The sequence below is a fragment of the Streptococcus pseudopneumoniae ATCC BAA-960 = CCUG 49455 genome (assembly GCF_002087075.1).
GTDB lineage: Bacteria > Bacillota > Bacilli > Lactobacillales > Streptococcaceae > Streptococcus > Streptococcus pseudopneumoniae.
Window position 1 is genome coordinate 1 of sequence record NZ_MWSM01000001.1, and the last position, 45,265, is coordinate 45,265.

Here is a 45,265-nt window from a genome sequence, read left to right on the forward strand (position 1 = left end):
CTTGTTATGACGCGCTTACGTTGAAGTCAGCTAAGCTCGAGAAAGGACAAATTTCGTCCTTTCTTTTTTGATGTTCAGAGCGATAAAAATCCGTTTTTTGAAGTTTTCAAAGTTCCGAAATCCAAAGGCATTTCGTTTGATAAGCTTAATGAGATTATTGGTTGCTTCTAATTTGGCGTTAGAATAGTGTAGTTGAAGGGCGTTGATTTGTCTTTCAGAAAGATTGAGTTCGGCACAGGCTCGATTCTTTGTTTTCTTTCCTTTAGTACAGATTTTAAACAGCGAGCATTAGATTACATCAAAGAGGGGCACAGCCATGTCGAGGCAGCCAAGGTTTTTGATGTCGGCGTCAGAACTCTCTTCACGTGGGAAAAGAACTTACGTGAACAAGGACACTTAGAGAGGAAAAAGCGAGTCGTCAAAAACCGAAAGATTCCTTTAGAGGAATTGAAATCCTTTGTAGAGGCTCATCCAGATGCTTTTTTACGGGAAATTGCGGCACATTTTGATTGTGCTGTCCCTTCAGTATGGGCAGCTTTAAAGCAGATGAAGGTCACTTCAAAAAAAGATGACGAGCTTTAAGGAACAAGACCCAGAGAAAGTCGCTGAGTTTCTTGATATTTTGGATAACCTAAACGATTTACCAATCGTATATATTGATGAAACAGGAATCGACCGCTATCTCTATCGTCCTTATGCAGGGGCTCCTAGAGGGGAGAAAGTCTATGAAAAGATTAGCGGACGTCGTTTTGAGCGAACTTCAATTGTTGCAGGACAAGTAGACGGAGAGTTTATAGCTCCCATGATTTACAAGAACAGCAGGACAAGCGATTTCTTTGTGGAGTGGTTCAAAAGGCAACTCCTGTCTGCTTTGAAGACACCTCATGTTATTGTCATGGACAATGCTAGTTTTCATTCCAAGAACATTTTGGATGAACTCTGCATCCAAGATAAACACTTTTTCTTACCTCTACCGCCTTATTCACCAGATTTGAATCCTATTGAGCAAGCTTGGGCTATCTTGAAAAAGAAAGGAACAGATTTATTAAGGGAAGTTCCAACTATTTTTGAATGTTTGGGACGCTTTTTTAAAACTAAATAACTGATATAAGTCCATAGACCCTATTAGAGGATGTTCTGGTGTCTTATTCACTTGTTTTTTTATAGTATTAGTAGATAGAATTAGCAAATAAAAAAGTAGTTCAAATGCCTGGAAGCAAAAAATCTCAACGATTCACTTAATATAGACTAAAGTTTAGAGTTTAAGGAAAGTAGGGCTAATATATTGTATGAAAAATAAGATTGTTTTTAAGCAAAACTCTTGAAAATGATTGAAAAAAGAGTTATTATAGATGTATAGTAAAAAGCAAACGCTTACTTAATCAAGGAGGACAGTTTATGTCATACAAAACAAGCAATGCAGAAGGTCATGTAGATTTCATCAATACCTATGATTTGGAGCCAATGGCGCAACAAGTGATCCCTAAAGCATCATTTGGTTATATCGCTAGCGGGGCGGAAGATACTTTCACTTTAAGAGAGAATATCCGTGCCTTTAACCACAAACTCATCGTTCCACATACGCTTTGTAATGTTGAAAATCCAAGTACAGAGATTGAATTTGCAGGTGAAAAATTGTCTTCACCAATCATTATGGCGCCTGTTGCGGCTCATAAATTGGCAAACGAACAAGGTGAAGTAGCGACTGCGCGTGGTGTGCATGAGTTCGGTTCTCTTTATACAACCAGCTCTTACTCTACCGTTGACCTTCCAGAGATTTCTGAAGCCCTTCAAGGGACACCTCATTGGTTCCAATTTTATTTTAGTAAAGATGATGGTATCAACCGCCACATCATGGACCGTGTGAAGGCTGAAGGCTACAAAGCGATTGTCTTGACGGCAGATGCTACTGTAGGGGGTAATCGTGAGGTTGATAAGCGTAATGGGTTTGTCTTCCCAGTTGGCATGCCGATTGTTGAAGAATACCTGCCAGAAGGTGCTGGTAAATCAATGGACTTTGTTTACAAATCAGCTAAACAACGCTTGTCTCCACGCGATGTAGAATTTATCGCTGAATACTCTGGTCTTCCTGTGTATGTCAAGGGACCACAATGCCGTGAGGACGTTGAGCGTTCGCTTGCTGCGGGAGCTTCTGGTATCTGGGTCACCAACCACGGTGGTCGTCAAATCGACGGTGGACCAGCTGCTTTTGACTCGCTTCAAGAAGTGGCAGAAGCAGTTGATAGACGTGTGCCAATTGTCTTTGACTCTGGTGTTCGTCGTGGTCAACACGTCTTTAAAGCCTTGGCTTCAGGAGCAGACTTGGTAGCTATTGGTCGCCCTGCTATTTATGGTTTGGCTCTTGGTGGTAGTGTTGGTGTGCGTCAAGTCTTTGAACACTTGAATGCGGAATTGAAGACAGTTATGCAATTGTCTGGAACTCAGACCATTGAAGATGTCAAACACTTCAAACTTCGTCACAACCCATACAACCCAACCTTCCCAGTTGACCCTCGTGACTTAAAATTGTATTGATAAAAGAGATTGCCTCCACTGAATGTGGAGGTTTTTCTTCGTGTATTGGAAGAATAAATCGCTATCAAAAACTATATAAAGATATTTTTCGGTCAAATATCTTGCTAGGGCTTTCAATTTCTGTTATAATGGTCTAGTAATTAAATAATAAAGACATTTGGGGTGCTTTAGGCTGAGATGATACCCATTGAACCTGATACAGTTAAGACTGGCGAAGGGAAATGTGAACAGTTTTTTTCGTATGGTGAAATGAACGGTCTAATCTTGTAAGTCAACTCTAATTCTTGATTGTAATTGGAGTTTTTTTGTTTATATAAAACTGGGTAGGCTTGTTTAGGTAGCTCTCTGCAAATGCCCTCGATGTTCTTTAAAAGGATCAAGTGGAATTACGATTTTACTTGGTATTTCTTGGTGTTTTATTAATTACTAACAAGTAAAGAGAGGAGAAGTAAATATGGAAACACAGGTTTATACATTTCAGCCAGGTTTGACTGTTGGAGAATTATTAAAAAGCAGTCAGAAGGATTGGCAGGCTGCAATCAATCATCGTTTTGTTAAGGAACTTTTTGCAGGGACAATTGAGAATAAGGCCTTAAAAGACTACCTGATTCAAGATTATCACTTCTTTGATGCCTTCTTATCCATGTTGGGTTCCTGCGTAGCCCACGCAGACCAGCTTGAATCCAAGCTTCGTTTTGCCAAACAACTAGGCTTTCTTGAAGCAGATGAAGACGGTTATTTCCAAAAGGCTTTCAAAGAGTTAAACGTATCTGAGAATGACTATCTAGAAGTGAGCTTGCACCCTGTAACAAAAGCCTTTCAGGATCTAATGTACTCGGCAGTGGCTTCATCAGATTATGCCCATCTTTTGGTCATGCTGGTCATTGCAGAAGGACTCTATTTAGACTGGGGTTCTAAAGCTTTGGCTCTTCCTGAAGCCTATATTCATTCGGAATGGATCAATCTCCACAGAGGTCCTTTCTTTGCAGAGTGGGTTCAATTTCTGGTTGACGAACTCAATCGTGTCGGAAAAGGTCGAGAAGATTTGACAGAACTTCAGCAACGCTGGAATCAAGCGGTCGCTTTAGAATTAGCCTTTTTTGATATTGGTTATGATGCCTAGAGAAGGCTCATGATATTTACAAATTTGATGAGTTAATACTCTTCGAAAATCTCTTCAAACCACGTCAGCTTCACCTTGCCGTAGGTATGGTGTTCTATCTGCAACCTCAAAGCAGTGCTTTGAGCAACCTGCGGTTAGCTTCCTAGTTTGTTCTTTGATTTTCATTGAGTATAAATCATTCAATGTAACTGAAAAATTTCTTAACGAAAGATAGAGATAAACCGAAATCAGTAGATCGTATAAAGTGAAAAGGAAGGAATTAAATATGACAAGTTTAAAATTATTAAAAGAAAAAGCACCATTGGTCATTTGCATCACCAATGATGTGGTAAAAAATTTCACAGCAAATGGATTAGTAGCACTGGGTGCATCACCAGCCATGAGTGAGTTTCCTGAAGATTTAGAGGACTTATTAAAGTATGCTGGAGGTTTATTAATAAACATAGGAACATTGACAGATGAAAATTGGAAATTATACCAAGCTGCTCTGAAAATTGCAGAGAAATATAATGTCCCAGCAGTTTTAGATCCTGTAGCCTGTGGAGCAGGAGAATATAGAAAAAAAGTAGCAGATGATCTAATCAACAATTACAAACTAGCTGCGATTAGGGGGAATGCTGGCGAGATTGCTTCTTTAGTAGGGATAAATGTGGTATCTAAAGGAGTAGATAGTGCGGGAGTAGATAATATTGACGAAATTGCTCTAGCAGCAAATGAGAAGTTCAATATTCCAATAGTAGTAACAGGTGAAGTGGATGCTATTGCGGTAAATGGAGAAGTGGTAACGATTCATAATGGTAGTGCCATGATGCCAAAAGTCATTGGGACAGGATGTTTATTAGGGGCAGTGGTAGCAAGCTTTATCGGACTAGAAAAAGGTCAAGAATTGAAATCATTAGAAACAGCAATGTTGGTTTACAATATCGCTGGAGAAATGGCAGAAAAACGTCCAAATGGACATCTTCCTGGAACATTTAAAGTTGAATTTATGAATGCCTTATACGAGATTTCAGATGAAGATGTAAAGAAATTCAAAAGAGTGAAGTAAAATGTTTCATAAAGAATTACTAAAACTATATTTTATTTGTGGAACGGCTACTTGCCAAGGAAAAGATCTATATAGAGTCGTTGAGGAAGCCTTAAAAGGTGGTATAACCTTATTTCAATTTCGTGAAAAAGGTGAGGGAGCCTTAGAAGGTAAAGAAAAAGTCGAAGTAGCAATTAAACTACAGGATCTTTGTAAAAAATACAATGTTCCGTTTATTGTTAATGATGATATTGATTTGGCGATGGAAATTGACGCTGATGGCGTACATGTAGGACAAGATGACCTTGGAGTTGATGAAATTAGAAAATTGATGCCAGCTAAAATAATTGGTCTTTCTATAAAAAACGAGAAAGAATTTCAACAATCAAAAGTTGAATATGTAGATTATGTGGGTGTTGGTCCTGTATTTGATACCCAGTCAAAGGATGATGCTGGAGGTGCTATAGGTTATGAAGGTCTTAAATTGATGAGAAAACTATTGCCACAAATGCCCTTAGTTGCAATTGGTGGGATACAGACGCAACATATTAAAGACATTATGAAGACTAATGTTGACGGTGTTTCAATCATTTCAGCAATATCGTATGCAAAAAATATAGAAAAAACTGTTCGAGAAATGAGTGAACAATAGGTATCTATCCTTGGATTCTAAGTAAGTGGAAGTTTTCCTTTTCTAAAAAGATATGTCCAGATTCAGCTTGAATGGCTAATTCATCAAACAGGTCATTTGTTTTTTGCAAAAGAAAGATCTGCTGTCTTTGTGAGTGCAAGGCTGTATTTCCAGTTCAATTTCTCGAACTAGTATAAAATGTGTGTTATAATAATCATACAATTAAATAATAAAGACATTTGGGGTGCTTTAGGCTGAGATGATACCCATTGAACCTGATACAGTTAAGACTGGCGAAGGGAAATGTGAAATGTTTTTTTCGTATGTCGAAAAGAACGGTCTAATCTTGTAAGCTGAACTCTAATTCGTATCTGTAATTAGAGTTTTTTCTTTTACGAAACTGGATGAAGATGATATAGTAGATTGAAATAAGATGCGAACAAATCAATTAGAAAATTCAAATTAATTTCTAGAAATATTTTAGCATTCTTGTGTACTGTTCTAAATTCAATCTGCTATACAAAGTATTTAGGTCGGTCTTCTTGAGTGCCCCACTTTTCTTTAAAAAAGGAGTTTTTTATGTTGAAAAAATGGCAGTTAAAAGATGTTATCTTGCTTGCTTTCTTGTCTATCTTTTTTGGTGGGGTTTTCGTTGGTTCAGGATATGTGTATAATATTCTCAGCCTACTCTTAACACCTCTTGGTTTGCAGGCCTTTGCCAATGAAATCCTCTTCGGTCTCTGGTGTATGGCTGCGCCCATTGCTGCCATCTTTGTTCCGAGAGTCGGAAGTGCAACGATTGGAGAAGTACTAGCTGCGCTTGCTGAAGTCCTTTATGGTAGCCAATTCGGTCTAGGCGCTCTTTTGTCTGGCTTGGTTCAAGGTTTGGGAAGTGAACTTGGTTTTATCGTAACCAAGAATCGCTATGAGAGTTGGCTCTCTCTAACTGCCAATAGTATTGGGATTACGCTTGTTAGCTTTGTCTATGAATACATTAAGTTAGGTTACTACGCCTTTTCCCTTCCGTTTGTCCTTTCCTTGCTTGTGGTACGTTTTATTTCTGTTTATTTCTTCTGTACCATCTTGGTTCGTGCCATTGTCAAACTCTATCATCAGTTTGCAACTGGAGGAAAAGCATAGATGGGTCTGGAATTACGGGAGATTCAGTCCCCAATTTTTTCGGAACCGATTGATTTTACTTTTCATGAGCAAGCCTTTACCTTGTTAGTTGGGAGCAGTGGTTCAGGAAAATCTAGTCTCTTTCAAATGATCGCCCAAGTCAGTTCTCTTCCCTATAGCGGTCAAGTACTGATAGATGGGAGCGAAGTCAGTCAGCTTTCTATCATCGAACGTGTCCAAACGGTTGGTATTCTCTTTCAAAATCCCAATCATCAGTTTACCATGGAGAATTTGTTTGAGGAGCTGATTTTTACCTTGGAGAATATCGGCTATCACCTTCAGGAAATTGATTCTAAAATAGCAGAGGTGGTTCTACAATGTCGCTGTGAGAAGATCTTGCACCGTCCCATCCATCACTTATCAGGTGGGGAAAAGCAAAAGGCTGCTTTGGCTGTCCTCTTTGCCATGAATCCTAGGGTCTATCTCTTGGATGAGCCCTTCGCTTCCATTGACCGCAAGAGCAGAATCGAGATATTGGAGATTCTAAAAGAGTTAGCCTCTAATGGGAAGGCAGTCATCCTGTGCGACCATGATTTATCAGACTATGAAGCCTATATCGACCATATGGTGGAGCTAAGAGACGGACAACTAAGGGAAGTGTTTCAAATCCCTTCCTCTGAGATGATACAGGTTGCTTCAAAGAAAGTTGCTTCTAGCCCGGAATTGTTACATATGGATCGAATGACTTGTGAGCTGGATAAGCGCTCCCTCTTTTCGATTATTGATTTCAGATTTTACCAAGGAATTTCCTGTATCCTGGGTGACAATGGTGTCGGGAAATCAACCCTCTTTCGGTCTATTCTTCAATTTCAAAAGTATAAGGGACGCATTACCTGGAAGGGGACAGTCCTGAAAAAGAAAAAGAGTTTGTACCGTGAACTGACGAGTATTGTTCAGGAAGCTGAGAAGCAGTTTATCCGAGTCAGTCTGCGAGAGGAACTTCAATTAGATGGACCTGATTCTGAAAGAAATCAGCGTATTCTTCAAGCCTTACGATATTTTGATTTGGAGCAGCCACTCGATAAGAGTCCCTATCAATTAAGTGGTGGCCAGCAAAAGATTCTTCAGCTCTTGACCATCTTGACTAGTAAGGCTTCCGTGATTTTGCTAGATGAACCTTTTGCAGGTTTGGATGATAGAGCCTGCCATTATTTCTGTCAGTGGATTGTGGAGGAGAGGAATCAAGGAAGAAGTTTTTTGATCATTAGCCATCGTTTAGATCCTTTGATCTCTGTGGTTGATTATTGGATTGAGATGACTAGTCAGGGTCTCAGTCATGTGAAAGAAGTGACCATTGCCAAACCACTCACATCTCAGAGTAGCAATACTCAAGGGGAGGTGAGATAGTATGGTCAAAGTAGCAACCCAGACACCAATTATCAGTCTCTTCTTGCTGATTTTATCCTTGGAAACATCTTTCATTCCTTCGATTGCTCTGAATCTTTCGGTAGTCGCATTTTGTATTCTCTTTATGCTCTATTACCGTCGATTTAAAATGTTAGCTTGGATGATCATACTTGCCATTTTACCATCTTTTGCCAACTACTGGGCAGTTCAGTTACACGGAGATGCTTCACAGGCAGTCATGCTTGGAACGAGGGCCTTTGTGACCGTTTGTATTGGCCTTGTTTTTATTTCTTCTATTTCCCTAAAAGAGCTTCTCTTGTACTTGGCTCAAAAGGGGCTATCACGGTCATGGGCCTATGCCTTGATTGTGGTATTCAATTCCTTTCCCCTTATCCAGAAAGAAATCAAATCCCTCAAAGAAGCTTGCCTATTACGCGGTCAAGAACTACATTTTTGGTCGCCCTTGATTTACAGTAAGGTTTTGATGACGGTCTTTAGGTGGCGCCATCTTTACCTGAGAGCTCTGTCTGCCCATGGATATGACGAACATGCACAGTTGAAGAATAACTATCGGACTTTTTATATTCCTAAAAAAACAAAATTAATCTACCTGCTTTTCTTTTTATTGCTTCAAACCAGTCTATTTTTATAAAGGAGTTATTATGGAATTTACAGATATTGCGATGGAATTATCCAAGGAAGCTTGGCAGGCTTCCTTTCATCATCCCTTTATTTTACAATTACAAGAGGGAAATTTAGAACCTGCCATTTTCCGCTATTACCTGATTCAGGATGCCTACTATCTGAAGGCCTTCTCGGAAATCTATCACCTTTTGGCTGATAAGACTTCAAACCAAGAGATGAAAAGGCTCTTGAAACAAAATGCTCAGGGTTTAGTGGAGGGTGAGTTATTCATCCGCCAACAATTTTTCAAGGAATTGGCAATCAGCGACCAGGAAATGGAGCAACATCCAATCGCTCCAACCTGTTATCATTACATTTCACATATTTATAGGCAATTTGCAGAGCCGAACTTAGCCATTGCCTTTGCAAGTTTGCTGCCTTGTCCTTGGTTATACCATGATATAGGCAAATCACTTAATCTTAAACCATCACCAAATCCTCTCTACCAACAATGGATTGAAACTTATATTACGGATGAGTTAGAGCAGCAGATCAGAGAGGAGGGAGCGCTGGTCAATCAACTCTATCGAGAAAGTGACGAGACAGACAGGAAAAAAATGCTAGATGCCTTCCACATCAGTGTTCATATGGAAGCCAAGTTTTGGGAAATGGCCTACCAACACCAGACATGGAAGAGCGATTTACAGTCTTTAGAAAAAGGAGAATAATAAACATGAGAAAGCACCAATTACAAGTTCACAAATTAACCATTTTATCTATGATGATTGCCCTTGATGTAGTCCTTACACCTATCTTTCGGATTGAGGGAATGGCACCGATGTCCAGTGTAGTCAATATTCTAGCAGGAATCATGATGGGACCTGTTTATGCCTTGGCTATGGCTACAGTGACAGCTTTTATCCGTATGACAACTCAAGGGATTCCACCTTTAGCTCTTACAGGAGCAACTTTTGGAGCCCTCCTGGCAGGTCTCTTTTATAAGTATGGTCGAAAATTTCATTATTCCGCTCTAGGAGAGATTGTGGGAACAGGTATTATTGGTTCTATTGTTTCCTATCCTGTTATGGTACTCTTTACAGGATCGGCTGCTAAGCTTAGCTGGTTTATCTACACTCCTCGATTTTTCGGAGCAACCTTGATTGGTACAGCGATTTCCTTTATTGCTTTTCGATTTTTAATCAAGCAGGAATTCTTTAAAAAAGTGCAGGGATATTTCTTTGGTGAAAGGATAGAATGATGCAGGAATTGATAAATCCTTTTCCTCTGGAAACGAGTTCTCTTATTCACTGTATGACCAATGAGATTTCTTGTGAGATGCTGGCAAATGGGATTTTGGCTCTGGGATGCAAACCTGTCATGGCAGATGATCCCCGTGAGGTTCTTGATTTTACTAAGCAAAGTCAGGCTCTCTTCATCAATTTGGGGCATTTGTCAGCTGAGAAGGAAAAAGCAATCCGCATGGCAGCCTCGTATGCAGCTCAAGTTTCTCTTCCAATGGTAGTAGATGCGGTTGGCGTAACGGCTTCCTCCATTCGTAAGAGCTTAGTTAAAGACCTCTTAGACTATAGCCCAACGGTCCTTAAAGGAAACATGTCAGAAATTCGAAGTCTTGTTGGCTTAAAACACCACGGCGTTGGGGTCGATGCGAGTGCTAAAGATCAAGAAACGGAGGATTTGCTTCAAGTCTTGAAAGACTGGTGTCAGACCTATCCTGGTATGTCATTCTTAGTCACTGGCCCCAAGGACCTTATCGTTTCGAAGAATCAGGTTGCTGTATTGGAGAATGGCTGTGTAGAGTTAGACTGGATAACAGGGACAGGAGACTTGGTTGGAGCCTTAACAGCTGTTTTTCTCAGCCAAGGAAAGACTGGTTTTGAAGCTTCTTGCTTAGCAGTCTCTTATCTCAATATCGCTGCTGAGAAAATAGTTGTTCAAGGAATGGGATTGGAAGAATTTCGTTACCAAGTACTCAATCAGCTTTCGCTCCTCAAAAGAGATGAAAATTGGCTAGATGCCATCAAAGGAGAGGTTTATGAATAGAGAAGCACTTAGACTATATCTGGTAACCAATCGTTATCAAGATTCCGTGGAAAGCTTTCTTGCAAAAGTTGAGACGGCCTGCCGTTCAGGGGTTACCATAGTCCAATTGCGAGAAAAAAATCTCACAACCAATCAATATTATCAGCTGGCAAAACAAGTCAAGGAAATAACAGATGCTTATCAGGTACCCTTGATAATCGATGATCGGTTGGATGTTTGTCTTGCGGTTGATGCAGCAGGTCTGCATATCGGAGATGATGAATTACCAGTTTCGGTTGCCCGACAAGTCTTGGGACCTGATAAAATCCTAGGTGTCACCGCTAAAACGGTTAAAAGAGCTCTGGAAGCGGAGAAATCAGGTGCAGATTACTTGGGGACAGGAGCCATTTTCCCAACCACCACCAAGGAAAATGCGCCCATTACTCTGATATCGACCTTGAAAACAATTTGCCAAACGGTCGCCATTCCAGTAGTTGCTATTGGCGGCTTGACATCAGAGAATATTGATCAGCTTATGGACACGGGTATAGCTGGTGTAGCTGTAGTGCGTGATTTGATGCAGGCAGAAGATATTGAGGCAAAAACGCAAGCCTTTTTAACAAAGTTGCATGACATTATTTCCTAACTAATACTCAATGAAAATCAAAGAGTAAACTAGAAAGCTAGCCGCAGGTTGCTCAAAGCCCTGCCTTGAGGTTTCAGATAGAAGCTGACGTAGTTTGAAGAGATTTTCGAAGAGTATAAAAACTCTCTAATTCCCTTAAAGTGGGAACTAGAGAGTTTTTTTCTTAATCTTTAAAACTTGTATGGTTGACTGGGCCAGAACCATGACCGAGTTGAGGGGCGTCTTGGATGGCTTTCGTGATAAAGGCCTTGGCCTTATCAACTGCCTGGTAAAGGCTCTTTCCCTTGGCTAGTTCAGCCGTAATCACTGCAGCAAATGTACATCCAGTACCATGGGTGTGACAGGTTTGAATTCGTGGGCTTTCCCAGACAAATTGATCATCCTTGGTAAAGAGGAAATCTTTAGCACCACCTTCGAGATGGCCACCTTTGATGACCACAGACTGAGGACCAAATTCTTTTAAAATCAGGCGACCAGCACGCTGCATGTCTTCGGGGTCATGGATTGAAAAACCAACAATCTCTTCTGCCTCAGGAAGATTGGGCGTGATAATGGTTGCAAGGGGAAGCAGGTTTGTTTTGAGATAGTCTCTAGCAACTGAGTCGATCAAGGCATCTCCGCTAGTCGCTACCATAACTGGATCTAAAACATAGGGACAATCCAGCTTTTTAAGATAGGGCTGGATGATTTCCATGATTTCGGTAGTTGCCAACATCCCAGTTTTTACAGCCTGAGGTGGAATATCAGAAAAGACACTGTCCAATTGGGCTTTCAACATTTGAGGAGAAACGTGCTCGATCAATTGAACACCTCTGGTATTTTGAGCGACAAGACTGGTTACAACAGCCATTCCATAGACATCTCTAGCTTGGAACGACTTTAAGTCAGCCATAATGCCAGCACCACCACTAGGGTCAGTACCTGCAATGGTCAAAGCAACGGGTAAATAAGTCATCTAAAACCTCCCAACCAACTGAAGTTTGTATTCTTAAGAACAAGCTAATCTGTTTCAGGAAGGCAATAGAAGACTGCTAGTCCCCATTATCATTTCCACTTCCATCAGCTAGCATTACCTAGATTGAGTCAAAGGGTCTAACAGTCGTTAATCTCAGCTTTACGCACCCCTAGTGGTTGTTTTCTTTTTTCTTTAGTATAGCATATTTTTATTGTTTATATACTAATATTTGACTGCAAATCGTTTTTCAAATGATTAAAATCCTATTTTTCAAATAAAATATTGATTTCATAATTGACAAATGTAGACTTTAGGAGTATACTAAGAAACATAATTGACAAATGTAGATTTTGGAGGTGTGATGATGCAGATTTCAGATGCAGAATGGCAGGTCATGAAGATTATTTGGATGCAGGGGGAGCAGACCAGTACGGATTTGATCAGGGTTCTGGCGGAGCGGTTCGAATGGTCCAAGTCAACCATTCAAACTCTTTTGGCTCGTTTGGTCGAGAAAGAGTGTTTGACTCGGAAAAAAGAAGGCAAGTCCTTTGTCTATTCAGCCCTTTTAACTTTGGATCAAAGTCGGGATTTACTTGTCCAAGATATCAAGGACAAGGTTTGTTCCCGTAGGATTAAGAACTTGTTGGCTGATTTGATTACTGAATGTGATTTTACTCAGGCTGACTTAGAAGACTTGGAAGCTGTGATTTCTGAGAAGAAATCAAACGCTATGACAGAAGTAAAATGTAATTGTATGTAAAGGAGACGTCATGTTAAATAGTATTGTAACCATTATTTGTATTGCCCTTATCGCGTTTATCTTGTTTTGGTTTTTCAAAAAGCCTGAAAAATCTGGACAAAAGGCCCAGCAAAAAAAGGGCTACCAAGAGATTCGAGTGGAAGTCATGGGAGGCTATACGCCTGAGTTGATTATTCTCAAGAAATCAGTGCCAGCCCGCATTGTCTTTGACCGCAAGGATCCTTCACCATGTCTGGATCAAATTGTTTTTCCAGATTTTGGTGTACATGCGGACCTACCTATGGGGGAAGAGTATATAGTGGAAATCACGCCTGAGCAGGCTGGAGAGTATGGTTTCTCTTGTGGCATGAATATGATGCACGGTAAGATGATTGTAGAATAGGAGAATGATATGACTGAAATTGTAAAAGCAAGTCTTGAAAATGGTGTTCAAAAAATCCGTATCACGGCAGACAAAGGCTATCATCCAGCCCATATTCAGCTTCAAAAGGGAATTCCAGCTGAGATTACCTTTCATCGTGTGACTCCTTCAAACTGTTATAAGGAAATTCTTTTTGAGGAAGAAGGCATCTTGGAACCAATCGGCGTAGACGAAGAGAAGACAATTCGTTTTACTCCTCAAGAATTAGGCCAACATGAATTTTCTTGTGGCATGAAGATGCAAAAGGGGAGTTATACCGTAGTTGAGAAGACTCGAAAATCTCTATCACTTTTACAGCGTTTTTGGATTACTAGTATCTTTACTGTGCCTCTTGTGATTCTCATGATTGGGATGTCGACAGGAGGAATTAGTCACCAAGTCCTGCGTTGGGGAACCTTTTTAGCCACAACACCGATTATGCTAGTAGCAGGTGGTCCTTATATCCAAAGTGCTTGGGCTAGTTTTAAAAAGCACAATGCCAACATGGATACCTTGGTTGCGCTGGGAACCCTAGTGGCCTATTTCTATAGCTTAGTTGCCCTCTTCGCTGGCCTCCCCGTTTACTTTGAAAGTGCTGCATTTATCTTCTTCTTCGTTCTTATGGGAGCCGTTTTTGAGGAGAAAATGCGGAAAAATACTTCCCAAGCTGTGGAGAAATTACTTGACTTGCAGGCTAAAAGTGCAGAAGTCTTGCGTGAGGGTAACTATGTTCAAGTTCCCTTGGAGCAAGTCAAGGTAGGTGACCTGATTCGAGTGCGTCCCGGTGAAAAGATTGCGGTTGATGGTGTCGTAGTAGAAGGTGTCTCTAGTATTGATGAGTCTATGGTGACAGGTGAGAGTCTGCCTGTGGACAAGACAGTTGGAGATACTGTCATTGGCTCAACCATCAATAATAGTGGAACACTTGTTTTTAGAGCAGAAAAAGTCGGTTCAGAGACTGTTTTGGCTCAGATTGTGGATTTTGTGAAGAAAGCTCAGACAAGTCGTGCGCCGATTCAGGACTTGACGGATAAAATTTCAGGGATTTTTGTCCCAGCAGTTGTCATTTTAGGGATTGTGACCTTTTGGGTTTGGTTCGTCTTGCTCAGGGATAGTGTAGTTGTGCTTGGGTCGAGCTTTGTGTCTTCGCTTCTCTATGGAGTAGCAGTTCTGATTATTGCCTGCCCTTGTGCATTGGGACTTGCAACACCGACAGCCCTTATGGTGGGGACAGGTCGCAGTGCCAAGATGGGAGTTCTCCTCAAAAATGGAACGGTTCTACAGGAAATCCAGAAAGTTCAAACTATCGTCTTTGATAAGACCGGGACTTTGACGGAAGGGAAACCTGTGGTCACAGATATCATCGGCGACGAAGTAGAAGTGCTTGGATTGGCAGCTTCCTTGGAAGAAGCTTCTCAACACCCACTGGCTGAAGCCGTTGTGAAACGAGCGAGTGAAGCTGGACTTGAGTTTCACACTGTTGAAAATTTCCAAGCCTTGCACGGAAAAGGTGTCTCAGGGCAAATCAATGGAAAACAAGTTTTGCTTGGAAATGCTAAAATGCTGGATGGCATGAACATTTCTAGCACTTATCAAGATAAACTAGAAGAACTAGAAAAAGAAGCTAAGACAGTTGTGTTCTTGGCTGTTGACAATGAAATCAAAGGCTTGCTTGCACTACAAGATATTCCCAAGGAAAATGCCAAGCTAGCCATCAGTCAGTTGAAAAAGCGTGGCCTTAAAACAGTCATGCTGACAGGAGATAATGCAGGTGTGGCGCGTGCTATTGCCGATCAGATCGGAATCGAAGAGGTCATTGCAGGTGTCTGGCCAGAAGAAAAAGCCCATGAAATTCATAAACTACAATCAGCTGGTAAAGTAGCCTTTGTTGGGGACGGTATCAATGATGCCCCTGCCCTCAGTGTAGCAGATGTGGGAATTGCTATGGGGGCTGGAACAGATATTGCCATCGAGTCAGCAGATTTAGTGTTGACAATCAATAACCTCCTAGGCGTGGTGCGTGCCTTTGACATGAGTAAGAAAACCTTTAATCGAATTCTGCTCAATCTTTTCTGGGCCTTTATCTACAATGTCGTCGGAATTCCGATTGCAGCAGGAGTCTTTTCTGGTGTTGGACTGGCGCTCACTCCAGAATTGGCAGGTCTAGCCATGGCCTTTAGTTCTGTATCTGTTCTGACTAGTTCACTCTTACTAAACTTTAGTAAAATAGACTAAAAGTAATGACTAGATTTCTTTGTTATAAAACAGGAATGGCAGCACTTTCAAAACTGTATTAGAATAGAAAGTAGAGAGTTTTGAGCAGATTTTTAGAAAAGTCAACATAAATATGATATAGTGGAATAGTAAAAATTTGGAGAACGTTTCCAATTCTATGTAATCGTATTCTCCAAGTCTAAAAAATTGAAGGAGAGTTATCACTATGACTCAAGGAAAAATTACTGCATCTGCAGCAATGCTTAACGTATTGAAAACATGGGGTGTAGATACAATCTACGGTATCCCATCAGGAACACTCAGCTCATTGATGGACGCTTTGGCTGAAGACAAAGATATCCGCTTCTTGCAAGTTCGCCATGAAGAGACAGGTTCTCTTGCAGCGGTTATGCAAGCTAAATTCGGTGGCTCAATCGGGGTTGCAGTTGGTTCAGGTGGTCCAGGTGCGACTCACTTGATTAACGGTGTTTACGATGCAGCTATGGATAACACTCCATTCCTAGCGATCCTTGGATCACGTCCAGTTAATGAATTGAACATGGATGCTTTCCAAGAATTGAACCAAAACCCAATGTACAACGGTATCGCTGTATACAACAAACGCGTAGCTTACGCTGAGCAATTACCAAAAGTAATCGACGAAGCTTGCCGTGCTGCAGTCTCTAAAAAAGGTCCAGCTGTTGTTGAAATCCCAGTAAACTTTGGTTTCCAAGAAATCGACGAAAACTCATACTATGGATCAGGTTCATACGAGCGTTCATTTATCGCTTCTGCTTTGAACGAAGTTGAAATCGACAAAGCTGTTGAAATCTTGAACAATGCTGAACGTCCAGTTATCTATGCTGGTTACGGTGGTGTTAAAGCTGGTGAAGTGATCACTGAATTGTCACGTAAAATCAAAGCACCAATTATCACAACTGGTAAAAACTTTGAAGCTTTCGAATGGAACTATGAAGGTTTGACAGGTTCTGCTTACCGTGTTGGTTGGAAGCCAGCCAACGAAGTGGTCTTTGAAGCAGACACAGTTCTTTTCCTTGGTTCAAACTTCCCATTTGCTGAAGTTTACGAAGCATTCAAGAACACTGAAAAATTCATTCAAGTTGATATTGACCCTTACAAACTTGGTAAACGTCACGCCCTTGACGCTTCAATCCTTGGTGATGCAGGTCAAGCAGCCAAAGCAATCCTTGACAAAGTGAATCCAGTTGAATCTACTCCATGGTGGCGTGCAAACGTGAAGAACAACCAAAACTGGCGTGATTACATGAACAAACTCGAAGGTAAAACTGAGGGTGAATTGCAATTGTATCAAGTTTACAATGCAATCAACAAACATGCTGATCAAGACGCTATCTACTCAATCGACGTAGGTGACACTACTCAAACATCTACTCGTCACCTTCACATGACACCTAAGAACATGTGGCGTACATCTCCACTCTTTGCGACAATGGGTATTGCCCTTCCTGGTGGTATCGCTGCTAAGAAAGACAATCCAGCTCGCCAAGTATGGAACATCATGGGTGACGGTGCATTCAACATGTGCTACCCAGACGTTATCACAAACGTTCAATACGACCTTCCAGTTATCAACGTTGTCTTCTCAAATGGTAAATATGCCTTCATCAAGGACAAATACGAAGACACAAACAAACACTTGTTTGGTTGTGACTTCTCTAATGCTGACTATGCGAAAATCGCTGAAGCGCAAGGTGCTGTAGGATTTACAGTTGACCGTATCGAAGACATCGATGCAGTTGTTGCAGAAGCTGTTAAACTCAACAAAGAAGGTAAAACTATTGTGATCGATGCTCGCATCACTCCACACCGTCCACTTCCAGTAGAAGTACTTGAATTGGATCCAAAACTTCACTCAGAAGAAGCTATCAAAGCCTTCAAAGAAAAATACGAAGCAGAAGAACTCGTACCATTCCGTCTCTTCTTGGAAGAAGAAGGGTTGCAATCACGCGCAATTAAATAATTCCTCTCGCCGAAAATCAAATATGAAACTTGTAGACTTTATTCTTTGATTTTCATAGAGCGGAACTTTAAAAGATCGGAGCAATCCGGTCTTTTTATGGAGGAGAGTAAATGAATTTAAATCAATTAGATATTATCGTTTCAAATGTTCCCCAAGTTTGTACTGACTTGGAGCATATATTGGATAAAAAGGCAGATTATGCTGATGATGGTTTTTCTCAGTTTACGATTGGCAGTCACTGTCTGATGTTGTCTCAAAATCATTTGGTTCCTTTGGAAAACTTTCAGTCAGGAATCATTATTCATATCGAGGTTGAGGATCTAAATCAGAATTACCAACGTTTAAAAGAGATCGGTGTCGAGATTTTACACGGTCCTTGTGAAACGGATTGGGGAACAGAATCCTTGATTGTAAAAGGTCCTGCTGGTCTAGTGATTGATTTTTATCGTATGAAATAGGATGCTTAGTCATTTGACGTTAACCTTAGCTATTTTTAAAACAGAAATTGAAGATATGAACTATTGAAAAGATCGGAGCAATCCGGTCTTTTTAATATAAAGAAATTGCATTTAATACTCATCTACTTTCAAAAAGCATTCTAGTCCATCTCCGATTAACGATGGACTTTATCACCTCCTTCTCCAGTCCTTGTATAACATCTTGAAGTTGATTCATGACATCTTCCAATATGGGCATCAACAGCTCCATAACAATAGCGAAATTCTCGTATATAGTGACTATGGACATGTGGACCTACTCCCCATTGGAGCCCAACAAGATCCCAGTTTACTGATTCTACCGAAACCAGCCTCATCTTGGTACATCAAGCGAACCTTACGAAAACGCCTACTGGTTTTAAAGCGCTTTCTTGTCTTCTTGAATTGAGATTTTATTTTTAGACGCGACAATGGTTTGAGAGTCTGCTTTCTTGGGATGTTCTGGACGTGGCCTAATATTTCGCCAACCATGGCACTTCAAGAGTTGATAAAAGGCATCACGTGTGTAGGAAGGACCTAACTCCTTTGTATAAGCCTGAAATAAGGCATCAATTGTAACAAATTCTCCTGCCTCTGCAGCCTTCAAATGACGGGCAAGAAAGGCTTTCTCTATATATGCATGGTTACGACCACCACGTGTTTCTTGAAGGAGAGAATCGAGTCCGAACTCCTCATATTTTTTTACAGTTGGCCAAATCGTTGTTTGATTACAGTCTAAAAGCTCTATAATCTCTTTATAAGATTTACCCATCAGACGAAATAGAACGATTTGAAGGCGTTTATGATATTTAGCTGTACGAGAGTCTCTTAAAAGTGTTTTGATAGCTTGGATTTCTTCTTTAGTTGATTTCATATTACTATTATATAATGCTTTTTGATTTTAGTTTAGTATTATCGTAGAAAATGGACTCGGTGCTATGGATAAACCGGATGAGAATGGTTATGTAGCAGATGACTATCGGATTACTTACTTAGAGGCCCACATCAAGGCCATGCGAGATGCCATTTACCAAGACGGGGTTGACTTGCTTGGTTATACGACTTGGAGATGTATCGATCCGGTTTCAGCTGGCACAGGGGAAATGAATAAGCGCTATGGCTTTATCTATGTAGATCGAGATAATGTAGGAAATGGGACTCTCAAACGTAGCAAGAAGAAGTCCTTCTATTGGTACAAGGATGTCATTGATAGCAATGGAGCAAGCATCGAGTAGAGCACATTTGTTTACTATTTTTATAAAATCTTCTCCCTGCTTTATAAGATGTAAAAAAGAGTTCAAATGGAACTCTTTTTTTGTTATAATGAAGGAAGAAAGATCAGACAGGAGAATAAAATGTCAGAACCATTATTTTTACAATCAGTTATGCAAGAAAAAATCTGGGGTGGAACCAAGCTACGTGATGAGTTTGGCTACGACATCCCAAGTGAAAAAATAGGGGAATACTGGGCTATCTCAGCTCACCCAAATGGAGTTTCTAAAGTTGCCAATGGTAGTTTTGAGGGAACAGATCTAGCTACTTTGTATGCAGAACACCGTGAATTGTTTGGCAATCGTCCTGAGCCTGTATTTCCGCTTTTGACTAAGATTCTGGATGCCAACGACTGGCTCAGTGTTCAAGTTCATCCAGATGATGCTTATGGACTCGAGCATGAAGGCGAGCTTGGAAAAACAGAGTGCTGGTACATCATCGCTGCGAATGAAGGTTCAGAGATTATCTACGGCCACAATGCCAAGTCAAAAGAAGAACTCCGCCAGCAAATCGAGGACAAGAATTGGGATGACTTGCTGACAAAAGTGCCTGTTAAGGCTGGAGATTTCTTCTATGTGCCAAGTGGCACCATGCATGCCATTGGGGCTGGCATCTTGATTCTTGAAACCCAGCAGTCTAGCGATACCACCTATCGCGTCTATGACTTTGACCGCAAGGACGATAAGGGCAACTTGCGTGAACTTCATCTTGAAAAATCCATTGATGTCTTAAACATTGGTGAGCCTGCAAATAGCCGTCCTGTAACTGTTAAAGCAGATGATTTGCGTTCCACTCTCCTTGTATCCAATGATTTCTTTGCAGTTTACAAGTGGGAAATTACTGGAAAAGTTGACTTCGAAAAGACAGCTGACTACAGCTTATTGAGTGTCTTAGCCGGTCAAGGTCAACTGACTGTTGACGGGAAAAATTATCCAATCCAAAAAGGCAGTCACTTTATCTTACCAAGTGATGTTGAAGCTTGGACTCTGGAAGGGCAAGGTTTGGAATTGATTGTTAGCCATCCATAAAAAAGAAAGGGCCTGAGTTTACTACTCAAGTCCTTTTTGATTATATAAATTGGGCGATGAAGACCACGATGATGATGATTGGAATGACGAAACGAAGAAGGAAGAGCCAGACTTGGAACAGTCCCTGTTTCCATGCGGTTTCATCAAGATGGAGTTCCTCCATTGCAAGAGCCTTTTTAAAGATATAGCCTGTAAAAAGTGAAAGGCAGAGAGCTCCAAATGGCATGAGGAGATTGGAAACCAAGAAGTCCATAGCGTCAAAGAAGGTCTTCCCAAAGATGTGAGCATCCGCCATGACACCGTAAGATAGGGCTGAGGGAATGCCAAAGACAAAGGTCAAGATTCCCAAAATGGCACTCCACATGGCACGCTTGCTGTTGTCCTGGTTGGTGATATTGCCCACATTGATTTCCAGCATAACGACGGAAGAAGTGACTGTCGCAAAGAGGAAGAGCAAGAGGAAGAGGATGTAGAAAATGGTTCCAAAAGGCATCTTGTCAAAGAGTTGAGGCAAGACGATAAAGAGTAAGCTCGGTCCCCCTTCAGACTGGATATTGAAGGCTGACATAGCTGGGAAAATGGCGAGACCTGCCATGATGGATACCGAGATATTCATGGCTACGATGGAAATTCCTGATTGGACCAGATTGGTTTTCTTGTCTAAGTAAGAAGCATAGGTCAGCATGGCTGTAACCCCTAGTGAGAGGGCAAAGAAAGATTGTCCCAGAGCATAGAGGAGACCAGCACTGGTCAGTTTTGAAAAGTCTGGTTTGAGGAAGTAAAGAACCCCTTCCATGGCATTTGGCAAACTGAGAGAACGACCGATGATGACGACAAAGATGATAAAGAGCAGGGGCATCATGACTTTCGAAGCTCTTTCAATCCCTTTTTGAACCCCACGTGATACAATGAAGATATTCAATAGGATAAAGGTCGCTTGAGCTCCTAGAGCAATGGCTGGATTTGAAATGATTGAAGTAAATAACTGAGCATAATCACCCGTTCCACCAATTTGGAACAATTTTCCAAACTCAATGCCTAGATAGACTAAAATCCAGCCACCAATAACACTGTAGAAAGATAAGAGGATAAAGAGGGCAAAGGCACCAATCCAACCGATAAAGTTGTACTTACTATTCTTGCCTAGTTTTCCAAAGGTTTTGATTGCTGAGACACCAGCGCTTCGGCCGAGAGCAAATTCAGCTAGCAAAAGGGGGAAACCGATTAGAATAGTGGAAATGAGAAAGACCAGTAAAAAGCCTCCTCCACCGTTAGCAGCAGTCATATAGGGGAATTTCCAAACGGCACCAAGTCCGATGGCTGAACCAGCAGATGCTAGGATAAAGCCCGGTTTAGACCCCCATTGCGATTTTTCAGACATAGTTAAACTCCTAAAATTAGTGTTACAAAAGAAAAAGCTACTGCCCTTGGCAAATAGCCTCATCAGTACTCAAAATGAGCGTTTCTTTTGATTGATAGACTTGACTATCCTATCATGTTTTCTAAGGTCTGTCAAGAAAACCATTTTCATGTTATGATAAAGTAAAAAATTTCGCAAAAACGCTTGACTCTGACCTAAGGGGAGGGGTTATACTATCAGTGTAATACTCTTCGAAAATCTCTTCAAACCACGTCTGCGTCGCCTTACCGTACTCAAGTACAGCCTACGGCTAGCTTCCTAGTTTGCTCTTTGATTTTCATTGAGTATAAGGAGGAAATCATGTACCATATAAAAGAAGCTGCACAGCTTTCGGGTGTCTCTGTCAAGACCCTGCACCACTACGATAAGATAGGACTTTTGGTTCCTTTAAAGTCGGAAAACGGCTATCGAACCTACAGTCAGGAGGATTTGGAACGTCTCCAGGTCATTCTTTACTACAAATATCTAGGCTTTTCTTTAGAAAAAATAGCAGAGCTATTAAAGGAAGAAAGGACAGATTTATTGCCTCATTTGACCAGGCAGTTGGACTATTTGACTCGAGAAAGGGAACATCTGGATACCTTGATTTCAACCTTGCAAAAAACCATTCAAGAACAAAAAGGAGAAAGAGAAATGAGCATTCAAGAGAAATTTGCTGGATTTAACTACCAAGACCATCAAAAATACCACCAAGAGGCGGTAGAGAAATATGGACAAGAAGTCATGGACCAAGCGCTGGAGCGCCAGAAAGGTCACGAAGACGAGGCTACGGCTGCCTTCAACCAAGTTTTTCAAGCCTTAGCACAAAATCTTCAAGCTGGTCTGCCTGTAACAGCAACTGAAAACCAAGAGCAAACAGCCAAGCTCTTGCAAGCCATTCGTACTTATGGATTTGATTGTACTATTGAAGTATTCGGTCATATCGGTAAAGGCTACGTCTATAACCCAGAGTTTAAGGAAAATATTGACAAATTTGGTACTGGAACAGCCCAGTACACATCAGATGTCATTGCCCACTATGTCCAAACTCAAGCAAAATAAAATCGGAGGAGTAATCTTCCGATTTTTTCTATTAAAAGTTCTTTAATCATAATGCAGACTTCCCGCCACCCAGCCGGTGCAGAGGGCAGAAGTGATGTTAAAGCCCCCCGTATGGGCGTTGATGTCCAGTACCTCGCCAGCAAAGTGGAGTCCAGGAACCAGCTTACTTTCCAGAGTTTTGGGATTGATTTCCTTGAGACTGACGCCACCCTTGGTGACAAAGGACTTGGCAAGAGACATTTTTCCAGTTACAGGAATTTTAAGTCCTTTAATGGACTGGACAAGTTGTTCACGTTCCTTTTCAGTCAGTTGTTTGACTTTGTCAGGATAGCCTTGCACAAAAAATTCTGCCAAGCGTTCTGGAAGCAAAGTTTTTAAGGTATTTTTTAGAGATTTTTCCCTATTTTCTTCTAGAAATGCAACCAAGTCATTTTCAGAAAGTTGAGGCAAAACATCCAGTGAGAGAATCTCCCCACCCTTGACAAAGCTAGACATACGTAGGGCAGCAGGACCTGACAAACCAAAGTGGGTAAAAAGCAAATCGTGAGTGATGACACGCTTGCCATAACTTAGAGTCACATCATCCAGCGAAATTCCCTGCAAGGCCTTATGTGGAAAATCTGTTAATAAAGGACTTTCAGCAGCTTCAAGCTCGGTAATGGTATGCTTAAAATGGCGGGCAATCTCGTGACCAAAACCAGTCGAACCAGTAGAAGGATAGGATTTTCCACCAGTTGTGACAATGAGTTTCTCACAAGTGAAGGTTTGGTCTGCGGACTTAAGGACAAACTGTTCGCCGATTTTTTTAACCGAAACAATTTCGGTTTGAGTAGCAACTTGACCACCTAGTTCAGTGATTTTCTTTTCCAAAGCTTCGATAATAGTCCGAGACTTGTCACTGGCTGGAAAGACGCGTCCGTGGTCTTCGAGCTTAAGTTTAACACCATTTTCTGTAAAAAAGTTGATGATGTCATGATTATCGAACTGGGAGAAAACACTGTAAAGAAAGCGTCCGTTTCCAGGAATTCCAGCTAGTAGGTCGTCCAAGCTACCATTGTTGGTCACATTGCAACGTCCCCCACCAGTCCCAGCTAACTTTTTTCCAAGTTTCCGATTTTTTTCGATGAGGAGGGTTTTCTGTCCATAAAAGCTACTGGAAATCGTAGCCATCATACCAGCAGGTCCTCCACCGATGACAATAGTATCAAAATGTTTCATAGCTCTATTGTACCACAAAAAAAACAAGAGATGATGGTTACCTCTTGTCAAGAATGCAATTAATCAATTTCATAGCCCATCAGCAGACCGCCATCTTCTGCATAGAAACTGCAGAGACCAGATGTTGGGAGAATTTTAATATCCGCCTGTGGGAAGGTTTCACGGATTCGGTCTGAAAGCTGTTGGCAACATTTCTCGTTATTGCGTTGGGCCATGACAATACGGCCACCAGCATATCCTGCTTTCACTAACTCTTCATAGGCTGCTTGAACTGACTTCTTTGCTCCTCTTGCTTTTTGTAGCAATTCGAGAGTTCCAGTTTCACTAGCTTCTCCGACCATACGAATGTTGAGAAGGCCAACGACCGTACCGATAAGCTTGCTCAAACGGCCGTTCTTCACCAAGTTATCGACTTTGGCTAGGACAAAGAGCAACTTAGTTTTTTCTTGATAGGCGGTGATAGCTTCAACCACTTCTTCAAAAGACAAGCCCTGGGCAATCAAGTCATTCAATTTTTCTACGAGTAGGTCAACTTCACCACCAGCAGACAAACTATCAATTACATGAATCTTAGTGTCAGGATGTTCTTCCAGATAAATATTCTTGGCCAGTTGAGCACTATTGTGACTACCAGAAAGAGTACCAGTGATGGTTACTAGGAAAATGTTTTTGGCACCTTCAAATGCTCGCAAATAATCATCTGGGCTTGGACAAGCTGATTTTGAAGCTTCTGCGGTTGCATACATGGTTTCCATCATATGGTCAATATCAAGACTGGCATCATCAACAAAGACCTGATCAGCTACTTGAATGGTTAAGGGGACACTTACAAAGGTTGTGTTAATAGCTGGTGTTGGCAGTTGACGATAATCACAACCAGAGTCAGCAATAATCTTCCAAGTCATAGAAATTCTCCATCTTTGTCAGTTATACATTGACAAAGGTTCTGTCTTTTTTTACAATTATATCATGAAAACCCTTGAAACAAAAGCATCATCCGTCTGTTGTGACAAGTAGAAAGAAAATGTTATGTCTGAACGTAGAATCTCTGAAAAGTCTCTTGAAAATCTCAGAAAATCAAACCAAGAATCCAATTTATTAACCAGAGAAGCCATTGAAACAGCCCTCTTGCAACTCTTGGAAAAAAAGGAACTGACCAAGATTAGTATTTCTGAATTGGTCAAACGTGCAGGTGTTTCGCGTGCGGCCTTTTATCGCAATTATGACTCCAAAGAGGAAATTTTAGAGAGCGTCTTTAAACGAACTGTCCACAATATTATGGAACAGCTGCATCATTACGATTTAAAGACAGACCTTTATTTGGTTTGGGTTCACCTTTTCCGGGAGGCCAGAAAGGAAGTTAGAGTGATTCAATTGGCCTTGGATTACCATCTGGAAAAAATCTTTGTCCAAGCCATGCAGGAATTTCTAGAAAAATACCATGGGAAATCAAAAGGTGTCAGCTCTTATCTTCATTCCTTCTGGAGTTCAGCCATCGTCTCAGTCCTTTTAAAATGGATCAAGGATGGCATGAAGGTACCTGCTGAAAAGATAGCGGATTTACGGTTACCATTTTTTAAAAAATAGAGAAATAGGAGAAAAGAGATGACTGAAAAAAGACTGGCCTGGGATGAGTATTTTGCAGCCCAAGCATTACTAATTGCCAATCGTTCCACTTGTAAACGTGCCAAAGTGGGCGCAATTCTGGTTAAGGATAATAAGGTTATTTCCACTGGTTATAATGGTTCGGTGTCAGGTACCGAGCATTGTATTGATCACGAATGTCTGGTCATTGAAGGACACTGTGTTCGCACCCTTCATGCTGAGGTTAATGCCATTCTTCAAGGGGCTGAGCGTGGTGTTCCTAAAGGTTTTACAGCCTATGTAACCCATTTTCCTTGTCTCAACTGTACCAAACAATTATTGCAGGTTGGTTGCAAGCGCGTGGTTTATATCAACCAGTACCGAATGGATGACTACGCCCAATACCTTTATCAAGAAAAAGGGACAGAATTGACCCATTTACCACTTGAGACAGTACAGGAAGCTCTTAAAGAGGCTGATCTAATGTAAAAATTATCAAAAATAAATGGTTTAGAAAGATTTTTAAACCGTTTTTTGGTATAATAAGAAGAATAAATTGAAAGAAGGAATTCCAAAAATGGGAAAAATTGAAGTTATTAATCACCCGCTGATTCAACACAAATTGTCAATTTTGCGTCGTACAGATACTTCTACAAAAGCTTTTCGTGAGCTAGTAGATGAGATTGCAATGTTGATGGGGTATGAAGTACTTCGTGATCTTCCACTAGAAGATGTGGAAATCGAAACACCAATTACAAAAACAGTTCAAAAACAATTAGCAGGTAAGAAATTGGCTATCGTTCCAATCTTGCGTGCAGGTATCGGGATGGTTGATGGTCTCTTGAGCTTGGTTCCAGCTGCTAAAGTTGGCCACATCGGTATGTACCGTGATGAAGAAACACTTCAACCAGTTGAGTATTTGGTGAAATTGCCTGAGGACATTAACCAACGTCAAATTTTTGTAGTAGATCCAATGTTGGCAACAGGTGGCTCAGCAATCTTGGCCGTTGACTCACTTAAAAAACGTGGCGCATCAAATATTAAATTTGTCTGCCTTGTATCAGCACCAGAAGGTGTAAAAGCCCTTCAAGAAGCTCATCCAGATGTAGAAATCTTTACAGCAGCCTTGGATGAACGCTTGAACGAACACGGTTATATCGTTCCAGGTCTTGGAGATGCTGGAGACCGCTTGTTCGGTACAAAATAAGATCGAAAAGAAGAATGACTTGGAAAAGTATTTCTAGTCACGAAAGGAGGTTGGGTTTTTGTTTCTGTCTAATGAAAGCAGAGCAAAAATTTGACCTTTTTTGACCAAGATATTATAATAGTCTTATCTTCAGTCATTTGACCAACAAAATTAAAACTCAAAAGGAGAAATGAATGATTCCTGTAGTTATTGAACAAACAAGCCGTGGAGAACGTTCCTACGATATTTACTCACGTCTTCTTAAAGACCGCATCATTATGCTGACAGGTCCAGTTGAAGACAATATGGCTAACTCTGTTATTGCCCAATTGCTTTTCTTGGATGCCCAAGATAGTACAAAAGATATTTACCTTTATGTCAATACACCTGGTGGTTCCGTTTCAGCTGGTTTGGCAATCGTTGATACCATGAACTTTATCAAGGCAGATGTCCAAACCATCGTTATGGGTATGGCAGCATCTATGGGGACGGTCATCGCATCAAGTGGAGCAAAAGGCAAACGTTTCATGCTTCCAAATGCAGAGTATATGATTCACCAACCAATGGGTGGTACAGGTGGTGGTACCCAACAAACTGATATGGCTATCGCTGCAGAACATTTGCTTAAAACTCGTAAAACCTTGGAAAAAATCTTGGCTGAAAATTCAGGTCAGTCAATCGAAAAAGTCCATGCAGATGCAGAACGCGATAACTGGATGAGCGCCCAAGAAACACTTGAATATGGCTTCATTGATGAAATCATGGCCAACAATTCATTGAACTAATAATCAAAGGAGGCAAACTCGACTGGGTTTGCTTTTTTTGGTATAATAGGGAGAGATTTCTTAGAAAGAGGATTTATCATGTTTGAAAAAGTCAATCGATCTGGCTTGATTATCTATCTTTACTATAATCGTGATGCCAAAAAACTGCAGGATTATGGAGATATTACCTATCATTCCAAGAAACATCGTTACTTACAACTCTATGTTCCAACTCAAGAAGTGGAGCAATTGGTCGGGCGCTTGAGCAAGGAAAAGTTTATCAAAAAAGTCAGAGTTTGTCATATCCAAGAACTGGAAACACCCTTTGTGGGCAACCTTTACCGATAGGAAAACGTTATCAGATAAAAATTTAAAGAAAAGTGTTGACAATTTTCTGATAATTCGATATATTCTTAACAGACTATTTAAGAAATAAGGAGACAAAAAAGATGAAGAAAAAATTTGCCCTATCGTTTGTGGCGCTTGCAAGTGTAGCACTTCTTGCAGCCTGTGGAGAAGTGAAGTCTGGAGCAGTCAACACTGCTGGTAACTCAGTAGAGGAAAAGACAATTAAAATCGGGTTTAACTTTGAAGAATCAGGTTCTTTAGCTGCATACGGAACAGCTGAACAAAAAGGTGCCCAATTGGCTGTTGATGAAATCAATGCCGCAGGTGGTATCGATGGAAAACAAATCGAAGTAGTTGATAAAGATAATAAGTCTGAAACAGCTGAGGCTGCTTCAGTTACAACTAACCTTGTAACCCAATCTAAAGTATCAGCAGTCGTAGGACCTGCGACATCTGGTGCGACTGCAGCTGCGGTAGCGAACGCTACAAAAGCAGGTGTTCCATTGATCTCACCAAGTGCGACTCAAGATGGATTGACTAAAGGTCAAGATTACCTCTTTATTGGAACTTTCCAAGATAGCTTCCAAGGAAAAATTATCTCAAACTATGTTTCTGAAAAATTAAATGCTAAGAAAGTTGTTCTTTACACTGACAATGCCAGTGACTATGCTAAAGGGATTGCCAAATCTTTCCGCGAGTCATACAAGGGTGAAATCGTTGCAGATGAAACTTTCGTAGCAGGTGACACAGACTTCCAAGCAGCCCTTACAAAAATGAAAGGGAAAGACTTTGATGCTATCGTTGTTCCTGGTTACTATAATGAGGCTGGTAAGATTGTAAACCAAGCGCGTGGCATGGGAATTGACAAACCAATCGTTGGTGGTGATGGATTTAACGGTGAGGAGTTTGTACAACAAGCAACTGCTGAAAAAGCATCAAACATCTACTTTATCTCAGGCTTCTCAACTACTGTAGAAGTTTCAGCTAAAGCTAAAGCCTTCCTTGACGCTTACCGTGCTAAGTACAATGAAGAGCCTTCAACATTTGCAGCCTTGGCTTATGACTCAGTTCACCTTGTAGCAAACGCAGCAAAAGGTGCTAAAAACTCAGGTGAAATCAAGGATAATCTTGCTAAAACAAAAGACTTTGAAGGTGTAACTGGTCAAACAAGCTTCGATGCAGACCACAACACAGTCAAAACTGCTTACATGATGACCATGAACAATGGTAAGGTTGAAGCAGCAGAAGTTGTAAAACCATAATAGAAAAATGTTGAAATAGGGAATGAGCCTCGGACTCACTCCCTGTTTCGATGTTTAAGAACCTATCAAAAAGTGAGGGAAAACCCTCGGAATTATAAATAGAAAGAGTGAATCTTATGCTCCAACAACTAGTAAATGGTTTGATTCTAGGTAGTGTTTATGCGCTGTTAGCACTAGGATATACCATGGTTTACGGAATTATCAAGCTCATCAACTTCGCCCATGGTGATATTTATATGATGGGAGCCTTTATCGGTTATTTCTTGATCAATTCTTTCCAAATGAATTTCTTTGTAGCTCTTATTGTAGCCATGCTAGCGACAGCTATTCTTGGTGTCGTGATTGAGTTCCTTGCTTACCGACCTTTGCGTCACTCTACTCGTATTGCTGTTTTGATTACAGCTATTGGGGTTTCTTTCCTATTGGAGTATGGCATGGTCTATCTGGTTGGTGCCAATACTCGTGCCTTTCCTCAAGCGATTCAAACAGTTCGCTATGATTTGGGACCAGTTAGCCTAACAAACGTGCAGTTAATGATCTTGGCCATTTCCTTGATTTTGATGATTTTGTTACAGGTCATTGTCCAAAAGACTAAGATGGGGAAAGCCATGCGTGCTGTATCTGTAGATAGCGATGCGGCACAATTGATGGGGATCAATGTAAACCGTACGATCAGCTTTACCTTCGCTTTGGGTTCAGCTCTTGCGGGTGCGGCTGGTGTTCTGATTGCCCTCTATTATAACTCTCTTGAGCCTTTGATGGGGGTTACTCCAGGTCTTAAGTCTTTCGTTGCCGCGGTACTTGGTGGTATCGGAATCATTCCTGGTGCGGCTCTTGGTGGCTTTGTGATTGGTCTATTAGAAACTTTTGCGACAGCCTTTGGGATGTCAGACTTCCGTGATGCCATTGTTTATGGAATCTTGTTGTTGATCTTGATTGTCCGCCCAGCTGGTATCCTTGGTAAAAATGTGAAAGAGAAGGTGTAAGCGATGAAGGAAAATTTAAAAGTTAATATTCTATGGTTACTCCTTTTATTAGCTGGCTATGGCTTGATTAGTGTATTGGTTTCAGTCGGAGTACTCAATCTATTCTATGTACAGATTTTACAACAAATTGGAATTAATATTATTTTGGCTGTTGGTCTCAACTTAATCGTTGGTTTTTCAGGACAATTTTCACTTGGTCATGCTGGTTTCATGGCGATTGGTGCCTATGCAGCAGCTATTATTGGTTCTAAATCACCAACCTACGGTGCCTTCTTTGGAGCCATGCTGATAGGGGCTTTACTTTCAGGAGCAGTTGCCTTGCTTGTCGGAATTCCAACCTTGCGTTTGAAGGGGGACTATCTTGCAGTAGCAACTCTAGGTGTTTCTGAAATTATCCGTATCTTTATCATCAATGGCGGAAGCCTTACAAATGGTGCGGCAGGTATCTTGGGAATTCCAAACTTTACAACTTGGCAAATGGTTTACTTCTTTGTTGTGATTACAACCATTGCAACCTTGAACTTCTTGCGTAGTCCAATTGGTCGTTCAACCCTCTCTGTTCGTGAGGATGAAATCGCTGCTGAGTCAGTTGGGGTTAATACGACTAAAATTAAAATCATCGCTTTTGTCTTTGGTGCCATTACTGCGAGTATTGCAGGGTCACTTCAGGCAGGATTTATCGGTTCAGTTGTACCGAAAGATTACACTTTCATCAACTCAATCAACGTTTTGATTATTGTTGTCTTTGGTGGACTTGGTTCCATTACAGGTGCCATTGTATCGGCTATTGTTCTGGGAATTTTGAATATGCTTCTCCAAGACGTAGCTAGTGTGCGTATGATTATTTACGCTTTGGCCTTGGTCTTGGTAATGATTTTCAGACCAGGTGGACTCCTTGGAACATGGGAATTGAGCCTATCACGTTTCTTTAAAAAATCTAAGAAGGAGGAATAAAACTAATGGCATTACTTGAAGTAAAACAGTTAACCAAACATTTTGGCGGTCTAACAGCTGTTGGAGATGTGACTCTTGAATTGAACGAAGGGGAACTGGTTGGACTAATCGGTCCAAACGGAGCTGGGAAAACCACTCTTTTCAACCTCTTGACGGGTGTTTATGAACCAAGCGAGGGAACAGTAACCCTAGATGGTCACCTTTTGAATGGAAAGGCACCTTATAAGATTGCTTCTTTAGGACTTGGACGTACTTTCCAAAATATCCGTCTCTTTAAAGATTTAACCGTTTTGGACAATGTTTTGATTGCCTTTGCCAACCATCACAAACAACATGTTTTTGCTAGTTTCTTACGCTTACCAGCTTTTTACAAGAGTGAAAAAGAATTAAAATCTAAAGCTTTAGAATTGCTGAAAATCTTTGATTTAGATGGTGATGCAGAGACTCTTGCTAAAAACCTCGCCTACGGACAACAACGTCGTTTGGAAATTGTTCGTGCCCTCGCTACGGAACCTAAAATTCTCTTTTTAGATGAACCAGCCGCAGGTATGAACCCGCAGGAAACAGCGGAATTGACTGAGTTAATTCGTCGCATCAAAGATGAATTTAAGATTACAATCATGCTGATTGAACACGATATGAATCTGGTCATGGAAGTTACAGAACGTATCTACGTACTTGAATATGGTCGTTTAATTGCTCAAGGAACTCCAGACGAAATTAAGACCAATAAACGCGTTATCGAAGCTTATCTAGGAGGTGAAGCCTAATGTCTATGTTAAAAGTTGATAATCTTTCTGTGCATTACGGTATGATCCAAGCAGTCCGTGATGTAAGCTTTGAAGTGAATGAAGGAGAAGTTGTTTCCCTTATCGGTGCCAATGGTGCTGGTAAAACAACCATTCTCCGTACCTTGTCAGGTTTGGTTAGACCAAGCTCTGGAAAGATTGAATTTTTAGGTCAAGAAATCCAAAAAATGCCGGCTCAGAAAATCGTGGCAGGTGGTCTTTCACAAGTTCCAGAAGGACGCCACGTCTTTCCTGGCTTGACTGTTATGGAAAATCTTGAAATGGGAGCTTTTTTGAAGAAAAATCGTGAAGAAAATCAAGCTAACTTGAAGAAGGTCTTTTCACGCTTCCCACGTCTTGAAGAACGGAAGAACCAAGATGCAGCTACTCTTTCAGGGGGGGAACAACAAATGCTTGCCATGGGACGCGCTCTTATGTCAACACCAAAACTTCTTCTTTTAGATGAACCATCAATGGGACTTGCCCCAATCTTTATCCAAGAGATTTTTGATATCATTCAAGATATCCAGCAACAAGGAACAACCGTCCTCTTGATTGAACAAAATGCCAATAAAGCACTTGCAATCTCTGACCGAGGCTATGTATTGGAAACAGGAAAAATCGTCCTATCAGGAACAGGAAAAGAACTCGCTTCATCAGAAGAAGTCAGAAAAGCATATCTAGGTGGCTAAACTAGTCTGGGAGACTAGTTTAGGTTGCAGATGGAGATTACGAAGTAATCATCATCTACATTAAAAGGTTAATTTCTAATAATTGAAAAAATCGAATGAAACGTATCTTACCTTCATTCACAGAGCTCGATTTCAGAGCTCTTTTTGCTAGGTTATTCATACTTTTCTGAATTTTGAAAAAGAAATGTAAGCGTTTGATAGATTTGCAAAAAGATTGTATAATAGGGATAAGAATAGAAAAGGAGAAGTCTCATGGCAGTTAAAGATTTTATGACCCGCAAGGTAGTTTATATTAGTCCAGATACAACAGTATCTCATGCAGCAGATTTGATGAGAGAGCAAGGGTTGCACCGCTTGCCTGTTATTGAAAATGATCAATTGGTTGGTTTGGTAACTGAGGGAACCGTTGCCCAAGCTAGCCCATCAAAAGCAACCAGTCTTTCTATCTATGAGATGAATTATCTTCTAAATAAGACAAAAGTAAAAGATGTCATGATTCGCGATGTTGTCACTGTTTCAGGCTATGCGAGTCTAGAAGATGCAACTTATCTGATGTTGAAAAACAAGATTGGTATTCTTCCTGTAGTAGATAACCATCAAGTCTATGGGGTTATTACGGACCGTGACGTTTTCCAAGCCTTTCTTGAAATTGCTGGTTATGGAGAAGAAGGAATTCGTGTGCGCTTTGTTACAGAAGATGAAGTTGGCGTTCTTGGTAAGATTGTTTCTCTAATCGTTGAAGAAAATTTGAATATCTCCCATACAGTCAATATTCCGCGTAAGGATGGTAAGGTCATTATCGAAGTGCAAATCGATGGATCAATTGATTTACCAGCCTTGAAAGAAAAATTTGAAGCAAATGGTATTCAAGTGGAAGAAATCACTCGCACTTCAGCAAAAGTCTTGTAAGAAGGGAAGCCGAAAGGCTTCTTTTTTCATAAAAAAGGGATTATAGCAAAAGATGGAAAGAAATGATAAAATATGCTATAATGAAATGATGTAAAAAAGGAGTATTTATGGACATTTCAGTAATCCGTCAAAAAATTGACGCAAATCGTGAAAAATTAGCTTCTTTCAGGGGGTCTCTTTGACCTCGAAGGGCTAGAGGAAGAGATTGCCATCTTGGAAAACAAGATGACAGAACCTGATTTTTGGAATGATAATATTGCGGCCCAAAAAACGTCGCAAGAATTAAATGAATTAAAAAACACCTATAACACCTTCCACAAAATGGAAGAGTTGCAGGATGAAGTCGAAATTTTATTGGACTTTTTAGCTGAAGACGAGTCAGTTCAAGAAGAACTGGTAGAGCAGTTAGCCGAACTTGATAAGATGATGACCAGCTATGAGATGACTCTACTCTTGTCAGAACTTTATGACCACAACAATGCCATCTTGGAAATCCATCCAGGTTCTGGTGGTACTGAGGCTCAGGACTGGGGTGATATGTTGCTTCGTATGTATACTCGTTATGGTAATGCTAAAGGCTTTAAAGTGGAAGTATTGGATTACCAAGCAGGGGATGAAGCTGGTATCAAGTCAGTAACCTTATCATTTGAAGGGCCTAATGCCTATGGTCTTCTCAAGTCAGAAATGGGGGTACACCGTTTGGTGCGAATTTCACCATTTGACTCTGCCAAACGTCGCCATACATCTTTCACATCCGTAGAAGTGATGCCTGAGTTGGACGATACCATTGAAGTGGAAATCCGGGAAGATGACATCAAGATGGATACCTTCCGTTCAGGTGGTGCCGGTGGACAAAATGTCAATAAGGTTTCAACAGGTGTACGTTTAACCCACATTCCAACTGGAATTGTTGTTCAATCAACAGTGGATCGTACCCAGTATGGAAATAGAGATCGTGCCATGAAGATGTTGCAGGCTAAGCTCTATCAAATGGAGCAAGAAAAGAAAGCTGCGGAGGTAGATTCCCTCAAGGGTGAGAAAAAAGAAATCACATGGGGAAGCCAAATCCGTTCTTATGTCTTCACTCCTTATACTATGGTAAAAGATCACCGAACTAGCTTTGAGGTTGCTCAGGTAGATAAGGTTATGGACGGAGACCTAGATGGTTTTATCGATGCCTATCTCAAGTGGCGAATCAGCTAAGATAGAAAGGAACTCACATGTCAATCATTGAAATGAGAGATGTCGTTAAAAAATACGACAACGGAACGACTGCCCTACGCGGTGTTTCGGTCAGCGTTCAACCGGGGGAATTTGCTTACATCGTAGGACCTTCAGGAGCAGGGAAGTCAACCTTTATTCGTTCTCTGTATCGTGAAGTAAAAATCGATAAAGGAAGCCTATCAGTTGCTGGTTTTAATCTGGTTAAGATCAAAAAGAAAGATGTCCCGCTTCTACGTCGTAGTGTTGGGGTTGTCTTCCAGGATTATAAATTGTTACCAAAGAAAACTGTCTATGAAAATATTGCTTACGCTATGGAAGTAATCGGGGAAAATCGCCGTAATATCAAAAAACGTGTGATGGAAGTTTTAGACTTGGTTGGGTTGAAGCACAAGGTTCGTTCTTTCCCAAATGAGCTCTCAGGTGGAGAGCAACAGCGGATTGCGATTGCACGTGCTATTGTAAACAATCCAAAAGTATTGATAGCCGATGAACCAACAGGAAACCTGGACCCTGATAATTCATGGGAAATTATGAATCTCTTGGAACGGATTAACCTACAAGGGACAACTATTTTGATGGCGACTCATAATAGCCAGATTGTAAATACCTTGCGCCACCGTGTCATTGCCATTGAAAATGGCCGTGTTGTTCGTGACGAATCAAAAGGAGAGTATGGATACGATGATTAGTAGATTTTTTCGCCATTTATTTGAAGCCTTAAAAAGTTTGAAACGAAATGGTTGGATGACAGTAGCTGCTGTCAGTTCAGTCATGATTACTTTGACCTTGGTGGCAATATTTGCATCTGTTATTTTTAATACAGCGAAACTAGCTACAGATATTGAAAATAATGTCCGTGTAGTAGTTTATATCCGAAAGGATGTGGAAGATAACAGTCAGACAATTGAAAAAGAAGGTCAAACTGTTACAAATAATGACTACCACAAGGTATATGATTCTTTGAAGAACATGTCTACGGTTAAGAGTGTTACCTTTTCAAGTAAAGAAGAACAATATGAAAAGTTAACCGAGACAATGGGAGATAACTGGAAAATCTTTGAAGGAGATGCCAATCCTCTCTATGATGCCTATATTGTAGAGGCAAATACTCCAAATGATGTAAAAACTATAGCCGAAGATGCTAAAAAAATTGAAGGTGTCTCTGAGGTTCAAGATGGCGGTGCCAATACAGAAAGACTCTTCAAGTTAGCTTCATTTATCCGTGTTTGGGGACTAGGGATTGCTGCCTTGTTAATTTTTGTCGCAGTTTTCTTGATTTCAAATACCATTCGTATTACTATTATTTCCCGCAGTCGCGAAATTCAAATCATGCGCTTGGTCGGAGCTAAAAACAGTTATATTCGTGGACCGTTCTTGTTAGAAGGAGCCTTTATCGGTTTATTGGGAGCTATCGCACCATCTGTTTTGGTCTTTATTGTTTATCAAATGGTTTACCAATCTGTTAACAAATCGTTGGTAGGACAAAATCTATCTATGATTAGTCCAGATTTATTTAGTCCGTTGATGATTGCCCTACTATTTGTGATTGGAATTTTTATTGGTTCACTGGGATCAGGAATATCCATGCGTCGATTCTTGAAAATTTAGGTAAAATAATTACTTTTATGAGGAGGTTGTAAAATCTCCTTTTTTGCTACAAAAATTTTAGAAAAGGGACTTCTAATACTCAATGAAAATCAAAGAGCAAACTAGGTAGCTCGCCACAGGATGCTCAAAATACTGATTTGAGGTTGTAGAAAGTCAGTCACATATATACGGTAAGACGACGCTGACGTGGTTTGAAGAGATTTTCGAAGAGTATAAAGAAGTTGCTCAGAGAAGATTCTTGATGGCTAATTTGAACTTGAAATTTAGCACCTAGAAAATTTTTGAAAAAAGAGGATTTTTTTGAATAAAAGCCTTTACAAAAAAAATTAAAGTGGTATAATTAAATCATAAAAGGTGCAAACGTTTTCGTAAAACGTTTGCCTAAATAAAGGAGATTTGAATGATGAAAGATACATTCAAAAATGTCTTGTCTTTCGAATTTTGGCAAAAATTCGGTAAGGCTTTGATGGTGGTTATCGCGGTTATGCCGGCTGCTGGTTTGATGATTTCAATCGGTAAGTCTATCGTGATGATTAACCCTAACTTTGCTCCACTCGTTATTACTGGTGGTGTCCTAGAGCAAATCGGTTGGGGGGTTATCGTTAACCTTCATATCTTGTTTGCCCTCGCTATTGGAGGAAGCTGGGCTAAGGAACGTGCTGGTGGTGCGTTTGCGGCAGGTCTTGCCTTTATCCTAATCAACCGTATCACTGGTACAATCTTTGGTGTATCAGGAGACATGTTGAAGAATCCAGAAGCTATGGTAACAACTCTCTTTGGTGGATCAATCAAAGTTGCTGATTACTTCATTAGTGTTATGGAAGCTCCAGCACTTAACATGGGTGTATTCGTAGGGATTATTTCTGGTTTTATTGGAGCAACTGCTTACAATAAATACTATAACTTCCGTAAGCTTCCTGATGCACTTTCATTCTTTAACGGAAAACGTTTTGTACCATTTGTAGTTATTCTTCGTTCAGTAATTGCTGCAATTCTACTTTCAGCTTTCTGGCCACTTGTGCAAACTGGTATCAATAGCTTTGGTATTTGGATTGCCAACTCACAAGAAACTGCACCAATCCTTGCACCATTCTTGTATGGTACTTTGGAACGTTTGCTCTTGCCATTTGGTCTTCACCATATGTTGACTATCCCAATGAACTACACAGCTCTTGGTGGTACTTATGACATTTTAACTGGTGCAGCTAAAGGTACTCAAGTATTCGGTCAAGACCCACTATGGCTTGCATGGGTAACAGACCTTGTAAACCTCAAAGGTACAGATGCAAGTCACTACCAACAATTGTTAGATACTGTTCACCCAGCTCGTTTTAAAGTTGGACAAATGATCGGTTCATTCGGTATCTTGATGGGTGTGATCGTGGCTATCTACCGTAATGTCGATGCTGACAAGAAACACAAATATAAAGGTATGATGATTGCGACAGCTCTTGCAACATTCTTGACAGGGGTTACTGAACCAATCGAATACATGTTCATGTTCGTTGCAACACCTATGTATCTTGTTTACTCACTTGTTCAAGGTGCTGCCTTCGCTATGGCTGACGTTGTAAACCTACGTATGCACTCATTCGGTTCAATCGAGTTCTTGACTCGTACACCTATTGCAATCAGTGCTGGTATCGGTATGGATATCATTAACTTCGTTTGGGTAACTGTTCTCTTTGCCGTAATCATGTATTTTATCGCAAACTTCATGATTCAAAAATTCAACTACGCAACTTCAGGGCGTAACGGAAACTACGAAACTGCTGAAGGTTCAGAAGAATCTAGTAGCGAAGTGAAAGTTGCAGCAGGCTCTCAAGCTGTAAACATCATCAACCTTCTTGGTGGACGTGCAAATATCGTTGATGTTGACGCATGTATGACTCGTCTTCGTGTAACTGTTAAAGATGCAGATAAAGTAGGAAATGCAGAGCAATGGAAAGCAGAAGGAGCTATGGGTCTTGTCATGAAAGGACAAGGGGTTCAAGCTATCTACGGACCAAAAGCTGACGTATTGAAATCTGATATCCAAGATATCCTTGATTCAGGTGAAATCATTCCTGAAACTCTTCCAAGCCAAATGACTGAAGCACAACAAAACACTGTTCACTTCAAAGGTCTTACTGAGGAAGTTTACTCAGTAGCAGACGGTCAAGTTGTTGCTTTGGAACAAGTAAAAGATCCAGTATTTGCTCAAAAAATGATGGGTGATGGATTTGCAGTAGAACCTGCAAATGGAAACATTGTATCTCCAGTTTCAGGTACTGTATCAAGCATCTTCCCAACAAAACATGCTCTTGGTATTGTGACTGAATCAGGTCTTGAAGTATTGGTTCACATTGGTTTGGACACAGTAAGTCTTGAAGGTAAACCATTTACAGTTCATGTTGCTGAAGGACAAAAAGTTGCAGCAGGAGATCTCCTTGTCACAGCTGACTTGGATGCTATCCGTGCAGCAGGACGTGAAACTTCAACAGTAGTTGTCTTCACAAATGGTGATGCAATTAAATCAGTTAAATTAGAAAAAACAGGTTCTCTTGCAGCTAAAACAGCAGTTGCTAAAGTAGAATTGTAATATACTTGAGGTTGGAAGCTGTATTCCAACCTCTTATTTTGGGAGAAAAGAATGAAATTTTTAACACTCAATACTCATAGTTGGATGGAAAAAGAAGCTGAGGAAAAATTCCAGATTTTGCTTGAGGATATTCTTGAAAAAGACTATGATTTGATTTGTTTCCAAGAAATCAATCAGGAGATCACTTCGCCAGAGGTGGAGGTTAATGACCTTTATCAAGCTTTGCCAGCAGCTGAGCCTATTCACCAAGATCACTATGTTAGACTCTTGGTTGAAAAGTTGTCTGAGCAAGGGAAAAATTACTACTGGACTTGGGCCTATAACCATATCGGTTATGATCGCTACCATGAAGGTGTAGCTATCTTGTCTAAAAAACCTATTGAAGCCAGAGAAATTTTGGTTTCAGATGTGGATGATCCAACAGACTATCATACTCGTCGTGTTGCTTTGGCTGAAACTGTAGTTGATGGTAAGGAGCTTGCAGTTGCAAGTGTCCACCTTTCTTGGTGGGATAAAGGTTTCCAAGAAGAATGGGCACGATTTGAGAATGTCTTGAAAGAATTGAACAAGCCACTTTTACTAGCTGGAGATTTCAACAACCCAGCTGGACAGGAAGGCTACCAAGCTATTTTGGCTAGTCCATTAGGCTTACAAGACGCTTTTGAAGTTGCTCAAGAGAAAAGCGGTAGCTATACCGTTCCACCAGAAATTGATGGCTGGAAAGGGAACACTGAACCCCTTCGAATCGATTATGTCTTTACTACCAAAGAGTTAGCGGTGGAAAATTTACATGTCGTATTTGATGGTAACAAGAGTCCACAAGTCAGTGATCACTATGGCTTGAGTGCTATTTTAAACTGGAAATAATAACTGATACTCTTCGAAAATCAAATTCAAACCACGTCAACGTCGCCTTGCCGTACTCAAGTACAGCCTGCGGCTAGTTTCCTAGTTTGATCTTTGATTTTCATTGAGTATGAAAAGAGGTTGGAACCATGAAATTCTAGCCTTTTTATTATTAGAGAAGCTACTGGAAATAGCCTAAATAAGTGAGACTACTGTAATGGAATAAAATATGGTATAATTGATAAGATAGATAGAATAGAGGATATTATGTCATTTACGAAATTTCAATTTAAAAACTATATTAGAGAGGCCTTGGAGGAGTTAAAATTTACAGCTCCAACAGAGGTGCAAGACAAATTGATTCCTATTGTTTTGGCAGGTAGAGATTTGGTTGGAGAATCAAAAACAGGTTCAGGTAAGACTCACACTTTCTTGTTACCGATTTTCCAGCAATTAGATGAAGCTAGCGATAGTGTACAGGCAGTGATTACTGCACCGAGTCGTGAGTTGGCTACTCAAATTTACCAAGCAGCCCGTCAGATTGCTGCCCACTCAGACGTGGAAGTTCGTGTGGTTAATTATGTGGGTGGTACGGATAAGGCTCGTCAGATTGAGAAATTGGCAAGCGATCAGCCTCATATTGTTATTGGAACACCAGGCCGTATTTACGACTTGGTTAAATCCGGTGATTTGGCTATTCACAAGGCCAAGACCTTTGTTGTTGATGAAGCAGACATGACCTTGGATATGGGATTCTTGGAAACTGTTGATAAGATTGCTGGCAGTCTTTCAAAAGACTTGCAATTCATGGTCTTCTCAGCGACTATTCCGCAAAAACTGCAACCATTCTTGAAAAAATACTTATCAAATCCAGTTATGGAGAAAATCAAGACCAAAACGATCATTTCTGATACCATTGATAATTGGTTGATTTCTACTAAGGGACGTGATAAGAATGCTCAAATTTACCAGTTGACTCAGTTGATGCAACCGTATTTGGCAATGATTTTTGTTAACACTAAAACGCGTGCTGATGAATTGCATTCTTACCTGACTGCTCAAGGCTTGAAGGTGGCAAAAATTCATGGGGATATTGCCCCTCGTGAGCGCAAGCGTATCATGAATCAGGTGAAAAATCTGGATTTTGAGTACATTGTCGCAACAGACTTGGCAGCGCGTGGGATTGACATTGAAGGTGTCAGCCATGTCATCAATGATGCCATTCCGCAAGATTTGTCCTTCTTTGTTCATCGAGTTGGTCGTACTGGAAGAAATGGCCTACCAGGCACAGCCATTACCCTTTATCAGCCAAGTGATGACTCGGATATCCGTGAGTTGGAGAAATTGGGAATCAAGTTTACTCCTAAGATGGTCAAAGATGGAGAATTCCAAGATACCTATGACCGTGATCGTCGTGCTAATCGTGAGAAGAAGCAAGATAAGCTTGATATTGAAATGATTGGTCTGGTCAAAAAGAAAAAGAAAAAAGTCAAACCGGGTTATAAGAAGAAAATTCAATGGGCGGTTGATGAAAAGCGCCGCAAAACCAAGCGTGCTGAAAATCGCGCTCGCGGTCGTGCAGAGCGTAAAGCGAAACGCCAAACATTTTAATAGAAATTGTTGGAGTACTGAACTCCAACTTTTTGCTTTATGAGAACGAACTATCTAAACCGAAATATCACATTAAAGACTGCAAATTGCGCTAAAAAATGGTATAATGATAAAGTTATATAGTCCCGATAAGATGGTAGGCATTTATCACTAAGAGTTTTCCTACCAGTACTTTGTAACTCTATAACACTATTTTTAAGGGGGGACATTTTTATGTCAGAACGTAAATTATTCACGTCTGAATCTGTATCTGAGGGGCATCCAGATAAGATTGCAGACCAAATTTCAGATGCGATTTTGGATGCTATTTTAGCAGAGGATCCAGAGGCGCACGTTGCTGCTGAGACAGCTGTCTATACTGGTTCCGTCCACGTTTTTGGTGAAATTTCTACAAATGCCTATGTGGATATTAACCGTGTGGTTCGTGATACCATTGCAGAGATTGGTTATACCAATACAGAATATGGTTTTTCTGCTGAGACAGTGGGAGTTCATCCGTCACTTGTTGAGCAGTCACCAGATATTGCCCAAGGTGTTAACGAAGCCTTGGAGGTTCGTGGAAATGCAGACCAAGATCCACTTGATTTGATCGGTGCTGGAGACCAAGGGCTCATGTTTGGATTTGCAGTGGATGAAACAGAAGAGCTCATGCCATTGCCAATCTCACTCAGTCATAAATTGGTTCGTCGTCTGGCAGAACTTCGTAAATCTGGAGAAATTAGCTATCTCCGTCCAGATGCAAAATCACAAGTTACAGTTGAGTACGATGAAAATGACCGTCCGGTACGTGTAGATACAGTCGTTATTTCTACTCAGCATGATCCAGAGGCTACTAATGAACAAATCCATCAAGATGTGATTGACAAGGTCATCAAAGAAGTTATTCCATCTTCTTATCTCGATGATAAGACAAAATTCTTTATCAATCCGACAGGTCGTTTTGTAATCGGTGGTCCTCAAGGGGACTCAGGTTTGACTGGTCGTAAGATTATTGTAGATACTTATGGTGGCTACTCTCGTCATGGTGGTGGTGCCTTCTCTGGTAAGGATGCGACTAAGGTGGACCGTTCTGCCTCATATGCAGCTCGCTATATTGCCAAGAACTTCGTTGCAGCCGGTCTTGCTAAGAAGGCAGAAGTTCAATTGGCCTACGCTATCGGTGTTGCCCAACCTGTTTCTGTTCGTATCGATACTTTCGGTACAGGAACAGTAGCTGAAAGCAAGCTTGAAAAAGCAGCCCGTCAAATCTTTGACCTTCGCCCTGCAGGAATTATCCAAATGCTGGACCTCAAGCGTCCAATTTACCGTCAAACAGCAGCTTATGGACACATGGGACGTACAGATATTGACCTTCCATGGGAACGTTTGGACAAGGTAGACGCTTTAAAAGAAGCAGTCAAATAAAATCTTAAGAGGGGGACTTCCTCTCTTTTTTATAGTTTTTAACTATACTGGGATACTGTTCTGAAAATCCATTTTGCGAAAGTAGAGATTTACATGTATTTCTTTAAAAATGCCAAAGGTTGAGATTTCTCCTCGTAATAGATAATCATGGAGATATTTCAATCCAAAGTTTTATTCGTTATCACTTGACTATTGCAAGGTTTTCTAGAGCAACAGAGTCATGGAATGGACTCATGGTTGAGATTTCTCCTTGTTGCTTGGACTTCATTCAAAAGTCTGTGACCCAAGTCTTGTTCAAACTTCCAATACACTAGCTGTTTCCATAACATGACTTCTGCACTAGACTTTCTTTTCCGAATAAATAGATAGAACCACAGAATCTAGTAAACCTAGAATTAAAATTATGGTATAATATTAGCAATAAAAAGAATCTGGAGGATTAGAATCATGGTATCAACGAAAACACAAATTGCTGGTTTTGAGTTTGACAATTGCTTGATGAATGCAGCAGGTGTGGCTTGTATGACGATAGAGGAGTTAGAAGAGGTCAAAAACTCAGCGGCAGGAACCTTTGTTACTAAGACAGCAACCTTGGACTTTCGTCAGGGAAATCCTGAGCCACGCTATCAAGATGTCCCACTTGGTTCTATCAATTCTATGGGCTTACCAAATAAGGGCTTAGACTATTATTTGGATTATCTTTTGGATTTACAGGAAAAAGAGCCAAACCGAACTTTCTTCTTATCTCTGGTTGGAATGTCTCCAGAGGAAACCCATACTATCTTGAAAAAAGTCCAAGAGAGTGATTTTCGTGGTCTGACTGAGCTAAATCTTTCCTGTCCAAATGTTCCAGGTAAACCTCAGATTGCCTATGATTTTGAGACAACACACCGGATTTTGGCAGAGGTGTTTGCCTACTTCACCAAACCTCTTGGAATTAAATTGCCACCATATTTTGATATTGTTCACTTTGACCAAGCGGCAGCTATTTTCAACAAGTATCCGCTCAAGTTTGTCAACTGCGTTAACTCTATCGGAAACGGCCTCTATATAGAAGACGAATCTGTCGTTATTCGGCCTAAGAATGGTTTTGGTGGAATTGGTGGAGAATACATCAAACCAACTGCTTTAGCTAATGTTCACGCCTTTTATCAACGCTTAAATCCCCAGATCCAAATCATTGGAACAGGTGGCGTGTTGACTGGTCGTGATGCCTTTGAACATATTCTCTGTGGAGCGAGTATGGTGCAGGTGGGAACCACCCTTCACAAAGAAGGCGTCGGTGCCTTTGACCGCATTACCAATGAACTAAAAGCAATCATGGCGGAAAAAGGATACGAGAGCTTAGAAGATTTCCGTGGGAAATTGCGCTATATTGACTAAATTAAATCGAAAAATCAGAAGAAAGGAGAGAAGATGCTAGCCATTGAAGAGAGTCAGAAGTTGACTTTATCAAATTTACCTAGCCTGAGCCTTTTTACAGGGACAGATCAGGGTCAGTTTGAAGTGATGAAGAGTCAAGTATTGAAACAGATTGGCTATGATTCTGCTGATCTCAACTTTGCCTACTTTGATATGAAAGAAGTGGTCTACAAGGATGTGGAACTGGAGTTAGTCAGCCTTCCTTTCTTTGCGGATGAGAAAATCGTGATATTAGACCATTTTGTAGATATCACAACAGCCAAGAAACGCTTTTTAACAGATGATGAACTCAAGTCGTTTGAGGAATACCTTGATAACCCTTCACCAACAACCAAGTTGTTGATCTTTGCGGAAGGAAAGCTGGATAGCAAAAGACGGCTGGTAAAATTACTTAAGCGTGATGCCAAGGTCTTTGATGCAGTAGAAGCCAAAGAACAAGAATTACGCCAGTATTTCCAAAAGTGGAGCCAGAAAGAAGGTCTGCAGTTTACCAATAATTCTTTTGAAAATCTTCTCGTCAAGTCGGGTTTTCAATTTAGCGAAATCCAGAAAAATCTCCTCTTTTTACAGTCCTATAAGGAAGACTCTGTTATCGAGGAAGAGGATATTGTTAACGCAATTCCCAAGACCTTACAGGACAATATTTTTGATTTAACTCAGTTTATTCTGACTAAAAAGATGGATCAGGCGCGCGATTTGGTTAGAGATTTGACCTTGCAAGGTGAAGATGAAATCAAACTGATTGCAGTCATGCTAGGACAATTTCGGACTTTTACTCAGGTGAAGATTTTGGCGGAGTCTGGGCAAACAGAATCTCAGATTGCAAGTAGTCTAGGAAGTTTTCTCGGACGCAATCCTAATCCCTATCAAATCAAGTTTGCGCTGAGAGATTCAAGAGGACTTTCTTTGAGCTTTTTGAAGCAAGTAATTTCCTACTTGATTGAGACAGACTATCAGATTAAGACAGGACTCTATGAAAAAGGTTTCCTTTTTGAAAAGGCACTCTTACAGATTGCTAGTCAGGTCAATTGACATTTGTTGAAACTACAACCCGCGTCAGGATTATCTTGTCGTGGGTTTCTTACTGATTTGCTTATTTTATACTCAATGAAAATCAAAGAGCAAACTAGGAAACTAGCTGCAGGCTGCTCAAAGCAC

At 40.7% G+C, this 45,265-nt stretch carries 42 protein-coding genes, 4 pseudogenes and 3 riboswitches; of the genes and pseudogenes, 40 read left to right on the top strand and 6 right to left on the bottom strand.

Features of this window, described 5'->3' with window-relative positions:
- Positions 1-30: 30 nt before the first annotated feature.
- Positions 31-210, bottom strand: a pseudogene (locus B4W83_RS00005) (transposase); the annotation flags it as partial.
- A gap of 33 nt (positions 211-243) precedes the next feature.
- Here B4W83_RS00005 and B4W83_RS13195 point away from each other — a divergent pair.
- The 12 genes and pseudogenes from B4W83_RS13195 to thiE (B4W83_RS00070) all read left to right on the top strand — a co-directional run bounded on the left by B4W83_RS13195 (position 244) and on the right by thiE (B4W83_RS00070) (position 11,152).
- A pseudogene (locus tag B4W83_RS13195) lies at positions 244-1,102 on the top strand (IS630 family transposase).
- A 296-nt stretch (positions 1,103-1,398) separates the two neighbouring features.
- The gene (gene lctO, locus B4W83_RS00020; protein WP_000120726.1) at positions 1,399-2,535 is read left to right on the top strand and encodes an L-lactate oxidase; all 1,137 of its coding nucleotides are present in this window, start codon (positions 1,399-1,401) and stop codon (positions 2,533-2,535) included.
- Between the two features lie 148 nt (positions 2,536-2,683).
- Positions 2,684-2,772, top strand: a riboswitch (TPP riboswitch).
- A gap of 217 nt (positions 2,773-2,989) precedes the next feature.
- A complete protein-coding gene (locus B4W83_RS00025) occupies positions 2,990-3,658 on the top strand; it encodes a TenA family protein (protein WP_000449921.1) in 669 nt (222 codons plus the stop codon).
- 265 nt (positions 3,659-3,923) lie between these two features.
- Complete coding sequence (thiM, locus tag B4W83_RS00030) at positions 3,924-4,706, top strand: hydroxyethylthiazole kinase (protein ID WP_000202468.1); 783 nt, start codon at positions 3,924-3,926, stop codon at positions 4,704-4,706.
- Position 4,707: 1 nt separating this feature from the next.
- A complete protein-coding gene (thiE, locus tag B4W83_RS00035; protein ID WP_000468564.1) occupies positions 4,708-5,337 on the top strand; it encodes a thiamine phosphate synthase in 630 nt (209 codons plus the stop codon).
- Positions 5,338-5,546: 209 nt separating this feature from the next.
- Positions 5,547-5,635: riboswitch (TPP riboswitch) on the top strand.
- Positions 5,636-5,895: 260 nt separating this feature from the next.
- Positions 5,896-6,456: an ECF transporter S component gene (locus B4W83_RS00040; protein ID WP_000915290.1), complete on the top strand. Its 561-nt coding sequence runs from the start codon at positions 5,896-5,898 to the stop codon at positions 6,454-6,456.
- A complete protein-coding gene (locus B4W83_RS00045) occupies positions 6,457-7,842 on the top strand; it encodes an ATP-binding cassette domain-containing protein (RefSeq protein WP_000522133.1) in 1,386 nt (461 codons plus the stop codon).
- A gap of 1 nt (position 7,843) precedes the next feature.
- Complete coding sequence (locus tag B4W83_RS00050) at positions 7,844-8,494, top strand: energy-coupling factor transporter transmembrane component T (RefSeq protein ID WP_000241367.1); 651 nt, start codon at positions 7,844-7,846, stop codon at positions 8,492-8,494.
- A gap of 10 nt (positions 8,495-8,504) precedes the next feature.
- Complete coding sequence (tenA, locus tag B4W83_RS00055; RefSeq protein WP_000397182.1) at positions 8,505-9,194, top strand: thiaminase II; 690 nt, start codon at positions 8,505-8,507, stop codon at positions 9,192-9,194.
- 5 nt (positions 9,195-9,199) lie between these two features.
- Positions 9,200-9,724: an energy coupling factor transporter S component ThiW gene (gene thiW, locus B4W83_RS00060; protein WP_001225551.1), complete on the top strand. Its 525-nt coding sequence runs from the start codon at positions 9,200-9,202 to the stop codon at positions 9,722-9,724.
- The gene (gene thiM / locus B4W83_RS00065; RefSeq protein WP_001156960.1) at positions 9,724-10,527 is read left to right on the top strand and encodes a hydroxyethylthiazole kinase; all 804 of its coding nucleotides are present in this window, start codon (positions 9,724-9,726) and stop codon (positions 10,525-10,527) included. Before thiW ends, thiM (B4W83_RS00065) begins: the two co-directional genes overlap by 1 nt.
- Positions 10,520-11,152, top strand: coding sequence for a thiamine phosphate synthase (thiE, locus tag B4W83_RS00070; RefSeq protein ID WP_001078227.1), 633 nt, complete (start codon positions 10,520-10,522; stop codon positions 11,150-11,152). The genes thiM (B4W83_RS00065) and thiE (B4W83_RS00070) overlap by 8 nt, the downstream gene beginning before the upstream one ends.
- A 163-nt stretch (positions 11,153-11,315) precedes the next feature.
- Here the strand turns inward: thiE (B4W83_RS00070) and thiD are convergent, their stop codons facing one another.
- A complete protein-coding gene (gene thiD, locus B4W83_RS00080) occupies positions 11,316-12,107 on the bottom strand; it encodes a bifunctional hydroxymethylpyrimidine kinase/phosphomethylpyrimidine kinase (protein ID WP_000221735.1) in 792 nt (263 codons plus the stop codon).
- Positions 12,108-12,190: 83 nt separating this feature from the next.
- A riboswitch (TPP riboswitch) is annotated at positions 12,191-12,288 on the bottom strand.
- Positions 12,289-12,471: 183 nt separating this feature from the next.
- Between thiD and B4W83_RS00085 the strand changes: the two genes are divergently transcribed.
- The 5 genes from B4W83_RS00085 (at position 12,472) to B4W83_RS00110 (ending at position 17,941) form a co-directional block, all read left to right on the top strand.
- Complete coding sequence (locus tag B4W83_RS00085) at positions 12,472-12,867, top strand: CopY/TcrY family copper transport repressor (RefSeq protein ID WP_001167219.1); 396 nt, start codon at positions 12,472-12,474, stop codon at positions 12,865-12,867.
- A 10-nt stretch (positions 12,868-12,877) separates the two neighbouring features.
- Complete coding sequence (locus B4W83_RS00090; protein ID WP_000935054.1) at positions 12,878-13,249, top strand: cupredoxin domain-containing protein; 372 nt, start codon at positions 12,878-12,880, stop codon at positions 13,247-13,249.
- 9 nt (positions 13,250-13,258) lie between these two features.
- Positions 13,259-15,502 (top strand): heavy metal translocating P-type ATPase, encoded by a 2,244-nt coding sequence (locus B4W83_RS00095; RefSeq protein WP_000136337.1) that lies wholly within the window; start codon positions 13,259-13,261, stop codon positions 15,500-15,502.
- Between the two features lie 205 nt (positions 15,503-15,707).
- A complete protein-coding gene (gene spxB, locus B4W83_RS00105) occupies positions 15,708-17,483 on the top strand; it encodes a pyruvate oxidase (RefSeq protein WP_000191828.1) in 1,776 nt (591 codons plus the stop codon).
- 110 nt (positions 17,484-17,593) lie between these two features.
- A complete protein-coding gene (locus B4W83_RS00110; protein ID WP_001052668.1) occupies positions 17,594-17,941 on the top strand; it encodes a VOC family protein in 348 nt (115 codons plus the stop codon).
- Between the two features lie 118 nt (positions 17,942-18,059).
- Here B4W83_RS00110 and B4W83_RS00115 read toward each other — a convergent pair.
- Positions 18,060-18,833 (bottom strand): annotated as a pseudogene (locus tag B4W83_RS00115) (IS630 family transposase).
- A gap of 40 nt (positions 18,834-18,873) precedes the next feature.
- Here B4W83_RS00115 and B4W83_RS00120 point away from each other — a divergent pair.
- A pseudogene (locus B4W83_RS00120) lies at positions 18,874-19,194 on the top strand (family 1 glycosylhydrolase); the annotation flags it as partial.
- Between the two features lie 120 nt (positions 19,195-19,314).
- Positions 19,315-20,259: a mannose-6-phosphate isomerase, class I gene (gene manA / locus B4W83_RS00125; RefSeq protein ID WP_007284747.1), complete on the top strand. Its 945-nt coding sequence runs from the start codon at positions 19,315-19,317 to the stop codon at positions 20,257-20,259.
- A 40-nt stretch (positions 20,260-20,299) separates the two neighbouring features.
- Here manA and B4W83_RS00130 read toward each other — a convergent pair whose 3' ends face one another.
- Entirely contained in the window at positions 20,300-21,640 is a 1,341-nt protein-coding gene (locus B4W83_RS00130) for a sodium-dependent transporter (RefSeq protein WP_007284748.1), read from the bottom strand.
- A 339-nt stretch (positions 21,641-21,979) separates the two neighbouring features.
- Between B4W83_RS00130 and B4W83_RS00135 the strand changes: the two genes are divergently transcribed.
- Positions 21,980-22,720: a MerR family transcriptional regulator gene (locus tag B4W83_RS00135; protein WP_000274782.1), complete on the top strand. Its 741-nt coding sequence runs from the start codon at positions 21,980-21,982 to the stop codon at positions 22,718-22,720.
- 42 nt (positions 22,721-22,762) lie between these two features.
- Here the strand turns inward: B4W83_RS00135 and aao are convergent, their stop codons facing one another.
- On the bottom strand, positions 22,763-23,938 hold the full coding sequence (gene aao, locus B4W83_RS00140) for an aminoacetone oxidase (RefSeq protein ID WP_000680044.1): 1,176 nt from the start codon (positions 23,936-23,938) through the stop codon (positions 22,763-22,765).
- 59 nt (positions 23,939-23,997) lie between these two features.
- Positions 23,998-24,843 carry a DegV family protein gene (locus B4W83_RS00145; protein ID WP_000219931.1) on the bottom strand — a complete coding sequence of 282 codons (846 nt, stop codon included), beginning with the start codon at positions 24,841-24,843 and terminating at the stop codon, positions 23,998-24,000.
- Positions 24,844-24,967: 124 nt separating this feature from the next.
- On the opposite strand from B4W83_RS00145, the gene B4W83_RS00150 reads away from it, so the two are divergent.
- The 20 genes from B4W83_RS00150 to holA all read left to right on the top strand — a co-directional run bounded on the left by B4W83_RS00150 (position 24,968) and on the right by holA (position 45,139).
- Entirely contained in the window at positions 24,968-25,525 is a 558-nt protein-coding gene (locus tag B4W83_RS00150) for a TetR/AcrR family transcriptional regulator (RefSeq protein ID WP_000004147.1), read from the top strand.
- Between the two features lie 18 nt (positions 25,526-25,543).
- Positions 25,544-26,011 carry a deoxycytidylate deaminase gene (locus tag B4W83_RS00155; protein ID WP_000136974.1) on the top strand — a complete coding sequence of 156 codons (468 nt, stop codon included), beginning with the start codon at positions 25,544-25,546 and terminating at the stop codon, positions 26,009-26,011.
- A gap of 88 nt (positions 26,012-26,099) precedes the next feature.
- Positions 26,100-26,729 (top strand): uracil phosphoribosyltransferase, encoded by a 630-nt coding sequence (gene upp / locus B4W83_RS00160; protein ID WP_000515975.1) that lies wholly within the window; start codon positions 26,100-26,102, stop codon positions 26,727-26,729.
- Between the two features lie 173 nt (positions 26,730-26,902).
- Positions 26,903-27,493 (top strand): ATP-dependent Clp protease proteolytic subunit ClpP, encoded by a 591-nt coding sequence (clpP, locus tag B4W83_RS00165; RefSeq protein ID WP_000613465.1) that lies wholly within the window; start codon positions 26,903-26,905, stop codon positions 27,491-27,493.
- Positions 27,494-27,571: 78 nt separating this feature from the next.
- The gene (locus B4W83_RS00175) at positions 27,572-27,820 is read left to right on the top strand and encodes a YlbG family protein (protein ID WP_000462126.1); all 249 of its coding nucleotides are present in this window, start codon (positions 27,572-27,574) and stop codon (positions 27,818-27,820) included.
- Positions 27,821-27,921: 101 nt separating this feature from the next.
- Positions 27,922-29,082 (top strand): ABC transporter substrate-binding protein, encoded by a 1,161-nt coding sequence (locus B4W83_RS00180; protein WP_000726146.1) that lies wholly within the window; start codon positions 27,922-27,924, stop codon positions 29,080-29,082.
- A gap of 116 nt (positions 29,083-29,198) precedes the next feature.
- Positions 29,199-30,068 (top strand): branched-chain amino acid ABC transporter permease, encoded by an 870-nt coding sequence (locus B4W83_RS00185; RefSeq protein ID WP_000941427.1) that lies wholly within the window; start codon positions 29,199-29,201, stop codon positions 30,066-30,068.
- A 3-nt stretch (positions 30,069-30,071) separates the two neighbouring features.
- A complete protein-coding gene (locus tag B4W83_RS00190) occupies positions 30,072-31,022 on the top strand; it encodes a branched-chain amino acid ABC transporter permease (RefSeq protein WP_000662285.1) in 951 nt (316 codons plus the stop codon).
- A 5-nt stretch (positions 31,023-31,027) separates the two neighbouring features.
- The gene (locus B4W83_RS00195) at positions 31,028-31,792 is read left to right on the top strand and encodes an ABC transporter ATP-binding protein (RefSeq protein ID WP_001185994.1); all 765 of its coding nucleotides are present in this window, start codon (positions 31,028-31,030) and stop codon (positions 31,790-31,792) included.
- Complete coding sequence (locus B4W83_RS00200) at positions 31,792-32,502, top strand: ABC transporter ATP-binding protein (RefSeq protein WP_000062201.1); 711 nt, start codon at positions 31,792-31,794, stop codon at positions 32,500-32,502. Before B4W83_RS00195 ends, B4W83_RS00200 begins: the two co-directional genes overlap by 1 nt.
- 252 nt (positions 32,503-32,754) lie before the next feature.
- The gene (locus B4W83_RS00205) at positions 32,755-33,411 is read left to right on the top strand and encodes a CBS domain-containing protein (RefSeq protein ID WP_000268678.1); all 657 of its coding nucleotides are present in this window, start codon (positions 32,755-32,757) and stop codon (positions 33,409-33,411) included.
- Positions 33,412-33,518: 107 nt separating this feature from the next.
- Positions 33,519-34,614 (top strand): peptide chain release factor 2 gene (gene prfB / locus B4W83_RS00215; RefSeq protein ID WP_142246423.1). Its coding sequence is split into 2 segments (ribosomal slippage): positions 33,519-33,590 and positions 33,592-34,614, totalling 1,095 coding nucleotides; the frame shifts between segments, so codons are not numbered across the junction.
- Between the two features lie 17 nt (positions 34,615-34,631).
- Positions 34,632-35,324, top strand: coding sequence for a cell division ATP-binding protein FtsE (gene ftsE, locus B4W83_RS00220; protein WP_000022265.1), 693 nt, complete (start codon positions 34,632-34,634; stop codon positions 35,322-35,324).
- Positions 35,317-36,243, top strand: a complete 927-nt coding sequence (gene ftsX, locus B4W83_RS00225; protein ID WP_000625541.1) for a permease-like cell division protein FtsX — start codon at positions 35,317-35,319, stop codon at positions 36,241-36,243. Before ftsE ends, ftsX begins: the two co-directional genes overlap by 8 nt.
- A gap of 400 nt (positions 36,244-36,643) precedes the next feature.
- Positions 36,644-38,824, top strand: a complete 2,181-nt coding sequence (locus B4W83_RS00230; protein WP_000974058.1) for a PTS transporter subunit IIBC — start codon at positions 36,644-36,646, stop codon at positions 38,822-38,824.
- 51 nt (positions 38,825-38,875) lie between these two features.
- Positions 38,876-39,691, top strand: a complete 816-nt coding sequence (locus B4W83_RS00235; RefSeq protein ID WP_000670821.1) for an endonuclease/exonuclease/phosphatase family protein — start codon at positions 38,876-38,878, stop codon at positions 39,689-39,691.
- A 246-nt stretch (positions 39,692-39,937) separates the two neighbouring features.
- On the top strand, positions 39,938-41,281 hold the full coding sequence (locus tag B4W83_RS00240; protein WP_007284750.1) for a DEAD/DEAH box helicase: 1,344 nt from the start codon (positions 39,938-39,940) through the stop codon (positions 41,279-41,281).
- 213 nt (positions 41,282-41,494) lie between these two features.
- The gene (gene metK, locus B4W83_RS00245; RefSeq protein WP_000003909.1) at positions 41,495-42,685 is read left to right on the top strand and encodes a methionine adenosyltransferase; all 1,191 of its coding nucleotides are present in this window, start codon (positions 41,495-41,497) and stop codon (positions 42,683-42,685) included.
- Positions 42,686-43,132: 447 nt separating this feature from the next.
- A complete protein-coding gene (locus tag B4W83_RS00255) occupies positions 43,133-44,068 on the top strand; it encodes a dihydroorotate oxidase (protein WP_083022200.1) in 936 nt (311 codons plus the stop codon).
- A gap of 33 nt (positions 44,069-44,101) precedes the next feature.
- A complete protein-coding gene (gene holA / locus B4W83_RS00260; RefSeq protein WP_000879648.1) occupies positions 44,102-45,139 on the top strand; it encodes a DNA polymerase III subunit delta in 1,038 nt (345 codons plus the stop codon).
- Positions 45,140-45,265 lie beyond the last annotated feature (126 nt).

Coding starts and splice junctions, on each gene's coding strand:
- tenA (WP_000397182.1), top strand. CDS start 8,505: ATGGAATTTACAGATATTGCGATGGAATTATCCAAGGAAGCTTGGCAG.
- B4W83_RS00240 (WP_007284750.1), top strand. CDS start 39,938: ATGTCATTTACGAAATTTCAATTTAAAAACTATATTAGAGAGGCCTTG.
- thiE (WP_000468564.1), top strand. CDS start 4,708: ATGTTTCATAAAGAATTACTAAAACTATATTTTATTTGTGGAACGGCT.
- B4W83_RS00150 (WP_000004147.1), top strand. CDS start 24,968: ATGTCTGAACGTAGAATCTCTGAAAAGTCTCTTGAAAATCTCAGAAAA.
- B4W83_RS00230 (WP_000974058.1), top strand. CDS start 36,644: ATGATGAAAGATACATTCAAAAATGTCTTGTCTTTCGAATTTTGGCAA.
- spxB (WP_000191828.1), top strand. CDS start 15,708: ATGACTCAAGGAAAAATTACTGCATCTGCAGCAATGCTTAACGTATTG.
- upp (WP_000515975.1), top strand. CDS start 26,100: ATGGGAAAAATTGAAGTTATTAATCACCCGCTGATTCAACACAAATTG.
- B4W83_RS00205 (WP_000268678.1), top strand. CDS start 32,755: ATGGCAGTTAAAGATTTTATGACCCGCAAGGTAGTTTATATTAGTCCA.
- thiD (WP_000221735.1), bottom strand. CDS start 12,107: ATGACTTATTTACCCGTTGCTTTGACCATTGCAGGTACTGACCCTAGT.
- thiE (WP_001078227.1), top strand. CDS start 10,520: ATGAATAGAGAAGCACTTAGACTATATCTGGTAACCAATCGTTATCAA.
- B4W83_RS00175 (WP_000462126.1), top strand. CDS start 27,572: ATGTTTGAAAAAGTCAATCGATCTGGCTTGATTATCTATCTTTACTAT.
- B4W83_RS00180 (WP_000726146.1), top strand. CDS start 27,922: ATGAAGAAAAAATTTGCCCTATCGTTTGTGGCGCTTGCAAGTGTAGCA.
- B4W83_RS00135 (WP_000274782.1), top strand. CDS start 21,980: ATGTACCATATAAAAGAAGCTGCACAGCTTTCGGGTGTCTCTGTCAAG.
- B4W83_RS00085 (WP_001167219.1), top strand. CDS start 12,472: ATGCAGATTTCAGATGCAGAATGGCAGGTCATGAAGATTATTTGGATG.
- B4W83_RS00195 (WP_001185994.1), top strand. CDS start 31,028: ATGGCATTACTTGAAGTAAAACAGTTAACCAAACATTTTGGCGGTCTA.
- clpP (WP_000613465.1), top strand. CDS start 26,903: ATGATTCCTGTAGTTATTGAACAAACAAGCCGTGGAGAACGTTCCTAC.
- B4W83_RS00255 (WP_083022200.1), top strand. CDS start 43,133: ATGGTATCAACGAAAACACAAATTGCTGGTTTTGAGTTTGACAATTGC.
- metK (WP_000003909.1), top strand. CDS start 41,495: ATGTCAGAACGTAAATTATTCACGTCTGAATCTGTATCTGAGGGGCAT.
- B4W83_RS00145 (WP_000219931.1), bottom strand. CDS start 24,843: ATGACTTGGAAGATTATTGCTGACTCTGGTTGTGATTATCGTCAACTG.
- aao (WP_000680044.1), bottom strand. CDS start 23,938: ATGAAACATTTTGATACTATTGTCATCGGTGGAGGACCTGCTGGTATG.
- B4W83_RS00200 (WP_000062201.1), top strand. CDS start 31,792: ATGTCTATGTTAAAAGTTGATAATCTTTCTGTGCATTACGGTATGATC.
- B4W83_RS00050 (WP_000241367.1), top strand. CDS start 7,844: ATGGTCAAAGTAGCAACCCAGACACCAATTATCAGTCTCTTCTTGCTG.
- thiW (WP_001225551.1), top strand. CDS start 9,200: ATGAGAAAGCACCAATTACAAGTTCACAAATTAACCATTTTATCTATG.
- thiM (WP_001156960.1), top strand. CDS start 9,724: ATGCAGGAATTGATAAATCCTTTTCCTCTGGAAACGAGTTCTCTTATT.
- B4W83_RS00130 (WP_007284748.1), bottom strand. CDS start 21,640: ATGTCTGAAAAATCGCAATGGGGGTCTAAACCGGGCTTTATCCTAGCA.
- B4W83_RS00095 (WP_000136337.1), top strand. CDS start 13,259: ATGACTGAAATTGTAAAAGCAAGTCTTGAAAATGGTGTTCAAAAAATC.
- B4W83_RS00110 (WP_001052668.1), top strand. CDS start 17,594: ATGAATTTAAATCAATTAGATATTATCGTTTCAAATGTTCCCCAAGTT.
- B4W83_RS00155 (WP_000136974.1), top strand. CDS start 25,544: ATGACTGAAAAAAGACTGGCCTGGGATGAGTATTTTGCAGCCCAAGCA.
- B4W83_RS00090 (WP_000935054.1), top strand. CDS start 12,878: ATGTTAAATAGTATTGTAACCATTATTTGTATTGCCCTTATCGCGTTT.
- lctO (WP_000120726.1), top strand. CDS start 1,399: ATGTCATACAAAACAAGCAATGCAGAAGGTCATGTAGATTTCATCAAT.
- B4W83_RS00185 (WP_000941427.1), top strand. CDS start 29,199: ATGCTCCAACAACTAGTAAATGGTTTGATTCTAGGTAGTGTTTATGCG.
- holA (WP_000879648.1), top strand. CDS start 44,102: ATGCTAGCCATTGAAGAGAGTCAGAAGTTGACTTTATCAAATTTACCT.
- ftsE (WP_000022265.1), top strand. CDS start 34,632: ATGTCAATCATTGAAATGAGAGATGTCGTTAAAAAATACGACAACGGA.
- B4W83_RS00235 (WP_000670821.1), top strand. CDS start 38,876: ATGAAATTTTTAACACTCAATACTCATAGTTGGATGGAAAAAGAAGCT.
- B4W83_RS00190 (WP_000662285.1), top strand. CDS start 30,072: ATGAAGGAAAATTTAAAAGTTAATATTCTATGGTTACTCCTTTTATTA.
- B4W83_RS00040 (WP_000915290.1), top strand. CDS start 5,896: ATGTTGAAAAAATGGCAGTTAAAAGATGTTATCTTGCTTGCTTTCTTG.
- ftsX (WP_000625541.1), top strand. CDS start 35,317: ATGATTAGTAGATTTTTTCGCCATTTATTTGAAGCCTTAAAAAGTTTG.
- B4W83_RS00045 (WP_000522133.1), top strand. CDS start 6,457: ATGGGTCTGGAATTACGGGAGATTCAGTCCCCAATTTTTTCGGAACCG.
- manA (WP_007284747.1), top strand. CDS start 19,315: ATGTCAGAACCATTATTTTTACAATCAGTTATGCAAGAAAAAATCTGG.
- B4W83_RS00025 (WP_000449921.1), top strand. CDS start 2,990: ATGGAAACACAGGTTTATACATTTCAGCCAGGTTTGACTGTTGGAGAA.
- thiM (WP_000202468.1), top strand. CDS start 3,924: ATGACAAGTTTAAAATTATTAAAAGAAAAAGCACCATTGGTCATTTGC.